This is a genomic window from Streptomyces sp. NPDC002730, assembly GCF_042888805.1.
GTDB lineage: Bacteria > Actinomycetota > Actinomycetes > Streptomycetales > Streptomycetaceae > Streptomyces.
Genome location: NZ_JBIAQG010000009.1, coordinates 229511 through 284935 on the forward strand (window position 1 = coordinate 229511; position 55425 = coordinate 284935).

A 55425-nucleotide genomic window follows, 5' to 3' on the forward strand; every position below is an offset into this window, starting at 1 on the left:
CACCTCGTCGCAGGAATGGGTGAGGTCGATGCCGGCCACAACGTCGGAGCTGTGGGGAGCGCCGGTCGGCCGGAGTGCGTCGGGAGATGAGTGTGCCCCGGAATGCCTCTCGGATCGTACGAGTACGACCGGCCGCGGAGCATGGGCGACCACTCTGAGTGCTACGGAGCCGGTCACGAATCCGGCCATTCCGCTCAGGCCGCGGGAGCCGAGGACGAGTACCTCGGCGTTCTTGCCCGCTGCCAGGAGCGCGGCGACGGGCGAGTCCGATATCTGCTCGTGGGTCGGCCGAAGCCCAGGGTGGCTGCTACGGAGCTGTTCCACGGCCGTACGCAGGATGCGACCGGCCCAATGACGCTGAGTCTCACTGGTCGGGACGGAAGCCGAGGGGGCTGGAGACCATTCCCAGGCGTGCACGAGATGGAGCGGAACGCTGCGGAGCACGGACTCTGTGGCTGCCCAGCGCGCGGCAGCCAGGCTCTCGGGAGAGCCGTCGATCCCGACAATCACGGCACGAGCCATGAGTAGTACCTCCTGCTTGGTCTGTTGTGTTCCTGGCAGCAGCTTCGCCCGCGCCGAGCAGATGGGGCAGGGGCCGCCAGGGCCCCCTCTGCGGTCCGAAAGGCCCCTCCCGAGGGGCACGCTCGCGACGGAAGGTGGAATCGGGTGGAGGCCCTGCTCTCCGGCCGACGGAAGGTGGACCGTCATGGCGCGCAGTGTGGTTGTTGGAGTTGACGGATCGTCATGCAGCGCTGGGGCCGCGGACTGGACGGCTCGGGAAGCAGCTCTTCGCCGGCTGCCGTTGCGGCGTCCCACTTTCCCCGTGGTCCAGGGCCGACCGGCGGCGGGCGCTGGGGCCAGCCACGGCCGGTTTGGGCGGACTTGCGCGATCACTTGCATGCGACCGCGACTCGGGAGAAGCGGCCGACCGGGCGAGACGGGGATTTCCGTGACCGTGAGCGGATCCGCTCCTGGGCGCAGGCCAGCGCCCGCGTTGGCTGGTGGCGCTCCCCCCAAGTGCGGCCGACGTTCGCCCGACGAGAGGAGAAGCCGGTCGTAGCCCCGACTGCGTAGGGACCCGAGCGCGGTGCAGGGATCGTTCCCGGCTCGGCGGTGGTGCGGTACAGCGTGGAACAGGGCCGAGAGGACCCGGGCCAGGGACGATCGGCCCAGGCACCGCCGGTCCCTCCTCTGTAATCGTCTACCTCACGAAGTCAGCAAGTCCGTTGCGAATACTGACCGCGGCGGCACCACCGGGAGGCGACCATGCCTGGCACCATCACCGTTGGACTGGACGGAACAGACCACGCCCTCGCCGCCGCGGACTGGGCGGCGCACGAGGCGGCGCGCCGGGGGATGGACCTGCGCCTGGTGCACGCCTGGGTGTGGCGCGGCACCGACACGGTGTACATCGGGGACCGTGCTATGGAGGAGCGGTGGGTGCGCAACGTGCTGAACGAGGCGGAAGCCCGCGTGGCCAAGGTGTACCCGGACCTGAACGTCACTACCGAGCTGCTGGTCGATGACCCCGTACCGACGCTCGTCGCCGAAGCCGCGCGGGCCGAGATGCTGGTGCTGGGCTCTCGCGGCTACGGCACGCTGACCGGCTATCTGGTCGGTTCTGTGTCTCTGCAGGTGCTGCGCCAGGCGACCGGGCCGGTCGTCATGGTGCGCGGGCCGAAGCAGACCACAGTGCAACAGCGCTTCGACGAGGTCGTCGTCGGCGTCCAGGAAGCAGAGGAAGCCGGAGGACCAGTCCTCGAGTTCGCCTTCGCGGCCGCCGCCGAACGCGGAGCGACGCTTCGAGCTGTACGCGCCTGGAGCATCCCGTCGGTCCTGTCCTGGAGTCCGGGATCGATGTGGCTTGCCGATCAGGCGGGTGGCTTGGAGCCGCTGCACAAGGAGATCCTGGCCGACGCCCTGGGGCCCTGGCGCCAGAAGTACCCCGATGTGGATGTCATCGAGCATGTCGAGATCGGCGCAGCCTCGGAGGTTCTGCTGTCCAACAGCGGCCGCGCGAGCCTCGTGGTCGTCGGACGCCGCACCCACGACACGGGCTTGCGCCGTCTTGGCTCAGTTGCCCATGCTGTTCTCCACCACGCGCCCGGTGCGGTCGCGGTCGTACCGCACCCCTGACACCACGCGCATGGGACCACGCGCCCTGCTGCACCGCAACCGCCCTGGACGGACCCGTCCAGGGCGGTTCGGTTTGGGCCGCGGCCGGCCAGTCGTGGGCCACCACGGCGACGGGCGACGCGCGTGTTCGATGACGGCATGGGCGACATGGCCGATGTGCGGGCCCCGGCGGACCGCGCGACCGGGCCGCGACATCCGGGGTGCGCCTCAAGCCGGGACCTGTGGTCCCCCGGTGGGCACCTGATGGCCCTCGCGTGTGGCGGGCGGTGTGGCGAGGCTGATGGGGCCGGTATGCCGGCGCTGTCACAGTGAAGGAGAGAGCCAAGATGCCTACGGCCCCCGCCCCCCATGCCCACGGGCGTATGCCCGTAGTCGCCGGAGTCAGCCAATCCGACGCAAGCAGAACCGGCCTTGCCTGGGCCTCCGACGAAGCCGCGCTGCGGCAACTGCCGCTGCGGCTGGTACACGCGCTGGAATGGCCGCCGGGAGCAGACCCCGACCCCCACGTCCCCCACCCGGAGCGCACCTGGAGCGCCCATTTCCGGTCCGGCGGAGAGGCGGTGCTGCGTGAGGCTGTGGAGTTCGTCCACGCACGCCATCCGGGCTTGGAGGTCGAGGCGCGTTCCGCTGACGGTCCGCGAGCCCGGGTGCTGGTGGAACAGGGTGCAGAGGCCGCTCTGTTGGTGGTGGGTGCGAAGCGGCTGAACGTGGCGGAGCAGCTGTTCACCGTATCCCCCCTTGGGGTCACCCTCACCGCCCATGCCGGGTGCCCGGTAGTGGTGGCCCGCGAACCCGAGCACGCCGTCGACGAGCCGCCCCTGGTCGTCGTGGGGGTCGACGGGTCCGCCAATTCCCGCGATGCCATGGCGTTCGCCTTCGAAGAGGCCGCGGTGTCCGGGGCTCGACTGCGGGCGGTCATGGTGCGCTACCTGCATCGCGAGCGGGCGGTAGGCGGCGAGCGGGCCGATGTCGAGAATCGCTCCAGGACCGAGCTGTCGGAAGCGACAGCGGGCTGGCGGGAGAAGTACCCGGAGGTGGAGGTCGACTATCGGGTGAGGTATGGCCACCCGGCGCGGGCTTTGGCCCACACGGCCGCAAATGCGCGGTGCCTGGTGGTCGGGTCCCGCGGGCTCGGCGGCTTTCGCGGCATGCTGCTCGGCTCGGTGAGCCACGTGCTCCTCCATCAGGCGACCTGCCCTCTGATCGTGGTGCCGCCGCGGGAAGGCATAGCCGCATACTGAACGTCCTACAGCGACTGCGGGCACCTCCCGGAGGCCGGGTGAGGCGTGCTCAACCTGACGGGGCGGGGTCGTAACCTCCGGCAAGGAGTGGACCGACGACGGTGAGGTCTATGAAGTGCACTCCCCAAAACGACGCACTGCCAAGGCCGCGCGGCCCGTGCCGGCTGAGTGCCGGATCTGGTCCGCAACTGCTGGTCAGGAGTGGGAGATCGGTGGGAGGAGTTGGGATGGTCGACGCAATCCGGGCTGCATTGCAATCGGACAGCGCAGAGGGCGCCTGACGGGCGGCAGCCCAGTTCAGGCGCCCTCTTCTTGGCCCTAGAAGAAGCCGAGCTTCTTCGGCGAGTAGCTCACCAAAAGGTTCTTCGTCTGCTGGTAGTGGTCCAGCATCATCCTGTGGTTCTCGCGGCCGATCCCCGACTGCTTGTAGCCGCCGAACGCCGCGTGCGCCGGATAGGCGTGGTAGCAGTTCGTCCAGACCCGGCCCGCCTGGATGGCGCGCCCTGCCCGGTAGGCGGTGTTGATGTCCCGGGTCCACACGCCCGCGCCGAGCCCGTACAGCGTGTCGTTCGCCGTTTTGATCGCGTCGTCGAAGTCCGAGAAGGACGTGACAGCGACGACCGGGCCGAAGATCTCCTCCTGGAAGACCCGCATACGGTTGTCACCCTCGAAGATCGTCGGCTGCACGTAGTAACCACCTGCCAACTCGCCGTCGTACTCGATGCGTTGACCCCCCGTCAGGATCTTCGCGCCTTCCTGCTGGCCGATGTCCAGATACGAAAGGATCTTCTGGAGCTGGTCGTTGGAGGCCTGAGCGCCGATCATCGTGTCGGTGTCCAGCGGGTGGCCGGGCACGATCTTCTCGGTGCGGGCGATGCCCGCCTCCAGGAATTCGCTGTAGTGCCCGCGCTGGATCAGCGCACGCGACGGACACGTGCACACCTCGCCCTGGTTGAGGGCGAACATGGTGAAGCCCTCGAGCGCCTTGTCGCGGAAGTCGTCGTCCGCCGCCCATACGTCGTCGAAGAAGATGTTCGGCGACTTGCCGCCGAGTTCCAGCGTGACCGGTTTGATGTTCTCGGAGGCGTACTGCATGATCAGCCGCCCCGTCGTGGTCTCGCCGGTGAACGCGATCTTCGCGACGCGCGGGCTGGAGGCGAGCGGTTTGCCGGCTTCCACGCCGAAGCCGTTGACGATATTGACGACGCCCGGCGGCAGCAGATCGGCGACCAGGCTCAGCCAGAAGTGGATGGACGCCGGGGTCTGCTCGGCCGGCTTCAGTACCACCGCGTTGCCCGCCGCCAGCGCGGGCGCCAGCTTCCAGGTCGCCATCAGGATAGGGAAGTTCCACGGAATGATCTGTCCCACGACGCCGAGCGGCTCATGGAAGTGGTACGCGATGGTGTCGTCGTCGACCTCGCTCAGCGAGCCCTCCTGGGCGCGCAGAGCCCCCGCGAAGTAGCGGAAGTGGTCGATGGCCAGCGGGATGTCCGCGGCCAGCGTCTCCCGTACCGGCTTGCCGTTCTCCCAGCTCTCGGCGACCGCGAGCTGCTCGAGGTTCGCCTCCATCCGGTCGGCGATCTTGTTGAGGATCCCCGCGCGTGCCTCGGCGGAGGTGCGGCCCCAGGCGGGCGCGGCGGAGTGCGCCGCGTCGAGGGCGCGTTCGACGTCCTCGGCGGTGCCGCGGGCGACCTCGGTGAAGGGACGGCCGTTGACCGGGCTCGGGTTCTCGAAGTACTGGCCGCCGGCCGGGGGGACGTACTCGCCGCCGATCCAGTGGTCGTAGCGGGACTGGTACGAGACGATCGCGCCGTCGCTGCCCGGCGCTGCGTATCGGGTCATCTCCATGGCCTCCCGGTGAGGGTGCCGCCCGCCTTTGGACGGCGCTCGCCGTGAGGCTAGGAGCCCGGACGTTGCAAGCAGGTTGCGGATCAGACCGAAGGATCGGACCGAAGGATCGGACCGAAGGATCGGACCCAGGGTTCGGACGGAGGCTCGGAGCGACGGATCAGCCGGGTGTCAGGTCGCCTTGATCATGTCGGCGCACTTCTCGCCGATCATCATCGTGGTGATGCACGGATTGACCGTAGACAGGACCGGCATCACGGACGCGTCGGCCACCCGCAGCCCGCTGACGCCCTTGACCCGCAGTTGCGGATCGAGCGGCGAGTCGGCGTCGTCCGCCGCGCCCATCCGCACAGTGCCCGCCGGGTGGTAGACGGTGTTGTGCGTCTCGCGGATATAGCTGAACAGTTCTTCGTCGGACTGCAGCGCAGGGCCCGGAGCGAGCTCGGTGCCCGCCCACTCCGCCATCGGCGCCTTCGAGACGATCTGACGGGCGAGCCGCAGACCGTACGTCATCACCCGGATGTCGTGCTCGTGCGTGAAGTACCGCGGGTCGACCTTCGGCTTGTCCCGGAAGTCGCGGGTGCGCAGCCGCACCGTACCCATGGACCGGGCCCGGGTGACGTTCGGGGTGAGACAGAAGGCGTTGTCGGACGTCGGGTATCCGCGCCGGTAGGTGTTCAGGTCGAACGGCACCGAGCCGTAGTGGAACATCAGGTCCGGCCGGTCCAGGCCTGGTTCGGTGTCCGCGAGGATGCCGATCTCCCACCACTGCGTGGAGGAGGTGACCATGGGCTGCTTCGCCTCCCACATGATCACGCCCTCCGGATGGTCCTGCAGACGCGAGCCGACGCCGGGCGAGTCCACCCGCACGTCAACTCCGCAGTCCCGCAGATGGTCCGCCGGTCCGATTCCCGAGAGCATCAGCAGCTTCGGCGAGTCGATGGCCCCGCAGGAGACGATCACTTCGCGGCGCGCCGTGACCGCGCCGCTGTGAATCGTGTCGGGCTCCAGGTACTCCACGCCGGTGCAGCGCCGATCTCCGGTGAACACCAGCCGCTTGGCCTGCACATCGGTACGCACCTCCAGGTTCGGCCGCTTGCCGAGGACGGGGTGCAGATACGACACCGAAGCGGACGAACGGATGCCGTCGGGACGGCAGTTGATCTGGAACCAGTGTGCGCCGCGCATCACCGTGACGCCGGTGTTGAACGGGGTCGTGGGGATGTCCGCAGCCGCGCAGGCGGCCAGCAGTGCCGTTCCGCACGGGTCGTTCGGCGGGACGGTACGGATGATGACCGGGCCCGAGCGGCCGTGGTGCTCCCCGGGCGCGTCATTGGTCTCCAGGCGCTGGTAGAGCGGGAAGCAGTCCTTGGCGCTCCAGCCCGTACAGCCCATCGAACCCCACTCGTCGAGGTCCTCGGCCGGCGCCCAGAAGGCGATGCAGGAGTTGTGCGAGGAGCAGCCGCCGAGCACCTTGGCGCGGGCGTGCCGCAGAAAGCTGTTGCCGTTCTCCTGCGGCTCCACCGGGTAGTCCCAGTCGTAACAGGAGTCCAGCAGAGCCATCCACCGGTCGAGCCGGAGGATGCTGTCGTCGCCGACGTCCGACGGACCGGCCTCCAGTACACAGACGCTGACGTCAGGGTCCTCGGTCAGTCGCGCGGCGATGACGGCGCCGGCCGTGCCGCCGCCGACCACCACATAGTCGAACTCGTGGAGGGGGCTGTCTGCAGGCATCGCATCTCCAGGATCGGTGGGACAGGAGGACCGAGGGGATCTCCAGGATCGGGGGAGTCAGGAGGTGGCGGCGGTCGGCGGTTCGTCCGCGAGCACGGCGCGGTGCTCGGCGAGCACGCCCGTACGGTGCCGCTGGACGAACCAGTAGTAGGCGAAGCCGCCGAGGGCGACCACGCCGACGAAGAGGAACGCGCCCCAGCGCAGATACCAGTGCTGCGGTCCGGTCGCGTTGTAGACCTCGGCGCGCGGCCAGGCGAGGTTGAGCGACATGGCCGCGCCCCACAGCACCGCGAGGATGTTGACGGGCAGCCCGAGCTTGCCGAGTGAGAACTTGCCTTCGACGGGCTGCCACTTGCCGCGCAGACGCCGGACCAGCATCGGGGCGGTGACCAGCAGATAGGCCACGTAGATCATGATGATGGCGATGCTGGTGATCACCGAGAAGATCTGTGGCTGGTTGATGTTGATGACCAGGATGAAAACACCCACCACACCGATCACCACGGCGGGCACCACCGGTGTCTTGAAGCGTGGGCTGACCCGCGCGAGCAGCGAACCCGCCGGCAGGTTGTTGTCCCGGGCCATCGCGAACATCAGCCGGATGCCCGCGGCCTGCACGGCAAGTGTGCAGACCGTGATCGCGACGACCACGCACCACAGCACGATCTCGCCGATCGTGGAGCCGAGCGTCACCAGCACGACGTACTGCAGACCTTCCGTGGAGAGCTGCTTCGCGAACAGGTTCGGCACGGCCATCAGGGCGAAGAGCAGGATCAGCCCGCCAATGATGAAGGACGCGATGAGGGCCCGCAGGATGGCGCGGGGCGCGTTGCGGCTCGGATCGTGCGACTCCTCGCCGAGCGACGACGCCGTGTCGAAGCCGTACATCACATACGCGGAGGCCAGCGAGGCGGTCAGGAACGCGCCGAAGTAGCCGAGGGGCTGGCCGCTGCCGAGTCCGTAGGTCTCGGTCAGGACGGTGCTGGGGCCACGGGTGATGTGTGCCGCGAGAAGGATGATCAGGGCGACGGCGGCGATCAGCTCGATGAACACGCCCGCCGAGTTGATGGTCGCCATGAGTTTGACGCCGAAGGCGTTCACCAGGGTGGAGAAGAGGATGAGCACCGTGCCGAGGAGAACGGCGTTGGCGGCCGCGTCCGTCTTGCCGCTGCCGTCACCCACGAACTGGAACCAGTCGTCGATGCGCGGCAGTGTGATCTGGTAGGCGAGGACCACCGCGGAGAGCGTCACCATGGTGGCCGTCATCATCATCCAGCCACCGAGCCAGCCGATGTGCGGACCGCCCATGCTCTTGGCCCAGTTGTAGACGGACCCGGCCACCGGGTAGCGGGCGGCGAGCTCGCAGAAGCACAGGGCCACCATCAGCTGGCCGACGAAGACCATCGGCCAGGACCACCAGTACGCGGGGCCGCCGAAGGCGACACCGAAGTAGAACAGCTGGAAGGTGCCGGTCAGGATGGAGATGTAGCTGATCCCGGCGGCGAAGGTGTGGAAGTTGCCGAGGGTGCGCTTCAGCTCCGGGCGGTAGCCGAGCTCGCCGAGCGCGTCGTCATCGTGCTGGCTCTGCGTCCTGGCGGCGCCGGCGGGGTCCGGCCCGCCGCCGGTCTCCGTACTCATTCGAACCACCTCTGCGGACGCGGCGCGAGGTTGCGCCAGACGTGCTTGGCCTCCCGGTATTCGGCCAGTCCCGTCGGACCCAGTTCGCGGCCGATACCGGACTGCTTCATACCGCCCCACTCCGCCTGGGGTACGTACGGATGGAAGTCGTTGATCCATACGGTTCCGGCTCGCAACCGCGAGGCCACCCGGTGTGACCGGTCGACGTCCTGCGACCAGACCGCTCCGGCCAGCCCGTAGACCGTGTCGTTGGCGAGCGCGACCGCCTCCTCCTCGTCGCGGAACCGTTCGACGGTGAGTACCGGGCCGAACGACTCCTCGCGCACCACGGACATGCCCGGTGCGCACTCGTCCAGCACGGTCGGCAGATAGTAGAAGCCGTCCCGCAGCGCGGGATCCTTGGGCCGCGCTCCGCCGCAGCGCAGCACCGCGCCCTCGGCCAGTCCTGCCGCGACATACGCCTCGACCTTCTTGCGGTGCTCGCCGGAGATCAGCGGCCCGGTGCGGGCGTTCTCGTCGAACGGGCCACCGAGCCGGATCTCCTGGGCCTTGGCCACCACCGTGTCGACGAACCTGTCGTGCAGCTCGTCCTCGACCAGCAGTCGCGCCCCGGCCGAGCAGACCTGGCCGGAGTGCAGGAAAACCGCCATCAGGGCGTAGTCGACCGCCGCGTCGAAGTCGGCGTCGGCGAACACGATGTTCGGGTTCTTGCCGCCCAGTTCCAGCGCGATCTTCTTCACGGTGGGGGCGGCGGCCGCCATGATGCGGCGGCCGGTGACAAGACCGCCGGTGAACGACACCAGGTCGACCCGCGGATCCTCACTGAGTGGCGCGCCCACGGCGGGCCCCGCGCCCAGCACCAGGTTGGCGACCCCGTCCGGCAGCCCGGCCTCGGCCAGCAACCGCATCAGGATGATGGCGGTGTGCGGGGTCAGCTCGCTGGGCTTGAGCACGAAGGTGTTGCCCGCGCCGAGCGCCGGGGCGACCTTCCAGGAGGTCTGCAGCAGCGGGTAGTTCCATGGAGTGATCAGTGCGCACACGCCGACCGGTTCGTGCACCACTCTGCTGTCCGCTTCGGGGTTGCCGGTCTCGACAATCCGGTCGGTGCCGCCCGCGGCCGTCAGATTGCCGAAGTAGCGGAAGCAGTTCGTGATGTCGTCCATGTCGTACTCGCTCTCCACGAGCCGCTTCCCGGTGTCCAGGGATTCGGCGCGGGCGAGTGCGTCCTTGTCGCGTTGCAGGAGATCGGCGACGCGCAGCAGCAGCCGGCCGCGCTCCGCGGCCGGAGTGCCGGGCCACGGTCCCCGGTCGAAGGCGTCACGGGCCGCGGCGATCGCCGCGGCGGCGTCTTTCGGCCCCGCCTCGTCGACGGTCGCGACGAGGGTGCCGTCCGCGGGGCAGCGGATGTCACGAACCTGCCCGTCGACCGCGGCGGTCCACTTACCGCCGATGAACAGCTCCGGCATGGGGGGGCTCCCTCCGGTTCGGATGGGCGGGCGCCGGACAGGGGCCCGGCCGGGTCATGCCCTGTGGCGCTCCACCACATGACACTGCTCCACCACATGACACTAAGGAGATCGGCCCGTGATCGCAGTGCGGGAGCCGTCATCCGGTGGTGAAATGTCGAAGCCTTCATCCGGTGGTGAAAGGGGGTACGGAATGATCACTGTCCGTGTGTTCGAATGTCGGCCGGGTCGTGCCGTGCGGCAGCGGTCAGGAGCCCTGCCAGCCGTCGAGTTCTTGTACGCGCGCGAGCGCTGACGGACGCTGCCGTACGGGCAGTACGGAGGCAAGCGCCCGCCATACCGCGAGGTCGTCCTCACCCCACGGGCTGTACGCCCAGTCCGCCAGCAGCCCCGGATCGCCGCGGGCGATCAGTGCCGCCCGCAGCTGGTCCTCCAGACGGCGCCGCAGCCGGGTCACCGCGGGAGCCTGCGAGGCGGGCAGGAGGGGACCCGCGTAGGCGCTCAGCGCCCCGGTCACCGCCCCCGAGGCCAGCCGGCGCGCCACAGTGCCGAAGTCCGCGTCGACCGGCACGGCCAGCCGGTACGGGCGCGAGCGCAGCAGCTCAGGACCCAGCAGGCCGCGCAGCCGGGAGAGCTCGGCCCGCAGCGTGACCGGGGTGACCGACTCGTCCTCGTACAGCTCCACCAGCAGTTCGTCGCCGCCGATACCTTCCGGGCGCCGGGCGAGCACCACCAGGATCTCGCTGTGCCGACGGCTCAGCCGCACCTTGCGCCCGCCCGCCACCAGCAGCGCCTCGTCCCGTCCCAGTGCCGAAAGCCGCATACGGTCGGCCGCGGGCGGCGGGGCAAGCAGCGCAAGCTGCGACTCGGCGGCCCGCGCCACGGCCCCGACGAACGCCAGACTGTGCGGGTGCGCCAGCCGGTCGCCGCCGGTGATGTCCACCGCACCCAGCACCCGCCCGGTGGCCGGGTCGTGGATGGGGGCCGCGGCACACGTCCAGGCCTGCACCGGCCGTCGGAAGTGCTCGGCGGCGAAGACCTGGACGGGCCGGTCCACCGTGATCGCCGTGCCCGGGGCGTTCGTCCCGGCGACCGCCTCGGCCCAGCGGGCGCCCGGCACGAAGTTCATCCGGCCCGCCATCCGGCGGGTGGCCGAAGGCCCTTCGACCCACAGCAGCCGGCCCTGCGCGTCGCAGACCGCGACCAGATGCTCGCCGTCCCTCGCGTACGCCCCCATCAGCTCCCGGACCAGCGGCATCACCCGCGCCAGCGGATGGCTCTCGCGGTACGCCCCCAGATCGTCGCCGTCCAGCTCGACTCCGGCGGTACCCTCCGGGCTGACATGCGCGCGGGCCGAACGCCGCCAGGACTCGGCCACCACGGAACGCACCGGCCGCTCGACCCGGCCCGCCGTCAGATACGCGTCGTACGCCCGGCTGAGCGCGGCGAGCCGCTCCGTCGGATCCGCGCCGGACTCCAGGGCCACCCATGCGTCGCTCAACTCGGCCTCCCGCGCCCATCGTGACCCCATCCGGGAGGACCGACAAGCGTCCCCGCATCAGACGCAGTTGACCAGCTGGATGTAGCGCACCCAGTCCCACAGCGGACCGGGGTCGGTGTGCGTGGCGTCCGGCACCTCGCAGTGGCCGATGATGTGCGCCCGGTCCTTGGGGATCCCGTGGCGATCGCAGACCGAGGCGGTGAGCGCCGCCGACTGCTCGTACATCGCCCGCGTGAAGTACTTCGGCTGGTCCACCCAGCCCTCGTGCTCGATGCCGACGCTGCGGGTGTTGTAGTCCCAGTTGCCGGCGTGCCAGGCGACGTCGCTCTCCCCTACACACTGCGCGACACAGCCGTCCGCGGAGCGGACCACATAGTGCGCGGAGACCCGCTTCGCAGGGTTCTGGAAGACCCTGAGGGTGTCGGTGAAGCCCAACTGGGCGACATGGATGACCACATACTCGACGGGATACTCCGAAGGGCGGTCGGACGCTGTGCAGTTGGCGGTCGAGGCCGGTGCCCAGCGGGCCGGCGGATAGTCGGTGTCGGCCCTGGCCGCGGCATGTGCGCGGGCGGCGGGCAGCAGTACACCGGTGGCGGCCGCGGCGGCGGCGCCCCGGAGCAGTCCTCTGCGGTTCACGGGACTCTCCTGGTGGGGGGTTTCAGTGGCGGGGCAGGCAGTAAGGCGGCGACCTCCCGCAGATGACGGTGGAGGCCGCCATGAGGATCTCCCGCCGGCAGCCACTCTTTGCGGATCTCGGCGACACAGGGGTAGTTGGTGTCGCGGACATGGGCGAGCGGAGCCCCGCCCGCCTGTGTGATCAGCTGGTACGCGTCGAGCCGGGACAGCCCGTGGTCGCGGGCCGGCCACTGCACCAGGTCCAAGCGCTCACCGGAAGAGAAGCGGCGACGGAGGCCGCAGGCGCCATCGCCGTGCTGCTGTGGAAGACAACCTCGCGAGGTACGGGCCGTGGCCCAAGTTGACGGAGAATGGCCGCATCAACTGCCATTGATATGAACGGCAGTTGATGGTCGATGTCAACCGGTGGTCAGTCGCGCAGCGGCCGCGGCAGCCGGACGTACGTCACCGTCGTCTCGATGCCGCTGTCCACCAGGCGTCCCCGCGCGTCGAAGGCCTCGGGCCCGTCGGTCATCCCGAAATCGTTGTCGTTGATGAGCGCGAGCGTGTTGCGGCCCACCAGCGCGATGCCCTCTACCTTGCCGGGCACGCCCGCGACCTTGCCGAAGTCGACGACCAGGCTCTTGCGGAGCACGGGCACGCCCGCCGCCGAGGGGTCCTCGAGCTGCTCGTACGACGGGGAGGTCGCCGTGTCGTCCCACGTACCGCCCAGGATGCCGCCGCCGCGTGGCAGGGTGACCCGGTGCAGCCGGGACGTCTTGTCGGTGCGCTCCTGCACAAGGAGGCTGTCGCGGCCGATCGCCACCACCGACGAGATCTTGAGCTCCGAGGTGTCGTCCTCGCTCGGGTCGACCACGTCCACCGCGTCGAAGCGGTAGGCGTACTCCGCCGTCACCGCGCGCTTCCTCGGCGAGAATCGCAGCAGCCGCGCGTTGCGCGACGCTTCGCCCGCATTCGCGTCCGGCACGGACAGCGGGCTCTGCACCGCCAGCACCAGGTCGCCGCCCGGGAGTTGGGTCAGTCCCTCGAAGCCGCGGTTGGTCTTGCGCTGGAGCAGAATGCCGGGCAGAGCCTCCACGACCGGATAGCCGGCGCCCGTCAGCTTCAGCCCCTCGGGCACGTACCGCGCCAGAACCCTGCCGCGGGCGGAGACATGCACGAGGGACGGGCCGTACTCGTCGGCGAGCCAGAAGCTGCCGTCCGCGGCACGCACGATGCCCTCGGTGTCGAGGCCATTGGCGTCGTACGAGAGCGGGGTCTTCGCGTCGTACGTGTACGGGGCCTCGTCGCGCGAGGCCTGGTTCGGCAGCCCGGTGACCGGCTTGCCGGACGGCGTGGTGACCGGGATCGCCGTGATCACCTGCACCTGGTTTCCGGACACCCGCACCTTCACGATCGCCGGATCGAACCCGGGGACGGGGAAGGTGCGGCGCTTCTTGCCGTCCAGCTTGATCTGGCCGTTGGGCCCGCGGTCGGTCACCGTCCAGAACTCGCCCTTGCGGCCCGCCGGGTAGAGGTCGCTGCCGATCCCGCCGAGGTCGACGCCGCGGTCGTCGGCGACCGTGCCGGGCAGCAGTGCGTTGCTGAACCGCCCCAGCGGGATGTCCCCGAGAGTCGCTGTCGCCACCACGCGCGGAGCCCGCTGCTCGCTGCCGTCATGACCCGGCACGCCCGTGGCGGTGCCCGCCACGGCGATCGCCGCGAGCAGAGCGATCGGCAGCCCCATGGCGAAGGAACGGCGAACGGTGCGCTGCTGGTGCGCGTGCGGGGACATCGGGCCTCCTGGCCAACAGATCATGTGACAGTGGCCAGGCTGAGCGCTCCTCCCGAACGTGATGAGACGGCCGGATGAACACCGCCTGGCGCACTGTCAACACGCGTGCGACACGGTTCGTTCAGCCCGTCTCGCCCAGCACCTCCGCCAGCGCCGCCGCCGGATCGTGGTCCGCGGGACCGGCCGGGGCCCAGCGGCCGCGCTCCTTGCGGTACGGCCACCAGCGGCCGTCGCGGCCCACGCGCAACTGCGCCTCCGCCCCCACCACCGTCCAGCGGCCCGAGCCGCCCGCCCGCAACTGCGGCCGTTCCGCCTCTTCCCAGGCGTCGGAGAGCTGTGTCCGCGCCCGTGCCAGCACCTCCGCCTCCGGTGTCCACTCCTCCTCGAGTACCGAGAGGCCGGCCGCACCGCCGTACCGCCAGGCGCGCACGGCCAGGTCCAGCTCGGCACGCTGCCGGTCCGTGCCCGCGGCGAGACGTCCCGCGACCGCCGGTCCCGGCGCAGCGGCGGACAGCCGTACCGCGTCCTGATCCAGTGTCAACTCCGCTTTCAACGGCTGCTGTTCATGACCGGGTGAGAGAGCCTCCGACAGCAGCCGGTGCGCCCGCGCCGCCGCATCCGCGGCCAGGAACTCCAGCGCCGCGGCGTCGATACCGGGCGCCGGAGCGGTATCCGTGTCCAGCGTGGGCGGCCGCCCGGGCTCGTCGGGCAGCGGCGGAGGAGCCGGCAGCGGCGGCAGGATGTCCCGCGCCGCGAATGCCTCGTCGGCCCGCACACCCTCGGACGTCCGTGCCTGGCCGACCTCCTGCTCCGGCTCCGCCCCGGCCGCCCGCGCCACACTCCGTATCTGCAGCTCGTCAAGGAGACGACGCTCCCCGCGCCCCCGCATCAGCAGCAGCACGAACGGATCCTGGTCAAGGAGACGCGCCACCTGGTAGCAGAGAGCCGACGTGTGCGGGCAGTGGTCCCATGCCTCACAGCTGCACTCGGGCTCCAGGTCGCCGATGCCGGGAAGCAGGTCGACGCCGGCGGCCGCCGCGTCCTCCACCAGATGCGGCGGCATCTCCCGGTCGAGCAGCGCGGCGATATGCCCCGCCCGGTCGACCGCCATGTTCAGGAAGCGGTCCCACTCCTCCTCGCTCAGCTCCTGCAGCAGCACATCGCTGCGCTGCGCGGTGCCGTCCCGGTCCCGTACGACGGCAGTGATCCGCCCGGGACGTACCGACACCGCACCGACCGCACCCTCACGCGCGTGCCTGCGGCCCTTCTTCAGCTGCCCGCCGTCGAGCGCCGTGTCCTCCAGCGCCTTGAGCCACGCCCGGCCCCACCAGGTCTGTGCGAAACCCCGGCCGTGCTCCGGCGGCAGCGCGTCGAACGTGCGCTCCATCTCGTCCCTGCCGCTCATCGGCCGCTCCCTCGCAGCTCCACCAGATCCGCCAGCTCGGCGTCGGTCAGTTCCGTCAGGGCGGCCTCGCCGGAGCCGAGGACCGCGTCCGCCAACTCCCGTTTGCGCGCGAGCATGTCGGCGATCCGGTCCTCGATGGTGCCCTCCGCGATCAGCCGGTGGACCTGCACGGGACGGTGCTGACCGATGCGGTGGGCACGGTCGGTGGCCTGCGCTTCGACGGCGGGGTTCCACCAGCGGTCGTAGTGCACGACATGTTCGGCCCGGGTGAGGTTCAGTCCGGTACCCGCGGCCTTCAACGACAGTAGGAAGACGGGCACTTCACCGTCCTGGAAGCGGTTCACCATCGCCTCGCGCGCGGCGATCGGCGTGCCCCCGTGCAGGAACTGCGTGCGTACGCCGCGTGCCGCCAGATGCTGCTCGAGCAGCCGCGCCATCTGCACGTACTGGGTGAAGACCAGCACGCTCGCGTCCTCGGCCAGGATGGTGTCGAGGAGTTCGTCCAACAGCTCCACCTTGCCGGAGCGGCCGGCGATCCGCGGCGGCGTCTCCTTGAGGCTCTGCTCCTTCAAATACTGCGCCGGGTGGTTGCAGATCTGCTTGAGCGCGGTGAGCAGCTTCACCACCAGACCGCGCCGTTCCATGCCACCGGCCTCCGAGATCGCGGCGAGGGTCTCCCGTACGACCGCCTCGTACAGACCGGTCTGTTCCTTGGTCAGTGACACGGCCCGGTCGGTCTCGGTCTTGGGTGGCAGCTCGGGCGCGATACCCGGGTCGGACTTGCGCCGGCGCAGCAGGAACGGCCGTACCAGCGCGGCCAGTCGCCGGGCGGCGGCCGGATCGTTGCCGCCCTCCACCGCCTGCGCATAGCGCGTCCGGAAGGTGCCGAGTTTCCCGAGCAGCCCAGGTGTCGTCCAGTCGAGGATCGCCCACAGCTCGGACAGGTTGTTCTCCACCGGCGTGCCGCTGAGCGCGACGCGCGCCTTCGCACCGATGGTGCGCAGCTGCCTGGCGGTGGCGGAGTACGGATTCTTGACGTGCTGCGCCTCGTCGGCGACGACCATGCCCCAGGACACCTGGCCGAGCTTCTCGGCGTCCAGCCGCATCGTGCCGTATGTGGTGAGCACGAATTCCCCGTCCGCCAGGGCGTCGAGACCGCGCGAGGCGCCGTGGAAGCGGCGTACGGGTGTGCCGGGCGCGAATCTCTCGATCTCGCGCTGCCAGTTGCCCATCAGGGACGTCGGGCAGACGACGAGCGTGGGGCCGGCTGCCGATGTGTCGGTCTGCCGGTGCAGATGCAGCGAGATGAGCGTGATCGTCTTGCCGAGTCCCATGTCGTCGGCGAGACAGCCGCCGAGGCCGAGCGACGTCATACGGTTCAGCCAGTTGAGGCCGCGCAGCTGGTAGTCGCGCAGGGTCGCGGCGAGCGCCGCGGGCTGTCCGATCTCCTGCTGTCCGCCCTCGGGATCGGCGAGCCGGTCGCGCAGCCGCGCCAGCCATCCGGACGCCTGTACGTCGATGCGGCGGCCGTCGACCTCGGTCGTGCCGGTCAGTACGGCGCCGAGCGCGTCGACCGGAGTCAGCTTGCGGTCCTGGCTCTCGCGGGCGCGCCGAGCTTCCTCCGGATCGATGAGCACCCACTGGTCGCGCAGGCGGACGACGGGGCGGTTCGCTTCGGCGAGCCGGTCCAGTTCCGCCCGGGTGAGCTGCTGATCGCCCAGCGCGAACCACCAGTTGAAGGCAAGTAGCGCGTCCGCGGACAGAAAGGACGGCAGCCCGGAATCGTCCCTCTGTGGAGCCTTGCCGTCCTCCTGTCCGGGTCCGGGCTCCTCGGGCGGGCCGATCACGGCGCGCGCGGTGAGCTTGCGCGCCATCTCCTTCGGCCAGTGCACCTGGACGCCGGTCGCCGCGAGCGCCCTGGCCGCCTCGCCGAGCAGTTCGGTGACCTCCTCGTCGGCGAGCTCGATCGCGTCCGGCACGGCGGCATGGAGCAGGGGAGTGAGCGGCGTCCAGGCGCGCGCGGCGCGACGCAGCGCGAGCAGGGCGTCCATCCGGGCGCGCGGCCCGAACGCCGCATCAGGGCGGTCTGCCCCGGCCCATACCTCGGCGGCGTCGGCGACGAGCGTCGGATCGCTGACGCGGTGCATCTGCAGGACGGCACGGAAGACGGGCCCCGCGCCCTCCGTGTCCGCCTGCGCAAGACCCGGCAGCTCGATGCGCAGGGAGAGCCGTACACCCGCGTCATGGCCCGCGGCGACGTCCGCCGCCCAGGCACGCTGGTCGGGAAGGCGCTGCGGCTCGTGTGCCGCGAAGGCCGGACCGCCTGCCGCGATCGCGGCCGCCGGCGTGCGCGGCAGACCGTCAGCGACCGCGTCGAGGAACGCGCGCAGCAGTCGCTCCGGCTCCGGCAGCAGCAGAGGATCGGCTGTCTCCTCCAGCGGCACGCAGTGCGCGGCGGGGGGCATCAAGGCCGCGAGCGTACGGACCCGCTCCAGGTCCTGGGGCGTCAGCGGCCCGAGCCGCCAGGCGTCGTGATCGGTGGCGGTGAGCCCCGGCAACAGCAGCCCGCGTGCGACGAGTTGGAGGGCGAGGATGGTCGCCGCGCCCCAGAAGGCCGTCGCCGGCGAGGCGTTCGCCGAGGCGCGGGCCCTGGTCAGGACCGGCAGCGCGACCCGTACGGGCAGCAGCAGTGCCGATACGGCATGCGGGCGGGCGTCGTCCGCGACCACGGTGAGCGGCTCGACGGGACCGGGCGCGGCCGGGAGTGCGCCGCCGTCGGGACGCCAGAAGGCGATGCGGCCGGCGCGGGCCGGGTTCCCGGGCACGAAGACCGCACAGCAGCGGATGAGTTGGTCGAGGGCGAGGTCGCGTTCGGGTTCGGGTTCGGGTTCGGTGGTCGGAGAGAGCGTTGCCGCGGGGAGCCTGTGCACAGCGATGACGCATTCCTCAAATTTGACTACTGCGGACCGGAGCCGCCGAGGGTACTCCACTCAGCGCCGGGGACGGATGCGACAAGACGGTGACCTGTCTCACACATGTGGGCCGTGGTGCAGCCAGCACCACCTCTCGCCACGGGCTGGCCCCAACTGTGTCCGGGTGGTGGCGCCATGGTCGTCAAGGGCCACTGATCCGTACGTTTTCTCAGGTCAGCGCAGTGAGTGCAGCCAGCGCACGGCTCAACAGACCGGAGACCGTCATGCCCCAGGCCACCGCCACCCGTGCGGCCCCCGCATCCGCGCCGCCCACCTCCGGCGTCGGTGCGGGTCGCAGCGCCGGGAGCGAATTCGCGCCGCTCCTGCGGACCGTCAAGGAGCAGGCTCTCCTGGAGCGCCGCACCGGCTGGTACGCCCGCGGCATCACCGTGAATCTCCTCGGCCTCACCGCCGTGATCACCGGCATGGCCCTGCTCGGCGGCTCCTGGTGGGTACTGCTGCTCGCACCGCTGCTGGCCGTCCTGTCCGCCCGTACCGCCTTCTTCGGCCATGACGCCGGACACGCCCAGATCACCGGCGACCGCCGCAAGAGCCGGATCATCCAGCTCCTCCACGCCAATCTGCTCCTCGGCATGAGTCAGGAATGGTGGAACGACAAGCACAACCGGCACCACGCCAACCCCAACCACATCGAGAAGGACCCGGACGTCGCGGCCGACATCCTTGTCTTCACGCAGAAGCAGGCCAAGGGCCGCGCCGGATTCCGTGGCCGGCTCACCCGCCACCAGGCCTGGCTGTTCTTCCCGCTCACCACCCTCGAAGGCATCGCCCTGAAGGTCTACGGATTCCGGGCCGTCCTCTCCAGGGAGGCGGGCGCCCGCCAGACCACCCGCGAGCGCGCCGTCGAGGGCCTGCTGCTCCTCGCCCATGCCGCCGCCTATGTCACCTTGCTGCTGACCACCATGTCCCTGGGCCACGCCGTCGTCTTCGCGCTCATCCACCAGATGCTTCTCGGCCTCCACCTCGGCATGGCTTTCGCGCCGAACCACAAGGGGATGGAGATGCCCGACGAGGAGAGCGGTCAGCGCTGGGGCCATCTGCGCCGCCAGGTCCTCACCTCCCGCAACATCCGTGGCGGGCCGGTGACGGACTGGTTCCTCGGAGGCCTCAACTACCAGATCGAGCACCACCTCTTCCCGAGCATGCCCCGCCCCCACCTGCGGCTCGCTCAGCCACTGGTGCGCGCCCACTGCCGCTCGCTCGGCGTCGCGTACACCGAGACCGGTCTCATCGACTCGTACCGGCAGGCACTGACTCATATGCATGAGGTCGGCGAACCGCTGCGCGCCGACGCATAGTGGAACCGTGGGGCGTGCGCGCGCGTTCTCACGGCAGGAGCGGCCACGGCCGCGAAGGAGGCGTCGAGATGTCGACACGTACAAAGATCGTGATAGGGGGAGTGGCCGTAGGCCTGCTCCTGTGGCCGTTGATCGGATTCTGGCTGTCGCTGCTGGTGGTGCTGGGTGTGCCCGCGGTGGCGTATCTGACGCTCGACCCCAGCCAGCGCCGCAGGCTCCGCCGTATCTCCCGCAAGGAGATCGGACGCTGACCCGAGGCTCCCTGACCGTGCCGGTATAGGGTCGGAAACGATCACCGGCACGGGAGAGGGGGGCTTCGCTCATGAGCGCAGCAGTCACGAAGGTCAGCAGCAACGGCGAGTACTCATTCACCAAGCCGAACCGCGACAGCATCACGCTGCTGGCCGGGCTGGGGGTGGAGGGGGACGTCCACGCGGGGGTGACGGTCAAGCATCGCTCCCGGATCGCGCAGGACCCCACTCAGCCGAATCTGCGCCAGGTCCACCTCATCCACCAGGAGCTCTTCGAGGAGGTGCGGGCGGCCGGTTTCGAGGTCGGCCCCGGCGACCTCGGCGAGAACATCACCACCAGCGGCATCGATCTTCTCGCGCTGCCCACCGGCACGGTGCTGCGGCTCGGCGAGGAAGCGGTTGTGGAGATCACCGGCCTGCGCAATCCGTGTCTGCAGATCGACACCTTCCAGGACGGCCTGCTCAAGCAGGTCGTCGGCCGCGACGAAGCGGGTGACATCGTGCACAAGGCCGGGATCATGAGCATCGTCAGGGCGGGCGGAGTGGTCAAGCCCGGAGACACGATAGCCGTCGAGCTGCCGGACGGACCGCACCGGCCGCTCGAACGGGTCTAGAGCGCGATCGACTGGTACATCCGCGGGCGGACGCCCGTCCGCCCACGGATGTACCAGTTACGGTCTGCGGGCGGCGCGCTGTCTCCATCACCTCGTACGGCCTGTCAGTAGTAGTCGCGCATCAGCTCCACCGACCACTGCGGCTGCACCGTCTCGCCGATCGGGCCGAACTCCGCCATATACGGCTTGATATCGAGGACCGGCGTGCCGTCCACCGCGTCCAGCCCCGTCACAGAGACCTCCAGACCGTCGACCTTCACCAGCCGGCAGCGCGAAACCCCCAGCCGGTTGGGCCGGTTCTTCCCGCGCTGCGCGAAGATCCCCACCAGCGGCCAGTCCGTATTGCCCCGCGGATGACGGGCGCCCGTCTGGATCTTCCCCGGAGCGACCCGGTCGAAGTGGTACACGACCTCCAGATGTGAGAACTCCTCGAGACCGAACAGCGCTTCGGGCCCGAACTGCGCGCTGTCGAGCCGGATCACCGCGCTCTCCAGCCCCCAGTCGTCGTCCTCCACCGCGCTGCGGCCGCCGACCACCCTGCCGATCGCTCGGCATTCGACCAGCCCGTCCTGTCGCTCCACTGCACTGTCCGGCATGCCGCGTCCTCCCCGTAGACCAGTAAATCGACTGCCCGCTCGATCGGGCCGCTGTGAGTATGACGCTCACATCGACGGGGAAGGGGGCTCGCGATCCTTCGCTGATCGCTGATCGCTGATCGCTGATCGCTGATCCTGATCTCCGGGGCTCAGGCCGGGCGGACGGCGATCTTGTCGAGCGACTCCAGCAGTCCCGGCAGCTGGGGTCCGCGGCCCACCGGCAGCACCTCGCGCGGCTCCTCGTCCAGCAGAACGAACGCGATGTCGTCGGTCCTGGCGACCATGGACCAGCCAGGGCCGTCGGCGCGCAGCGTCCGCGCCCCGCCCGGGGCGAAGCTGGAGCGGACCCGCCCGGCCGGCGGGGCCGATTCCACATAGGCGTGGGCTTCCTTCAGCGCCCGCCGCACACCCTCATGGGTCTCTTTCGGCTCGCTCGCGGGAGCGTCAGACGCCTTCGACGTGTCCGAGGTGTGCTGCCTGCCGAACGCTTCGTCGTCGCCGATCTGTTGCCGCCACTCCGCCCACTGGAGCGCGATTTCGTCCGCCCCGAGCCGCCGCTGCGCCGGCCCCCAGGAGCCGCTGTCGGGCGGCGCCAGTGGCGGCCGGTCGCCTTCCTCGGGCGCCGGATCGTGCGGCGCGGGCACGCCCGGCGCGGCGACCGCGACGGCCAGCGGCCAGCCGGGCAGCGCGGCGACCACCGTGCGCTCGCCGGGGGACAGGTCGTACTCCATGCCGCAGTCCCAGGATGCGATCGCGACCGCGACGAGCGACACATCGTCGACCACGACCGTCCACCGGGCGCCCTCGGAGTCCTGGCCGAGCACGAGCCCGTACCCCTCGGCGTACGGCTCGAGGCCCAGCACCGCGCACGCCGCCGGGAAGTCGTCGCCGAGCACGCTCGGGAACTGCGCCGGCGTCAGCAGCACCGCGGTCAGCACATAGAGCGCGTCCTCATCGACGGCATCGTCCGTCCCGGCCACAGCACCCTCCCCATCCGATCGTTCGTCGGCGCACCTTAACCAGTGGGTAACCCGGACGTCGAGAGTCCACGGCACGAAAATGGTTCGGCCTGTTCCGCACCGGGGTCCTAGCATCGCCCCATGGCCGGATCCACGTCCCACTTCATCTGCCTGCCCTGCCGGGCTTCCTTCAAGAAGGCACCCGACTACCTCAGGGCCCGCACCGATCTCTGCCCGCGGTGCGGCGGCCCATTGCTGAACGCGGGCTCCGCTCTCGCCGTGCCGCGCCGCCGGGACGTAGCGGGCTGGCGTGCGCTGTCGGCCGTGCTCGGCGCGGGCCTGCGCTTCCGGCAGGGCTGCTGCGGCGGCCCCGGCTACCGGCCGCGGACCCTGCGCGAGGTCAAGGAACGGCTCGCCCATGCCGAGCGCACGGGGCTGAGCCCGGCCGAGGCCCTCGCCCGCTACGACCTGTCCGGTTCCGATGTCAGGCGGCGGGCAGGCCGAGGAGACTACGCGCCACGGTCTGCGGAGACTCGTCCCGCTCGCGGGCGAGGGCGATGACCGCGCGGCAGGCCAGTTCGCTGACCCCGAAGGAAAGCGCCTCCGGGGACACCCAGGTCACCGCCTCGTCGATCTGGTCCTGATCGTCGTCCGCGCACCCGGACACGTAGACTGCCGCGGCCTCGAATATGTTGTGCTGCCGCACTGGAGGTCGTGCGACCGGTGCTTCGTCCGGGCGGTACGTGAGGAACTTGCGGAGCCTGCGGAGTCTGCTGAACACCCGGACCACCTTCCTCCAGGGCGGCGGCTGCCACCGATCTTTCAAGTCTTGCATCCCTGCGCGAAGTTGGACCGGCGGCGGCCGAAAGGGAACGGCGCGTGCTGTGCGCCCGGCGTTAGCGCCCCTGGGCAAGGGAGCGGATCGTGGTCCGCAACCACTTCAGCTCCGCCTCACTGGTGGCGCGGGCGATCGTGAGTATGCCGCGGCGGAACGGATCGTCCAACTCCTCGGCACGCAGGGGACGTTCCCCCTCGTAGAAGAAGCTGGCCGGCTCCTCCAGAAACTTCAGTCGCCGTCGCAGTACCGTCGCCTGCGCCTCGGTGTCCTCGAGATGCCGCAGGAATGCGAGCAGGGTGAACCACCGGTTCTCGTCGGTGATTTCGCTCTGCGCGGGCTCTGCGAGCCGACGCCGCAGCTCACGCCGCCCGTCGGCGGTGAGGCTCAGGACATGGCGGGGCGCGGCGACCGATCCGGGCTGGGTCTCGCGCGCCAGCAGACCTGACTTCTCGAGCCGTTTGATCGCGGGATACAGCGTGCTCTCGGCGACCGGCCGCACATGCCCGGTCAGTGCGGTGATGCGTTTGCGCAGTTCATAGCCGTGGAGCGGGGCGTCACAGAGAAAACCGAGGATGGCGAGCTCGAGCATGCTCGCATTATGCCGCAAGAACGGTGTACATCGATATCGCAATACCTCGAGGCCGAGGTATGCTGCACGCGGAACAGAGGGAAGAGCACGGCATCGACGAGCAGGGGAGAGCGACAGTGCGACAGGCCCGATTCGACGCGCAGGGCAGCCTCATTCGCTGGACGGAGGCGGCGGGCGAGGGGCCGCCGAGGGTATTTGTGCATGGGCTCGGCGCGGCTTCGTCGGCGTACTACACGCATATCGCCGCCCACCCGGCACTGACCGGCCGCCGCTCGCTCTTCGTCGATCTGCCCGGACACGGCCTCAGTGACCGGCCCGCGGACTTCGGCTACACGCTGGAGGACCATGCGGCCGCGCTCGCCGCCGCACTCGACGCGGCCGGTGTGCGCGGCGCAGAGCTCGTCGGGCACAGCATGGGCGGTGCTGTCGCCATCTTGCTCGCGTACCGTCGCCCGGATCTGGTGGCGCGGCTGGTGGTCACGGAGGGCAACCTCGACCCGAACCCGCCGGTGACGGCGGGCAGCAGCGGAATCGCCACATACGGCGAGGAGGAGTTCGTCCACGGCGGCGGCTTCGCGCGCGTACTCGAGCGGGTCGGTCCTGTCTGGTCGGCGACCATGCGCCTGGCGGACCCGCTCGGCCTGCACCGCAGTGCGACAGGACTGATGAGCGGTACGCGCCCCACGATGCGCCGGATGCTCATGGAGCTGCCGGTGGACCGCACATACCTGCAGGGTGCGCGCAGCGGTGAACTCCCTGGTCACGAAGAGCTGGTGGCCTGTGGAGTACGAGTGCTGACCGTCCCGGACGCCGGTCACAACGTCATGTTCGACAATCCGGCGGCGTTCGTACGAGCGGTCGCCGACGGTTCAGTCCTGACGGCTCAGCTCTGACGGTTCAGTCCTGACGGACCGCCAGGGCCAGGAAGCGGGCGTCCTCGTCCACGTACGAGGTCATGCGCCAGCCCGAACCGGCCAGCAGCGGGCGGAGACTGGACTCGGCGCGCAGATCATCCTCGGAGATCTGCCGGCCCTGGCGGGCAGCGAGGGCCGCCCTGCCGATGGGGTGGAACAGTGCGAGCCTGCCGCCCTGTCGCACGACCCGCGCCAACTCCCGCAGATTCACGTCCGGTTGTGGAAGATGGGCGATGAGGCCCGCAGCGAACACGGCGTCGAGCGACTCGTCGCGAAGCGGCAGCCGGGCCACATCGGCGAGCAGCAGCAGTCCGCTGCTCCGGCGCCCCGCGCGTACCGCTGCCTCCAGCATCGCGGGTGTCAGATCGGCCCCGAGTACTGTGCCCTGCGCTCCCACGGCGGACCGCAGGGGAGCCAGGGCGCGGCCGGTGCCGCAGCCTGCGTCGAGCACGGCGTCGCCGGGACGCAGCCCCAGCTCGGCGACGGCGGCGGTGTACGCCGGACCGTCGTCGGGGAAGCGCGCGTCCCAGGCGGCGGCGCGGGCGCTGAAGAACTCCTGCACATGTGTGTGGTCGTCGGCCATGAGGACATGATCCCTCAGCGACTGGGCGACCGGCGGTGCACATGTTCGAGCGCGGCACGATCGTTCAGAAGCATCTCTCTGTCATATTCCATCAGCTTTCGAAATGCGCCCCCAGCGCGCGCCCCCTCCGGGTCTAGCGTCCATGAGCCATGGGACACCTGGACCACGCCGCATTCGGTTTGCTGACCCCCGTGCTGTCGTACGCGATGGCCGTCATCGGCGCCGCCCTCGGGCTGCGCTGCACCGTACGCGCGCTCGGCATGAGCGGCCGCTCCCGCCGCAACTGGCTCATCACCGCCGCGTCCGCGATCGGCACCGGCATCTGGACGATGCACTTCGTCGCGATGCTCGGTTTCGCCGTCACCGGCACCGACATCCACTACAACGTGCCGCTGACCATCCTCAGCCTGCTCGTCGCCATGCTCGTCGTCGGCGCCGGCGTCTTCTGCGTCGGTTTCGGGCGTGACCGCGTCACCGCACTGCTGATCGGCGGCCTCACCACGGGGCTCGGCGTGGCCAGCATGCACTACCTGGGCATGGCCGCCCTGCGGCTGCACGGTTCGGTCCACTACGACCCGCTGCTCGTCGCGCTCTCCGTCGTCATCGCCGTGGTCGCCGCGACCGCGGCCCTGTGGGCGGCGCTCAACATCAAGTCACCGGTCGCGGTCGCCGTTGCCTCGCTCGTCATGGGAGCGGCGGTCAGCAGCATGCACTACACCGGAATGCTCGCGGTCAGCGTGCGGGTCGCCCCTTCCGGTGGCGAACTGCCCGGGGCCGCGGCGATGCAGTTCATCTTCCCCCTCGCCGTCGGCCTCGGGTCGTACCTCTTCGTCACCGCCGCCTTCGTCGCGCTCTCCCCGACAGCACGCGAGCACGCCGCCTATACCTCGGCCGAGCGGCCGACCACATCCGACCCCGCCACCGACCCCGCATCCGCATCCGCCGCTGCGACCGAACCCTCAAGCACCAACGGTCCCCCGAGCACCACCACGACCGCCACCGCCTAGTCGGCCCGGCTGCCGTCGCACCCCCAGCCCCGTACCCGGAACGAGGAGGCCATGCGCACACCCCGCAGGACTTCGGGCGCCGACACCAACACGCCCCCGCCCCCACTGCCGCCCGCATCCGCGGCGGCAGCCCGCGGACGACGCGCACATGCCGGGCCGCCCGCCGTCGAACACACCGGACAGGTGCTACGGACCGACGCACCCCAGCCCCCGGCCGACACCGGCGGTCGATGGCTGCTGCGCCCCGGAACGGTACGCGCGAAGATCATCTCTCTGCTGATGGTGCCCGTCGTCTCGCTGCTCGCGCTCTGGGGATTCGCCACCGTCACCACCGCCCAGGACGTGTCGCGACTGCGCCAGCTGCAGCGCGTCGACACCCAGGTCCGCGCGCCCGTCGCCGCCGCTGTCGCGGCTCTGCAAGCCGAGCGGCGCGCAGCGGTACGCCAGGTGGCGGCACCATCCGACGAGCGTGCGGCCGCACTCCAGCAGGAGGCCCGGCGCACCGACGACGTCTTGAAGGGGCTGTACCTCGACGGCGAGCACACGGTCGCCGCCGGCGGCGACATGCCGGCCGCCGTCGCGGGACGCCTCGACCAATTCGTCACCCGCGCCGAGAAACTGCGCACCCTGCGCACCGCCGTCCTCGACCGCAAGGCCACCTGGAACGCGACCTACGAGCAGTACACCGCCGCCGTCACCGCCGCGTTCAGCGTCTCCGGCGCACTCACCGGCATCCAGGACACCGGGCCCGGCTCCGACGCCCGCGTCCTCCTGGAGTTCGCCCGGGCCGGCGAGACGCTCGCCCGGGAGGACGCTCTGCTCACGTCCGCGCAGCTCACCAAGTCCCTCGGCGTGGAGCGGCAGCGGCTGTTCACCGGAGCCGTCTGGACCCGCCGGAGCCTCGCGGAATCGACCGTCACCGATCTACGCGGCCCCGAGCGCGCCGCCTGGCGAGAACTCACTCAGCAGAGCCCCTACCGGCAGCTTCTGGCGGCCGAGGACAAGGTGCTCGCCGCGCCCGCAGGCCACAAGGCGGCACAGATCATCCCGGCCGAAGCCTGGGACAAGGCCCACGCGGCCGTCGGTGACGGGCTGCGCGCCATCGAGACGAACGCCCGCCGCGCGGCAGCAGACCGGTCCGACCCGGTGGCGAACGGCATCCTCACCCCGGCCGGAGCAGCCGTGCTCCTCGGACTCGCCGCCGTCGTCGCCTCCTTGGTCATCTCCGTACGCATCGGCCGTGCCCTCGTCGTAGAACTGATCAGCCTGCGCAACACCGCACTCGAGATCGCCCGGCACAAACTGCCCCACGCCATGCGTCGGCTGCGTACCGGCGAAGAGATCGACATCCAGGCCGAAGCCCCGCCGGGACGCCCCGCCGAGGACGAGATCGGCCAGGTCGGCGAGGCACTCGGAACCGTCCACCGGGCCGCGCTGAGCGCCGCCGTCGAACGCGCCGAACTCGCCGGCAGCATCTCGGGAGTCTTCGTCAACCTCGCGCGCCGCAGCCAGATCCTGGTCCACCGCCAGCTCACCCTGCTCGACACCATGGAGCGCCGCGCCGACGATCCGAACGAACTCGGCGACCTCTTCCGCCTCGACCATCTCACCACCCGTATGCGGCGGCACGCCGAAAGCCTGATCATCCTGTCCGGCGCGGCGCCGGGGCGAGCCTGGCGCACGCCCGTCCCGCTGACCAGCGTCGTACGGGCCGCCGTCTCAGAAATCGAGGACTACGCGCGCGTGGAGGTGCGGCAACTGCCCGAGACCGCCATTGCCGGAACCGCCGTCGCCGACGTCACCCATCTGCTGGCCGAACTCGTCGAGAACGCCGCGCAGTTCTCCCCGCCGCACACCAAGGTGCGCATCAGCGGTGAGCCCGTCGGCAACGGTTACGCCCTCGAGATCGAGGACCGCGGCCTCGGCATGGGCAAGGACGTTCTCGCCGAAGCCAACCGCAGACTGGCGGAGTCCGAAGCACTCGACCTCTTCGACAGTGACCGGCTCGGCCTCTTCGTCGTCAGCCGGCTCGCCTTCCGCCGCGAGATCAAGGTCCAGCTGCGCACCTCGCCGTACGGCGGCACCACCGCGGTGGTGCTGCTGCCGACCTCGCTGCTGCAGAGCGCCCTCTCGGCCCCGCCGGGCACCCGCGGCGACCCGGGCCCCGGCGACGGCAAACCCCCCGCGGCCGCGCCGACCGAGCCCGCCCCGCGCACCAACGGCACACCCGTCCCGGCCCCGGTGCCACGACCGGTGCTCGAAGCGCAGACCGTGACCCCCGTCCCGCCCGGCGTCACCGCGCTGCGCCTGCGCGGCGCCCCGCCGCAGACCGCGGACGGCGAACTGCCGCGCCGGGTCAGGCAGGCGCACCTCGTCCCGCAACTGCGCGAGGAGCCCAAGGCCGAGGAGCCGGTTGATCTCGCGGGCGCCGACGACAGCCCGGAACGCACCCCCGAACAGGTACGGGACCGCATGACGGCGTACCGCAACGGCTGGACCCGGGGCGGCGGCGCCGCCCCCGGCACGGTCGCCCCCGGCAGCGAAGGAGACGAAGCATGACCGAGCACGAGTCAGCCGCAGCCCGCCACACTTTCGGCGACCTCGACTGGCTGCTGGACGACCTCGTACTGCGGGTCGGCGAAGTCCGCCACGCGGTCGTGCTGTCCAACGACGGCCTGCCGGTCGGCGCATCGACGGCGCTGACCCGCGAGGACGCCGAGCACCTGGCCGCCGTCGCCTCCGGATTCCACAGCCTGGCCAAGGGCGCGGGGCGACATTTCCACGCCGGCGGCGTACGCCAGACGATGGTCGAGATGGACGACGGCTTCCTCTTCGTGGCGGCCGCGGGAGACGGCTCCTGCCTCGCCGTGCTCACCTCTGTCGTCGCCGACATCGGCCTGATCGCCTATGAGATGGCCCGCCTCGTCAAACGCGTCGGCGAGCATCTGCGCACCCCGCCGCGCATCACTGCGATGTGACGACGTGAACGACGTGACCGACATGGCTGATATGTGCGGCAGTCAGTGGTACGACGCCGACGCAGGCCCGCTCGTCCGCCCGTACGCGATGACCGGCGGGCGGACCAAGCCGGGTCCCAGCAACGTACGGTTCGACCTGATCGCCCTCGTCGACATCGCCGCCGATGCACCCGGCCCGGCGGAGGAGTCCCTCCTCGGGCCCGAACACCGCGCGCTGCTCACCCTCTGCCGCTGCGAGACGCAGTCCGTCGCGGAACTCGCTGCCGACGCGGACCTCCCGGTCGGTGTCGTACGCGTTCTCCTCGGCGATCTGCTCGAAGCGGGCTATATCAGGGTCAGCCGTCCCGTGCCGCCGACGCAGCTGCCCGACGAGAGGATCCTCAGGGAGGTGATCGCAGGCCTGCGGGCTCTGTAGGGCGTGTTTGAGAAGTCCCGCCTGCCCCGTGACCCCTGGCACGCACACTCGCGATGTTGTCGGAGTCGCCCAAGTACGTCCAGTACGAGGGCGATCCTCCGCCTTGCGATTGCACGCACCAGACGCCGCAGGGCCCGCCCTGCGGGCGGACGGCGCTACTTCTCAAACACGCCCTGGCCGCCGAACCCGCTGACCCCATGAAGCCGATCCGGCCTCGAGCCGTTCAAGACCTCGTGCTCAGCTGCCAGTCGGCCCAGGTCAGCTCGTACTCGACATCGCCGAGCTCGGAGCCTTCGATGATGTCGGGCCACTCCTCGAAGAAGGTCCGGACGTAGGTGAGACCCGCCTTCTCCATCACGCGGCGCGAACGGGCGTTGGCCGTCATCGTGTTCGCGACCACCCGCTCCACGCCGAGTTCGGAGAAGCCCTTATGGATCAGCGCGCGCGAGCCTTCCGTCGCATAGCCGCGGCCCCATGCGGCCCTGCCGAGCCGGTAGCCCAGTTCGACCACCGCACTGCTGTGGACGTCCAGCGGCCGGAAGACGAACCAGCCCAGAAACTCCTTCGTGGTCCGCTCCTCGGCCGCCCAGAACGCGCGGTTGTCGATACACGGATAGTGACGGAGAAAGCGGGGCAGGGACTCGGCACGGACCGCTTCCCGCGTCGTCGGCCGGCCTCCGTTGATGAAACGCATGACCTCGGGATCGTTGTCGAGGTCGAGCAGATGGTCCACATCGGCCTCGCTGAACGGGCGAAGCGCCAGACGATCGGTCACCAGGAACGTGGGCATGACTCGATCCTCAACAACGGCGCCCGCGCCCGCCAGCGAATATCCACCCGTGCCCCGCCGGGACAGGATCGAATTGCGCGCTGGTTCGGGCATCGAGTGGACCCGTATCAGTCACAACGCTCCAATAGCGATCCCTTCCCTCGGGGCAGGGCCGCGCTTGCCATGCTGTCTGCGTACTGGCATGGACCAACTCCGAGAATCAGCTGACCGAGACCTCAAAGACCGTTCTGACCTGCGAGTTTCATAGGCGGGCCGGAAATCTTGGGCTCACTCTTGAGGGAAATGACATGGCTTCCGAGAGCTCTGAAAATACTGGCGGGGAGACGACCGACCTTGCGCTGAAAATACTCGTCGCCGGTGGCTTCGGCGTCGGCAAAACCACTCTGGTCGGCGCGGTCAGTGAGATACGGCCGCTGCGTACGGAGGAAGCGCTGAGCCAGGCGGGCAGCACGGTCGACGACACCGGGGGAGTCGACAAGAAGACCACCACGACCGTCGCCATGGATTTTGGACGTATCACCATTCGCTCGGGTCTGTCCCTCTATCTGTTCGGGACTCCGGGGCAGGACCGTTTCTGGTTCCTGTGGGACGAGCTTTCCCAGGGAGCGCTGGGAGCAGTCGTCCTCGCCGACACCCGGCGCCTCGTGGACTGCTTCCCCGCTGTCGATTACTTCGAACACCGCCGGATCCCCTTCGTCGTCGCGGTCAACTGCTTCGCCGGCGCACGCACGTACGGCGCGCACGAAGTCTCACGCGCTCTCGACCTGGAACGAGGGACTCCTGTCGTGCTGTGCGATGCGCGCGACCGGGATTCGGGAAAGGAGGTGCTCGTACGACTCGTCGAGTACGCGGGGCGGATGCATACGGCCCGGCTGCTGGATTCGGTCGGCTAGCCGCACCTTGCCGTGCCGCCCCTCGTACGAAAGGCTTACGGACAACAACGGGGACACGGGGAACGTATGAGCGGGGAGGACCAACATGGCGTTGGACAAGGGACTTGACTGGCTTCTGGACGACCTGACCAACAGGATCGAACACATACGGCACGCACTCGTGCTGTCCAACGACGGACTGGTGACGGGGGCCAGCACGGGACTGGCGCGGGAAGACGCGGAACACCTCGCCGCGGTCTCCTCCGGTCTGCACTCCCTCGCCCGGGGTTCCGGACGCCACTTCCGGGCCGGCAAGGCACGCCAGACCATGGTCGAGTTCGACGAAGCGCTGCTCTTCGTCACCGCGGCGGGCGACGGAAGTTGCCTGTGTGTACTCAGCTCCGCCGACGCCGACGTCGGCCTGGTCGCGTACGAGATGACGCTGATGGTCAACCGGGTCGGCGAGCATCTGGGCGTTGCCGCCAGGCAGCCAGGTGGCGACCCCCGCTGACCTGCAGGAACCCTGCTCGACAGCGCCCGGTTCGCAGTTATCCACAGGCCGGGCGAAGTGTGCTTGGTTCGGGCTACGGTCGTCACCGAGAGTATTCACACCTCACGGGGGAGACCGTCATGACGGTGAAGCAAGCAGCAACGCGCAGCCTGGCGCTGGGCCGGGCCTCTCAGGAACTGGATTTGAAGCGGGGCGAGTTCGATCTCGCGATCCAGCTCGGGCACATTCGCACCACAGCCGGCGAGAGCGGCGGCCCGCCGAGGGTCGAGCAGCAGGAGATCGACCGGCTGCGCGGGAAGGAAGGATTCCCGGGCACACTGCGGGAGCGGGTGCGGACCGTCGGCACGGTGGAAGGCGCACGGCTCATCTCGATCAGCCCGGCGCGCTTCGCCCGGCTCGCCCGCACAGGCCACTTCACCCCGGTCCGGTTCTATCTGAACCGCTATCGCGCGGTCGTCTGGCTCTATCTGGCCGAAGAGCTCTGCCAGTTCGCCCTCGCCCATCCCGGCCTCCTCAGCGGCAGAACCCCGCCGGCGCTGCGAGCCGTACTGGACGCGGGTGAGGACCGGCGCGCACGCAACTGGCGGGGGCGGAGTCTTGGGCTGCTGCTGCGCAGGACCGCGGATCCGTGGGAGCGCGCGGCGGCGATCGCCTCCGTGCTCGACCCGGTCACGGTCTCCGAGGTGGCGACCGATCCGTATGAACGCTCACATCTGCGCGTGCTCCGGCCCGAACTCGTCCCTGGGCGCCCGGAGTCGCCGGCCGGGCGCGAAGTGGTGGAGCGGCTGCTCCTGGCGGACCATCCGGACGAGATTCTCTGGCATCGGGTGAGCCTGGCCGAGGCGCTGCGGGAGGCGCGAGAGCTCCGCCCCGCGCCACGCCCTGTCCCCAAGGCCGAGCCCCGGACGGTCTCCGGGACCGTCCCGAGGGGCGCGCGACTGCTGCCGGTGCACCGGAATCCGTACCGTGGCGGTCTGTTGACGCGCCTGCGGTTCAGGAAGGCGAGAACCGTGGCCTGACGGCGACAGAGAGCCCGGTTCGGGAATGCCGGACAACAAGGGCCCGTCCACGCCGGGTGCTTCGCACTGCCCGAGGCTTCATACTGCCTCTACCCCCGAAGCCCCGCGGGAGCCGAAGGACACGGACGGGGCCGCCCTCGCCGCAGCGTGCGGCGTACGCTGATGTGGCCGCCTGACGAGGGAGGTCTAGGGATGCGGGCTGTGTCTTGAAGATCCTTGTGGTGGACGACCGCGAGGACAACCTCTTCGCGATAGAGAGCCTGTTGCGCCCTGTGGGGCGTCCGGTGGTACGGGCACACAGCGGGGACGAAGCGCTGAAGAACGTCCTGCGCGGCGGCATCGCAGTGGTCATCCTCGACGTCGTCATGCCGCGGATGGACGGCCTGGAAGTGCTCTCGTATCTCAAACGACTGGATCACACCAGGAATCTGCCCGTCGTGCTGATGACCGGACTGGGCAGGGACGACGAACTGGCCGCCCGTGCCTACAACCTCGGCGTCTCCGACTTCCTGGTCAAGCCCGTCGATCCATGGGTGGTACGTACGAAGGTCAGGGCACTCGCCGATCTGTACACCGAGAACCAGAAGCTGCGTGAGCAGCTCAAAACCCTGGCCGAGCACAGGAGCGGAACGCCCAGGGCTCACCTTCCCGACCTCCTCGACGCGCGCGTTGCACGTCAGCCGGGCGGCACGGCAGACCATGCCCGGAGCGCCCGCGGAATCGACTGACGCACGTCGCACACCGAGGCACTGCACCGGCGCGGTCTGCCCGAGGACACCATCCGCAAGATCCTCGGCGGCAATGTGCTCGACCCGTTCCGCAAGGAGCTCGGTCGCCCCGGCCGAACGCACCTGGCGGGGCCTCTCGCGGGATGCCCGATGGCAGCACCCGGATGTGCGAGAGGCCCCGCCGGATCAGCGGCGATCCGCCGTGCCGCGGCCCCCGATCAGCACTCCGCGGAAACCGGCAGAACGCCACGCTCGTCGCCCGGCAGCCCCAGGGCCGCCCGGACGGCCGCCCCGGTCTTCAGCAGCCCGGCAGCGACTGCGCCAACGGCGACCGAAGCCACCGCCGTGGTCCTCTTCACCAAGTTGTTCCTGTCCTTCCGTTGGTGAACGAGCTTGAGCATTGCGAGCCGCAGGTCCGTTCGCAATCATTTCGATACGCGTGGAAGGGTGCCGCCGAATTCCCGGGGCCAGGCCAAGGCCAGGGGCCAGAGGCCAGGACCAGGCGGGGAGCAGATCCCCGCGCGAGTAACCGCGGCCGGTACGGCTGAGCAGCACGTGCCGGCCCCCCCGATGAGGTGCGACCGAGACCCGGAGCTGATCCAATGGGCGGAGCCGGAGTTCCGGGAAGCCTTGCACTGTGCGGTCCCCGTTCGCCGTACACCGTGTTGCTCTCACCCGGCCGACCTGCATGAAGCTCTGCTGTTGGCCCGCTTAAGAAATCCTCGATGGACTCTGCAGTCACAGCTGGGCACATTGGTGCAGGTCCACTGACCGGTGCCGTCGGCACTGTCTCCGGTCAGCCCCACCACGATGCCTGGAGCCGCCCCGATGAAGGCACTTGTCAAGCAGCATGCCGAGCCCGGGCTGTGGCTCATGGACGTGCCGGAGCCGGAGACCGGCGCAGGCGATGTGCTGATCAAGGTGCTGCGCACCGGGATCTGCGGCACCGATCTGCACATCAGGTCGTGGGACGGCTGGGCCCAGCAGGCCGTCACCACGCCTCGCGTCCTCGGCCACGAATTCGTCGGCGAAGTCGCCCGCGTCGGCGCGGACGTCGAGGACATCGCGGTCGGCGACGTGGTGAGCGGCGAGGGGCATCTGGTGTGCGGCAAGTGCCGCAACTGTCTCGCCGGCCGCCGCCATCTGTGCCGTAGCACCATCGGCCTCGGCGTCGGCCGCGACGGCGCCTTCGCCGAGTACGTCGCGCTGCCCGCCTCCAATGTGTGGGTGCACCGGACGAAGGTCGACCTGGACATCGCCGCGATCTTCGACCCGTTCGGGAACGCCGTGCACACCGCGCTCTCCTTCCCGCTGGTCGGCGAGGACGTACTGATCACCGGCGCGGGACCGATCGGGATCATGGCCGCTGCCGTCGCCCGGCACGCCGGCGCGCGCAATGTCGTGATCACCGATGTGAGCGAGTCCCGGCTCCAGCTGGCCCGCAAGGCCGGTGCCACCCTCGCGCTGAACGTCGCCCAGAGCGATATCGCCGAGGCACAGCGGCAGCTCGGACTCAAGGAGGGCTTCGACATCGGCCTGGAGATGTCCGGCCGCCCGGAAGCCATGCGGGACATGGTCGACAACATGACCCACGGCGGACGTATCGCCATGCTGGGCCTGCCCGCGCAGGAGTTCGCCGTCGACTGGTCGAAGATCGTCACCTCGATGATCACGATCAAGGGGATCTACGGCCGTGAGATGTTCGAGACCTGGTACGCGATGACCGTGCTGCTCGAGAGCGGACTCGACCTCAGCCCGGTGATCACCGGCAGTTACGGCTACCAGGACTTCGACGCAGCCTTCGACGAGGCTGCCACCGCCCGCAGCGGCAAGATCATCCTCGACTGGACCGTCTGAGCCTCTCGTCCGAGCTTTTTCGTAAGGAGCCCCACCATGTACGCGTCCGTCCGCGACGATCTCCGTACCACCCTCGACGAGATCCGCGCCGCCGGTCTCTACAAGCCCGAGCGCGTCATCGGCACGCCGCAGAGCGCCTCCGTGTCCGTCGCTTCCGGTGACGTACTCAACTTCTGTGCCAACAACTACCTCGGCCTCGCCGACCACCCCGAGGTCGTCGCCGCCGCCAAGGAAGCGCTGGACCGCTGGGGCTACGGCATGGCCTCCGTCCGCTTCATCTGCGGTACGCAGGACGTCCACAAGGAGCTCGAGGCGCGCCTGTCGGCGTTCCTCGGCCAGGAGGACACGATCCTCTACTCCTCCTGCTTCGACGCCAACGGCGGAGTCTTCGAGACCGTCCTCGGCCCCGAGGACGCGGTGATCTCCGACGCCCTCAACCACGCCAGCATCATCGACGGCATCCGGCTGTCCAAGGCCCGCCGCCACCGCTATGCCAACCGCGACCTCGCCGACCTGGAGCAGCAGCTCAAGCAGACTCAGGACGCCCGCCGCCGCCTCATCGTCACCGACGGCGTCTTCTCCATGGACGGCTATGTGGCTCCGCTCGCCGAGATCTGCGACCTCGCCGACCGCTACGACGCCATGGTCATGGTCGACGACTCGCACGCCGTCGGCTTCGTCGGCCCCGGCGGCCGCGGCACCCCCGAGCTGCACGGCGTCATGGACCGCGTCGACATCATCACCGGCACCCTCGGCAAGGCGCTCGGCGGCGCCTCCGGCGGCTATGTCGCCGCCCGCGCCGAGATCGTCGCCCTGCTGCGCCAGCGCTCCCGCCCGTACCTCTTCTCCAACTCCCTCGCCCCGGTGATCGCCGCCGCCTCCCTCAAGGTCCTCGACCTGCTGGAGTCCGCCGGCGACCTGCGCGAGCGGCTGAACGCGAACACGGCCCTCTTCCGGACGAAGATGACCGAGGCGGGCTTCGACATCCTGCCCGGCGACCACGCCATCGCCCCCGTCATGATCGGCGACGCCGCAGAGGCCGGCCGGATGGCCGAACTCCTGCTGGAGCGCGGCGTGTACGTCATCGGCTTCTCCTACCCCGTCGTCCCGATGGGCCAGGCCCGGATCCGGGTCCAGCTCTCCGCCGCGCACTCCACCGAGGACGTGGAGCGGGCCGTCGCCGCATTCATCGACGCACGCCAGGCGCTGAAGGGCTGACTGAGGCTGGCAAAATGGCTGGGTGATCGACCCCCGGCGGCTGCGTATCCTGCGGGCCGTGGCGGACCACCGAACGGTGACCGCCGCGGCTTCCGCGCTGTATCTCACCCCCTCGGCCGTCTCCCAGCAGCTCAACGCGCTCGAGCAGGAGACCGGCCATGCACTGCTGATCCGCAGCGGCAAGGGCGTACGGCTGACGGCCGCGGGCGAGATCCTGCTGGCCCACACCCATGCCGTGCTCGCGCAGCTGGAGCGGGCCGAGGCGGAGCTCGCGGCCTACGCGGGCGGCGCGGCCGGTGAGGTCACCGTCGCCGCGTTCGCCACGGGCATCGCCGAGGTCGTCGCCCCGGCCATAGGGCGCCTCGCCGCGGACCATCCGGACATCCGGGTACGGGTACGGGACGCCGAGGGCGACGAGAGCCTGCCGCTGGTGCTCGACGGTGAGGCGGATCTGGCCGTCGCGGTCGAGTATCGGGGCGCACCCGGCGAGGGCGATCGGCGGCTGGCCCGCGTACCGCTGTACGCGGAGCCTTTCGACGCCGTCCTGCGCGCCGACCACCCTCTCGGCGCGGGCGAGCGGGTGGAGCTCGCCGAGCTCGCGGACAGCGACTGGATCGGTCCGTACCCCGGCAATCCCTGCCACGACATGGTGCTGCTCGCCTGCGAACTCGCCGGATTCCAGCCCCGTCTGGTGCACTCCTCGGACGACTTCCGCGCCGTCGTCGCGCTGGCCGGAGCCGGCGCAGGGGTGGCGCTGGTGCCGCGCTCGGCGCTGCGCGGGATGGAGCTCAAGGACACCGTCGTACGACCGGTGACGGGCCCGGCCGCGACCCGCCGGGTGTTCGCCGCCGTACGCCGCGGAGCGGAGCTGCACCCGCTGATCCGGCCGGTGCTGGACGCGCTGGCGAGCTCCGCGGCCGGGCTCTCCACCGGCTGAGGTCGAGCCCTCGCCCTTGCCGGACGAGGGCGCAGACATCGGTCAGGCGGCCGTCGGCTCCATCGCCGTCTTGAGATTGCGCAACGTGGTCCGGATGTTACGGCGCTGGAAGTCGGCGAACGTATGCCCGCGGGTCGCGGCCTTGTCGAACGCGTGGGCCAGGAAGTCGGGCCAGGACCGCCGGTCGTCGGTCCAGGTCTCGGTCACCCGGGTCCCGCCGTCGACCGCCTCGAAGCGGTACTCCCAGGTGGCGATACGGCCGGGCATCACCGGCCGGCGCTTGCCTATGGCGTGCACCCGGAACGCGAACCGCTCACCCGGATCCGCCGCGGTCACCGTGCACCGCGTCGTCCAGCGAAGGGCTCCTCGCTTGTTGTAACCGTCGAAGACCATACCCACGTACGCCTGCTCACGGCCGTCGCGCACCGCCGCGCCGCGGTTCTCGGGACTCCAGCGGCCCATCAGCGCAGGGTTGCTGACCTGGGCGTAGATCGTCGACGGGTCGGCGGCGATGACGATGCTGTCCGAAACGGTGAAAGTGCGTGCCATGGGTACGACTCCGATTCTTGGGCGCGCGACGCTGTCGCGCGGTCACCAGTGATCATCCACGGGGCGGTGCGGCGTCGGCCAGGATGGAAGCCTCGACCGCGTCGTAGTCGTACTCCGGCAGGCCGCCGACCCTCGTTCTGTTGCGGGTGAGCACAGTGCCGAGCCAGCCGGCGAGGAATCCGACCGGGATGGAGACGAGGCCCGTGGTGGTGTACGGGAACCAGGTGAAGTCGTCGTCCGGGAAGATGGCTTGGGGGGACCCGGAGACGAGCGTGGTGCCGGTGATGAGAATCAGGACGCTCAGCGCGCCGCCTATGAGGGTGCTCAGCAGCCCGGTGCGGTTGTACTGCCGCCAGAAGAGGCTGTAGACGAGGGCGGGTGCGACCGCCGAGGCGCCGATGCAGAAGGAAAGGGTGACCATCGCCTGCAGATTCACGTGCCGGGAACCGGCCGCGAGGAAGATCGCGGCAAGACCGACTGCCGCGGCTGTCGTGCGGGCGATCGTCATCTCGGTGCTGTCGCGCAGTACCTGCTTGCCTCGCAGACCGTGTGTGATGAGGTCGTGGGCCAGCGTGTTGGCACAGGCGAGCGTGATGCCGGCGACCGAGGCCAGCAGCGTCAGGAAGATCGCGGTGGCCATCGCGGTGAACAGCAGCGTCTCGAAGGTTGACACCTCGGTGCCCATGATTGCCTGACTGACCAGCAGGATCGAGGTCTTGCCCTGCGGATCGGCGGCCGTGATCTGCTGGCGGCCGACGATCGCGGCGGCTCCGAAGCCGATCACGGCGCTGAGCACACACATGATGACCACGGTGGAGACGGCCCAGGACATGGAGCGCCGCACGGCGGGTGCGCTGCGGGAGCTGAACATACGCATCGTGATGTGCGGCAGGCACGCCGCGCCGAGGACGACGGTCAGCTGGGCACTGATCATGTCGAGTCCGTCGCCGCCGAACTGGAGCGCCGGTGTGAGATAGGCATCGCCCGCACCGCTTCCGCGTGCCGCGGCGTCCAGCAGTGAGGGGATGCTGAAGTCGAAGCGGTGCAGGATGAGCGAGGCGATCGCGATGGCCGCGGCGAACAGCACCACGGTCTTGACGATCTGAATGAAGGCGGTGCCCTTCATACCGCCGATGGCCGCGTAGATGATCATCAGCAGGCCGAGAATCACGATGGAGACGGTCTTGAATCCGGCAGAGTCCATGCCGAGGACGAAGGCCAGCAGATCGCCGGCGCCCGCCAGCTGGAAGATCAGCAACGGGAAGAGTGCGGTGAGCGTGACGAGGCATGCGGTGATGCGGACGGCGGGACTCGGGGCGCGGCGGGTGAGTACGTCGCCCATGGTGAACCGGCCCGCGTTACGCAGGGGCTCGGCCAGCAGGAACATCAGCAGCACCAGGGAGAGCGCGGTGCTGAGGGCGAGGACAAGTCCGTCCTGGCCGACCAGCGAGATGACGCCGATGGTGCCCAGCACGCTCGCGGCGGATATGTAGTCGCCGGCGATGGCGAGTCCGCTCTGCATGGGGGTCAGGGAGCGGAAGCCGGTGTAGAACTCGTCCAGGTCTTCGCGGTCGGGCCCGGTCATCACACACAGCAGCAGGGTCACTGTGGTCACCGCGATGAACGCGACGAAGGACATGGTCTGGGCCTCGGAGCCGAATCCGCTCATCGGCGTGCTCCCTCGGTGGTCGGGTCGGCCTGGAGACGTACGGCTTCGGCGAGCGGGTCGACCCGGCGGCGCGCGGACTTCTCGTACGCGGCGACGGCTATGAGGGTCACCGGCAGCTGGATCAGGCCGAGCATGAGGGCGATGGTGAGACCACCGGTGATCTTGGTGGTCATCAGCCCCGGAAGATATGCGGAGAGCAGGAGGAACAGCACGAAGTACCCGAGGGCGGTCAGGCTCGCCACACGGCGCAGGCGCTGGTACGCGGCGCTCAGCGTGCGTATCTCGCGGCGGGGATCGGCCGGCGGCACGGGGGGCGGGGGCGGCGCCTGCCAGGAGTGGTGGGGTTGTCCTGGCTGCTCGGGATATGAGGGCGGCGGAGGGTAGTACGACATCGCGGTGTGCCTTCGCGGACGGCTGGGCAGGGCAGGGCATGGCGGGGGCGGGCGGCTACGTTACCGACGGGTAGCGGCTGCCGGAGCATTGTTGCATGGACTGTCCGGTCGGTCAGTTGCTACAACCGCTACGGCCCTTACGCCGCACCACTACGCCGCGGCTTGCCGGCTGAGCGACGACTCCTTCGTCACCTCTGCCGATGGCACCGGCGTCCGCTTCCGCCACCGGGTCAGGCCGACGCCCACAAGCACCACGACCATTCCCGCGACGACCCGGTCCGTGAGCTCCTCACTCAGCACGATCGCGCCCAGCGCCATCGAGACCACCGGCAGCAGATAGCCGACCGTGGCGGCGCCGGTCGCTCCTTCGTCGGCGATGAGCCGGTAGTTGAGGGCAAAGGTGAATCCGGTGCCGAAGATCCCCAGAACGACGACAGCGGTCACGCCGACCAGGTTGATGTGCACCGACTGGAGGCCGCCGGCGGGCAGAGCGAGCGTGCTCAGGCCTGTCGCGGTGAGCAGCTGCGCCGCGGAGAGCGCGATGGGGGCTGTGCCCTTGCCGGTGAGCTTGCGTCCCATGTAGGCGAACGCGACGGCGTAGCTCACCGCCGCCGCGAGGATGGCCAGGGAGCCCCAGCTCGCGAGTCCGCTCTGCTGCCACGGCGCGAAGATCAGCAGCGTGCCCGCGAATCCGAGGAGGAGCCCGCCCAGGCGGACCGGGTGGGGTCCGCGTTCCGCGCCGATGGCGATGCCGATCAGCAGGGACCACAAGGGAGTTGTCGCGTTCAGAGCCCCCGCCACTCCGGAGTCGACGGTCTGCTGGCCGATGCTGAACAGGGCGAAGGGCAACGCGTTGCAGAAGAAGGCGGCCACGATGAGATGGCCCCAGGTGGCACGGTCGCGGGGGAGGCGCTGACGCGCGGAGAAGCACAGCGCGGCCAGGACCAGTGCGCCCAGTGCGCAGCGGGTGAAGGTGATCTGGACGGGCGACAGGCCGTTGTTCAGGGCCAGTTTGATCCAGAGGAAGCCCGATCCCCACAGAAGGGCGAGCACGCCCATCCGCACCAACGTTCCACGTCCGCCGCTGAACACGTTTCGTCTCCCTCTTCGCTCGTCCGGTGTCCACCGTGCCTCAGCCAACGCTGTACGACTAGTGAAAAGTGCTGCATGGTCCGTTAACCTCTCCTACATGCTTGATGTGCGACGCATGCAGGTCCTGAGGGCCGTGGTGACCAGCGGTTCGGTGACCGCGGCAGCGGCGAATCTCGGCTATACGCCGTCCGCCGTCAGCCAGCAGGTGGCAGCGCTGGAGAAGCAGGCCGGAACGGCGCTGCTGGAACGGGTCGGCCGGGGCGTGCAGCCGACGGCCGCAGGCCGCCTGCTCACCGAGCACGCGGCCATCATCAGCAAGAACCTTGCCGAGGCGGAGACAGCGCTCGCGGACCTGCGGGAGGGGCGCACGGGTCGGCTGTCGATCCGCTACTTCGCCACAGCCGGCGCCACGCTGGTGGCTCCGGCGCTGGCCGGGCTCCGCCGTGAGTTTCCGGGCGTACAGGTCGACCTCAAGCTGATCGACCCCGACGACCCGCTGCCCGAGGTGAAGCAGGGCCGCGCCGACCTTGCCGTCGTGGTCCACCCCCGTGACCGGCCGCGCGACGACATCCGCCTTGTGCACCTGCTGGACGACCCCTACCGGGCCGTGCTGCCCAAGGGTCACCACCTCGCCGCGAAACGCGTACTCGATCTGGCGGACCTCGCCGACGAGCCGTGGGTCGGCAACGAATGGCCGGTCGGCCCCTGCCTCGAGATCGTGCTCGACGCCTGCGCCGCGGCTGGCTTCACTCCCAACTTCGTGGTGGAGAGCGAGGACTACGCCACAGCACAGGGCTTCGTCGCCGCGGGCCTCGGAATCAGCCTGATGCCGCTCATCGGACTGGGAAACCGGCACCCCGGTGTCGTCGTACGCAAGGTCCGCGGCCCCGAGCCGGTCCGCGGCATCTACGCGGCAGTACGGGAGACCTCGCTTCCCCAGCCCGCGCTGCGCGGGCTGATCGACGCCCTGCGGGACGCGGCGGGGGAGTAGAGCGTCCGGCCGGCCCGGGACCGCCGCGCGCGTTCATAACCGCCGCACGGCGGCTCGCTCGCTCCTGGGCCGTCAGGGCTGTGCGGTGAGCCGGAAGCCGATGCGCATGAACCCGCTGTCCGTGGAGCGGAATTGATACTGCTGAGCCGCGGTCCGGTTGCACATGTACTGCTGGATCGCGGTCCCATTGGTGGTGGCTGCTCCGCGCGCGTCCACACAGGCGCCGTTCGCGCTGCCGGCGAGTGAATACCACGCGGTCTCGGATATCGGATCGGTCGGCGCCGGATCACCCGCACCGCCGCCCAGCCACTTCAGGCCGTCCACCAGGAACCGGTTCTGTGTCTCGCTGGCGAACGAGGAGGACAGCGTCGTCCCCGTGCCGTAGTCCATGGCGTTGTGGCCGAAGTTGGCGTAGAGCATCTTGTATGTGGTGTTGGTCCACAGGATCGGGTAATAGCCGCTGTACCAGGACTGGTTGGGGTCGGTGCCCAGCGGGAAGCTCATCGGGTCGACGGACGCGAGGATCTTGATGTCCGGGTTGTTGCGCAGGTCGTTCTGCCAGCTGTACCACTCGCTCACCGACGAGGTGAAGGTGGCGGGCAGTCCCACGGTCGAGGGATGCGTCCTGTCCTCGGTTCGCAGTACCGCGGTCGTCGGCCCCCAGGTGTTCGACTTGAAGTTGCCGCTGCCGAGGAACTGGTTGTGGTACCAGGGCCATTCCTGCGCGTTGGTGGTGAATGCGGAAACGTGGAACCCCATCCAGGCCCCGCCGGCCCGCATGTACCGCTCGAACCCCGAGCGCTGGGCTGCCGTCTGCGGCCGATCGTCCAGGAACAGCACCACCTGATACTGGTCCCGCGTGATGCTGCTGAGCAGATCCCAGTTGTTGGTCGAGGTGTACGAGAAGTTGTTGCGTGCGGCGGTCCGGGGAAACCACTGATTGGCTTCCTTGACGAAGCTGATGTGGGCCGCGTCCCAGGTCCCGTTGTAGAAGGCGATCACCTTGAACGCCGGTGCCTGCGGTGCCTGCGGTGCCTGTGCGGCCTGCGGGACCATCGTGTCGGAGTACGCGGGAGCGGCGCTCAGGCCGAGGAGCATTGCCAGCAGCAGGAGCACCCGTAAGCCGATCCGTGCCGAGCCGCTTCTGATTCTGTGCATCCGGAAACCACCTTTCCGTGCGGAGGGGGCCGGTCCGGACCCGATGGCTGTCGGGTTCCGGACCGGCCGGTGTGCTGCGGGAAGTACGGGTCAGGGATGACTGACGAGGTTGGCCACATTGGTCGAGGAGTTGGAAGGACCACCCCGGCCGTTGATCACATGGCGGATCGTTCCGGTGCCACCGAGCGAGACGGTCACCATGCTCTGGAAGCGCACATTCGGGTTGTCGGGTACTTCGAAGGCGTGCTCGGCGGTCACGCTCGGATTCGCGTTGAAGAAGCAGTAGCTTCCAAGCCCGAACGCCTGGTGGCTGGTGACCGAGTCGGCGACCTTGTACGCGGCATAGCCCTGGGTGGAGCCGTGCATCCAGGCGGCCTGGTTGGGCGGGTCGTACGGCATCTCGTTCTGGTAGAAGTACGTGCGCCCGCCGTTGCCGTTCCAGATCGTCTGGTGCTTCTGGTAGTGCTCCACGAACAGCCCGTACATGGTCACGTTGTCGCCGTTGACGACAAGTCCGGTGTCCGCCGTATTGGTGTTCCAGCCGATGCCGGTGCCGTGGTCACCGCGCCAGATCCACATATGGTCGCCAATGACGTTGTCGCTGTTGACCACCAGGCTGGTTGTCGCCTTGCCCACCGCGGCGCCGCCGACCCGGAAGAAGACGTCGTGCAGGGACGTCGGGTTGGCCGAGTGGCCGGCGGAGGAGCCGGCCGGGCCGACCTCCATCATGGTCTGCGAGTTGGTCGTACCGGCGTCGAAGAGGATGCCCGCGACCTTGACGCCGTCGACGTCCGCGACCGTCATGGCCGTGACGCCGTTGTCCGGGACGAAGGTGGCGAGGCCGAGGCCCAGGATCACGGTGTCGGGGCGGGTCACCCGCAGAGTCTGGTTCAGATGGTAGACGCCCGGGGTGACCAGCAGGTTCTTCCCCTCGGCCAGTGCGGCGTTGATCTGTGCGGCGGTCGCGCCGGCCTTCACGACGAAGAACTGGTCGATGCCGAGTGAGGCGCCGGCGGCGTTGCCGCCGGCCCATGTGGTGGCCGAGGAGTTGGCCCGCAGGGACGGTACGAACACCTTGTAGGCGCCGGCGTTGTCCACGTACAGGAAGGGCTTCTCGCGGACCGTCGGGCTCTGGTTCACGCTCGTGTAGGGCGGGCTGGGGAAGCTCGTCGCCGGGACGCCCTGGCTGCCGACGAAGACCATGTTCCAGTTGGCGCCGGTCCAGCTGCCGAGCTGGGAGTTGCGAGTCAGCCACTGCTGCTGCGTACCGGACCGCACCTGCCCGTCGATTTTGGTGTCGGCCATGAAGCCGCCGCTGGCCCAGCCGCCGTCGTCCAGCGCGAGATTGCCGCGGACGTGCATGCGCCGGTACGGAGCCGCCTGGGACACCGCCCACCGGTCGGTGCCGCCCGTCGGGTTCACCGAGAGGTTCTCGGCACCGCGCCAGAAGTTCTGGGTGGCGTTCTGCGGCGGGAACCAGTCGGCCTCGACATGCACCGCGCCGTTGATCGTCACCGAGTCGGGCGACTGGCCGAGGCCCAGAACCTGGGTGTAGAAGCCCACGTTGACGTCATTGCTGTAGGTGCCCGGCTTGAACATGACCGCATAGCGCTGGGAGCCGAACTGGTTGGTCTCCTGCTGCTGGAAGATCGAGTTGAGCCGGTTCTGGATGGTCGAGGACGGCATCGACGGGTCGAAGACGACCACGTTCGGACCGAGGTCGACGTCGTTGGGCGCGGTGGTGACGGGCGTGACCTGGAACCGCTGGGCCGCCGTGCCGTTGCAGGTGTACTGCACGAGCTGGACGCTGTCGGCCGTCGAGGCGGAGGGGACATCCAGGCACTTGCCGCTGTTGCGGTTGACGAAGTGGTACGCGCCGCCGCCCTCGTCCACGGCCTGCCACTGCTGGTTGTCGCCGCCGCCGTACGTCCACAGATGCACCGCGGCGTTGTCGGCGGTGGACACGTCGCTCACGTCTGCCACCTGGTTGGCGTCATTGCGGTTGTTGATCCGCACAAAGCCGTCGCTGGTTGCGGTGAAACTCCACTGCTGGGCTGTGGAGTTGTTGCAGGCGTACTGCTGGACGGCGGTGCCGTTCACGGTCGCGGCCGAGCGCGCGTCCAGGCACTTGCCGCTGCCGCTGTTCACCACGGTGGCCCAGCCGGAGGGCAGCGCGGCGGCAGTGGCGGCCGCCCGCAGCGGGGTGGCCGCCTGGGTGGTCGGGACGGCAGCCAGCACCGAACCGGCCGTGGCCACGACGATGAAAGCGGCTACGAGGGGACGTGTGGGGCGGGCGCGGGTGAAGCTGTGGCGACCCGCTCCGGGCGTTCGCTGCGATCTGAGCACGGTTTCTCCTGTGCCGATGAGCCGGTGGGACGGCTCGGTGAGGGGTTGGGATGGAGAGGTCAGGTCTGCCGGTGTACGGGGCTGTCGCTGGTGCTGATCCGCACATGGTCGACGACGAGTTGCTGGGGGAAGGCGGTGCTGCCGTCGGGGTCGCCGGGCCAGTAGCCACCGACCGCGAGGTTGAGGATCAGGAAGAACGGCTTGTTGAACACCCAGGTACGGCCGCCGAGATCGGCGGGCGTACGCCGCTGGTAGACCGTGCCGTCGACGGACCAGGTCACGGAGTCGGGAGACCAGTCGACGGCGAAGGTGTGGAAGGCGTCGGCGAAGATCTGGCCGCCCGGCAGCGTGTAGGCGGCGCCGATGCCGCCGGAGCCGGAGTAACCGGGGCCGTGGAGGGTGCCGTGGACGGTGGAGGGTTCGAAGCCGACGTTCTCCATGACGTCGATCTCGCCGGAGCCGGGCCAGCCGACCTGGCCGATGTCATGGCCCAGCATCCAGAAGGCCGGCCACATGCCCTGGCCGCGTGGCACCTTCAGCCTGGTCTCGACATGTCCGTACGCCCGGGTGAACCTGCCGGCGGTGTTCAGCCGGGCGGAGGTGTACTCACATCTGCCGTACCAGCACTGGTAGTTGCCCGGGTTCTCCCGGCGGGCGGTGATGACCAGATGGCCCTGCCCGTCGAGAGCGGCGTTGCGGTTGCCGGCCGTGTAGTACTGCCGTTCGTGGTTGTTGACGTTGTCGCCGGTCTCGATCTGCCATTTGGCGGCGTCGACGGCGGAGCCCGCGGGACCGTCGAAGTCGTCGGAGAACGGCACGGCTGCGGGCGCCGCGGCGGGCGTGGCTGCGGGCACTGCGGCGGGCCTGGCGGCGACCGCCGGCGCGGGTTCACCGTTCGCCAGGCCGGTGGTGAGCGACGCGAGGGCAAGAGCCGAAGAAACAGACAGCAACAAGCGCCGCGACAAGCGTGGGGAGTCCATGACTCTCCCTTCCGGTGCATGAAGAGGAAGGGGTCTGTCATGCATATGACAGACAAGGGCGCAAAGGGGATGTGCGGATGGGATGCGCCGACCGAGGTGGGGGGTACTTAGTTCACTACGTGATTTAAGAAGTGAACTAAGGGACTGTCAAGACCTTGGTATGGACCACGGACTTATTGCCTGCCCGACCGTCCTGACCAGGTCCGTGTCGTGGACAGCTCCGTCACCCCACGGCCCAGGTGCTTTACGATCTCGACGGGTGGCTCCCCGTTCTGTCCGCCACCCACCCGCTCCGTTGGAGGTCTGCTGTGTTGTGGTCGGTCGGTGCTCGTCGCACTCGCTCTACCCGCCGGGCCCGCGTCACCGTTGGTGCTGTCGCGGCCGGGATGTTCCTTGCCGTCGGCTGTTCCTCCGGCGGTGACGGCCCCGGTGAGGCGGCAGGCGGCGTCCCCGTGGTCGCGAAGGGCAAGCTGACCACCTGCACCCACCTGCCCTATCCGCCGTTCCAGTTCGAGCAGAACGGCAAGGTCGTCGGCTTTGACGTGGCCCTGATCGATCTGGTCGCCAAGAATTTGAAGGTCGAGCAGAAGATCCTCGACACACCGTTCGAGAACTTCAAGACCGGTGCCTTCCTCAACTCCGGCGAGTGCGATCTGGCCGCCGCCGGCATGACGATTACCCCTGAGCGCAAGAAGAACGTGGACTTCTCCGTCCCGTACTTCGACGCCACTCAGGCGCTGCTGGCGACGAAGAAGAGCGGAGTGACGTCGCTCGCCGACATCAAGGCCAAGCACAAGAAGCTCGGCGCCCAGGCGGAGACGACCGGCGAGAGCTACGCCAAGGACCAGGGTTTCGACCCGGTCGCGTTCGAGAGTTCGGACGCGGTGCTCAACGGACTGCGCACCGGCCAGGTCGACGCCGTCGTCATTGACTACCCGGTCGTCCAGGGCTGGCTGAAGGACAAGGCGAACGCGGCCGAGTTCGTCCTCGGTCAGAACATCGAGACCGGTGAGCAGTACGGCTTCTCGGTGAAGAAGGGCAACGCCAAGCTGCTGGCGGCGATCAACAAGGCGGTCACGGACGCCCGGGCCGACGGCACGTACGACAAGCTGTATCAGCAGTGGATCGGTCCGCTGCCCAAGGCCAAGTCGTGACCTCTCGGCTGACCCGGCGGCAGCGGCGCCGCGTCTGGCAGGGCGTCCAGTACGCGGTGTTCGTGGCGGTACTGGTCCTGATCGGCGTTCTGGCCGACTGGGACCGGCTGCAGAACCAGTTCGCGCAGAAGGACCTCGCCAAAGAGCTGTTCCCGGCCATCATCACCACGGCGCTGCGCAACACCGTGGTGTACACGCTCTCCGGATTCATCTTCGGCCTGGTGCTGGGCCTGATCATCGCGCTGATGCGGTTGTCGTCGGTGGCCCCGTACCGCTGGGTCGCGAGCATCTACATCGAGCTGTTCCGCGGCCTGCCCGCCCTGCTGATCTTCATCTTCGTCGGTGTGGCGGTGCCGCTGGCGTTCCCCGGAACGCAGATCCCCGGCGGTGTGTACGGGAAGGTCGCGCTCGGTCTTGGACTGGTGGCCGCGGCCTATATGGCAGAAACGATTCGGGCGGGTATCCAGGCCGTGCCCAAGGGGCAGATGGAGGCGGCCCGTTCGCTGGGCTTCTCCAGAGCCCGGGCGATGGTGTCGGTGATCATCCCGCAGGCGTTCCGGATCGTGATTCCACCGCTGACGAATGAGCTGGTACTGCTCTTCAAGGACTCGTCGCTGGTGCTGTTCCTCGGCGTGACGCTGGAGGAGCGCGAACTGACCAAATTCGGCCGCGATCTGGCGAGTCAGACCGCGAACTCGACGCCGATCCTGGTGGCGGGGTTGTGCTACCTGCTGGTGACGATTCCGCTGAGCTTCGTGGTACGCCGCCTCGAGGCTCGTGCCGAAAAGGCCAGGTGAGGACGAGATGTCACAGAAGGCGGAGACAGTGGAGAGCACGGGGGCCGGCGGGCCGGAGATCGAGATCCGGGGTCTGCACAAATCGTTCGGCGACAACGAAGTGCTGCGGGGCATCGACCTCGATATCGCGCGGGGCGAGGTGGTCTGTGTCATCGGGCCGTCCGGGTCGGGCAAGTCCACCCTGCTGCGCTGTGTGAATCTGCTCGAGGAACCCAGCGCGGGCCAGGTCTTCGTCGGCGGCACGGAAGTCACCGACCTCGACGTCGACATCGACGCGGTACGCCGCCGTATCGGCATGGTCTTCCAGCAGTTCAACCTCTTCCCGCATGTGAACGTGACCGAGAACCTCACGCTGCCGCAGCGTCGCGTACTGCGCCGGGACAAGGCGCGCGCGGCGAAGGTGGCGCGGGAGAACCTGGAACGTGTCGGGCTGTCCGACAAGGCCGACGCCTACCCCGCGCAGCTGTCCGGAGGACAGCAGCAGCGGGTGGCGATCGCGCGGGCGCTGGTCATGGACCCTGAGGTGATGCTTTTCGACGAGCCGACCTCGGCGCTCGATCCCGAGCTGGTGGGGGAGGTGCTGGCGGTGATGCGGCTGCTGGCCGGGGAGGGCATGACGATGATGGTCGTCACCCATGAGATGAGCTTCGCCCGGGAGGTTGCCGACCGGGTGGTGTTCATGGACGGCGGCGTGATCGTCGAACAGGGCCCGGCCGCGCAGGTGGTGGGCGCTCCGCAGCATGAGCGGACCAGGAACTTCCTGAACCGCATCCTGGACCCGGCCGCCACGGACCGGCCGGGCCCGGATACGACGCCGTCCGTCACGGACAAGGACAGGGACACGGAGTCCGGGGAGCCCGGCGCGGACCGGGACAGCTGACTGCATCGGGCTGAACCCGGGGTCTGCCCGGGTTCAGCGTGCACCCGGCCCGGGCGGCTCAGCCCGCCAGGAGCCGGGTGCGCAGTTGTTCGATCAGTTGGTCGTCGACGCCGAGGTGCCGGACGGCGTAGTCGTACACGGATCCGTACGTGGCGGACAGATCGGCCAGGAACAGCCGCATGATCTCTTCCGGCGCTCGTCCGTAGCCGGGCCACGTCAGGGTCCGCTCGGGGTGGGCGGCCCGCCAGTCGGCGATCAGCCGGTCCGTGGCCAGTTCCGTGAGCGCGAAGTCCGCGGCGATATCGTCCTCGGCCACCCCGACGAGGGCGAGGACCAGGGCGGCCAGCAGTCCCGTGCGGTCCTTGCCGGATGCGCAGTGGAACACCAGCGGGCCGCTGGTGTTCGACGCGATGACCTCGAGCGCCTGACGTAGCTCCTTGGCCCCGTCGAGTGCGACTTCCGCGTACCGGTCGGCGAGGAAGCGCCAGGGGTCGACGCCGGGGTCGATGGTCGCCTGGTCGTAGGGGCGGTGTTCCACGCTGAGGTTGACGTAGCTGAGCCCCTCGCGGTCGGGAACCCGGCCTCGTGCCTCGATCTCCCACGGGTAGCGCAGGTCGATCACGGTGCGCACCTCGAGAGCGAGGAATCGGTCGAGATCGGCGCCGTCGAGCTTGGCCAGGGAGTCGGACCGGTAGAGCCGGCCCCACCGCACGGTGTGGCCGTCCGCGGTGCCGTAGCCCCCCAGATCCCGGAAGTTGTGCAGCCGCTCGAACGCTATGTGTCTGATCATTCGCGCCACGGTACGGGCTGCCGACCTCTGGCGTAGCGTCGTTACGCCAATGGTAGCGTTGATAACGGATTGGTGTTAGCGTTGCTCTCGTCGGGGTGGAGAACGCCACCTCAGTCGGGACAGGGAGCAAAGGCCATGAGCGAGCAGTCCATCACTTCACGCCGGGTAGCGATCGTCACCGGCGGGTCCCGCGGCATCGGCCGGGAGAGCGCCGAGCGGCTGGTGTTCGACGGGTTCGCGGTCGTCATCAACTACGCGGGCAACCACACCGAGGCCGAGGCGACGGTAGCCGCCATCACCGCCGCCGGCGGGCAGGCGATCGCGTTCCGCGCCGACGTGGCCGACGAGGCCGCGGTGTCGGCACTCTTCGACGCCGCCGAGGACACCTACGGCGGAGTCGACGTGGTCGTGCACGCGGCCGGTGTCATGACACTCGCGCCGCTGGTCGACACCGACCTGGACGCCCTGGACCGTATGCACCGCACCAACATCCGCGGGACGTTCGTCGTCGACCAGCAGGCCGCACGCCGACTGCGCGGCGGCGGCGCGATCATCAACTTCTCCAGCTCCGTACTGGCCTTGGCCCTGCCCGGCTACAGCGCCTACGCCGCCACCAAGGGCGCGGTCGAGGCAATGACGCTGATCCTGGCCCGCGAGATGCGCGGACGGGACATCACCGTCAACGCCGTGGCCCCCGGGCCGACCGCGACCGCCCTGTTCCTGGACGGCAAGGACGAGCAGACCATCGCGAAGATGGCCGCCCAGGCACCGCTGGAACGCCTGGGCACCCCGCAGGACATCGCCGACGTCGTCGCCTTCCTCGCCGGCCCCGGCCGCTGGGTCAACGGCCAGGTCGTGCGGGCCAACGGCGGCATCGCCTGACCCCCGCCCCCACCGCCATCTCGCCAGCCTTTTCTGCTCAACAGACCGAGGAGTCACCTCATGGGCAAGACGATCGTCATTACGGGTGCCGGTTCCGGTTTCGGGGCCCTGGCCGCACGGGCGCTGGCCCGGGCCGGCCACACCGTCTACGCGGGGATGCGCAACACCGAGGGGCGCAACGCCGACCGTGTCACCGATGCCAGGACCTACGCCGCCGAGCACGACGTGGATCTCCGCACGGTCGAACTCGACGTGCTCTCCCAGGAGTCGGCCGACGCCGCTGTCAGCACCGTGGTGGACAAGGCCGGTTCACTGGACGTGATCATCCACAACGCCGGCCACATGGTCACCGGCCCCAGCGAGGCCTTCACGCCGACCGAACTCGCCGCCGTCTACGACACGAACGTGCTCGGCACCCAGCGCGTCAACCGGGCTGCCCTGCCCCACCTGCGCGCCCAGGAAAACGGGCTCGTGGTGTGGATCGGATCCACCTCCACCCGGGGCGGCACCCCGCCCTACCTCGCACCCTACTTCGCCGCCAAAGCCGCGATGGACTCCCTCGCAGTCTCCTACGCCGCAGAGCTGGCACGGTTCAACATCGAGACGACCATCATCGTTCCGGGCTCCTTCACCTCAGGCACCAACCACTTCGCCACCGGCGGCCACCCCGCCGAGCAGACCGTCATCCCCGACTACGAGGCCCGCTACGCCGGCCTGATGGACCAGGTCTCCAGCAGCCTGGCCGCCCTCGCGCCCGCCGACGCAGACGTCGCCCAGGTCGCCGACGCCATCGTCGAAGTCGTCGACACCCCGCACGGCACCCGTCCCTTCCGCGTCCACATCGACCCCGTGAACGACGGCTCCGAAGAGGTCAGCGACGTCGCCGACCGCATCCGCGCCCAGTTCCTCACCCGCATCGGGCTCCAGGACCTCCTCGCACCGACACACACCATGAGTCCTCGGTCCGCGTAGCAGCGCTACGCCGGCCTTGATAGCGTCCTGCCGATGAGCACCCGAGAACGCATCCTGGAAGTGGCGGCCGAGCTGGTCGCGCGGTCCGAGAACGGGGACGTCTCCACCCGGGCCGTGTGTGAGGCTGCGCGAGTGGGAGCCCCGGCGCTCTACCGGCACTTCGGGGACAAGGAAGGCCTGCTGTCGGCCGTCGTCGACTACGGCTTCGACAAGTACCTGGCGACGAAGCGGCAGCGCAGCCCCGGCACGGACCCCGTCGAGGACCTGCGCAACGGCTGGGACACCCATGTGGACTTCGCCCTGCAGAACCCGAACCTGTACCGGCTGATGAATTCCCCCGCCATGCGCACACCACCGGCCGCGGCGCTGGAGTCCCACCAGATCCTCACGAGGGACCTGGAACGCGTCGCAGCCCAGGGCAAGCTCCGCCTCGCCCCCGAACTGGCCGCCCAGATCGTCATGTCGGCCAACGTCGGCGTCGCCCTCATGCTCGTATCCCGCCCTTCGACGTTCACCGACAAGAGCACCTCGCGGCGCGTACGGGACGCTGTGCACGCCGCCGTCTTCACCCCGGACGTGTCCGGCCCCGACGCCACCCCGAGCGCGTCGGACGCGGGCGTCGGCGGAGACGAAGCACAGCTCCCGGCCGCGGCGGCCCGGCTGGGCGCCCTCCTCCGCCGGTCGCCCGTCCCGGCGCTCAGTACCGCCGAGACGGCACTGATGGCCGAATGGCTGGACCGCCTGTCGAACACCCCCCACAACCCCTGACGGCAGCGCGCCCCTGCGGCTTGAGCAGCGGTGGCAGGTCCGCGTCCGGACCCGCCACCGCTGGTCTCCGGGGGGCTACTGACCGCTGTCCGCCGCCTCGTCACCGCTCCCGCTCCCGTACTCCGGCTCGGGTACGGCCGAGGACTCACTGCCCAGCGCCTGTTCGGTGTAGAGGTTCCAGATTCTGGCGGGGTGGCCGTCCCCGATGTGCCGCAGCTTGACCTGCTTCGTCGTCTTGGCGTCCTCGCCGAAGAGGGCGACCGTGGTGACGAGGTCGGGGGTGGCACCGATGTACCACTCGGCCTTCCTGTCGTCGGTGGGACCCGAGGCCGCTGTCACGATCTGCTTGGTCCTGCCCGCCACCTCCGGCCCGACGCCGCCGCGCCGACCGATGCCACGGATGGGCGAGAAGGCGAGGTCGGAGATGACCAGCTCTGCGGTCCCGGGGTCGATTGCCTGGCCGCCCACCGCGCCCGGCAGCGAGGTGCGCTCCTCGCCGCGCTGCGCCGACTTCACGATCGACGGCGTGACCTTCTTGCCCTGGTGGTGGAGGGAGGCGTAGACACCGGCCATTTCCAGTGGGCTGACGCCCATCAGTCCCAGCTCCGTGGCGCGCGGTGCCGTGAAGCCGCCGGCGTCCGGTGCGATGCCGAGGTCTGCGGCGGTCTGCCTGATCTGTTTGAGGCCGCTCTCACCCTGATTCTGCCTCTTGGCCTCCATCACCGCGGCGTAGGCAATCGGTTCGAAGGTGGCGCCGGCCTGGTAGTCGGAGCGGGTCGCGTTGCTCAGGTAGTGCTTCATGTAGTCGCGGCCGCCGTAGAGCGCCACGATGCGGCCGGTCCGCGGATCCACCGAAACCGCTCCGGCCTGCCGGTCCGGGTCCTGCGCCGGTGCGCCGGACGGCGCCTGCTGGCCGCTGTCGCTGTTGCTGTCTCCCGACCGGACCGCCTGTTCCAGTGCCCGCTGTTTGTCCGGTTCGATGTTGAGAGTGATCCGCCAGCCGCCGCCCGCCAGTTCCTGTTCGCTGATGCCCGAGGCCGTCAGTTCCCGCCGGGCGGCGTCCACCAGATAGCCGGCCTGCCCGGACAGTCCCGCGCCGGGCTGGGGGGCCAGCGGCACGGGAAAGCGCATCCGCTGCCGCTCGTTCTTGTCCAGCCAGCCCTCGCCGACCATGTTGTCGAGCACATAGCCCCAGCGCTGCTGGACCAGCCGTTTGGCCTCGGGGGCGGCGATGGCCCAGTCGTACTGGCTGGGTGCCTGCAGCAGCGCGGCGAGGTAGGCGCCCTGCTCGACAGTGAGGTCCTCGACCTCCTTGCCGTAGTAGGCGCGGGCCGCGGCCTGGATGCCGTAGGCGAGCCGGCCGTAGTAGCTGCTGTTCAGATATCCGGCGAGGATGTCGTCCTTGGTGTTGCTCCGGTCGACCTTCAGGGAGATGACCAGTTCCTTCAACTTGCGGGTGACGGTCTGTTCCTGGCTGAGGTAGTAGTTCTTGACGTACTGTTGCGTGATGGTCGATCCGCCCTGTGTGCCCTGTCCCGTCAGCGTGTTGACGATGCCGCGGGCGGTGCCGGTCAGCGAGATGCCGGAGTCGCTGTAGAAGTCCTTGTTCTCGGCCGCGACGAACGCGTATCGCACATCCTTCGGCACTCGGTCGAGCGGAACCGTCTCCCGGTTGATCTCCCCGGTCCGGGCGAGACGGGAGCCGTCGCTGTACAGAAAGACGTTGCTCTGCGCCTTCGCCAGATCGTTGGCCCGGGGGATGTCGATGGCGACGTAGAGAACGGTGAACGCGCCGGTCACCAGGGCGCACAGGACGATCACACCGGCGAGTGCCTTGCGCCAGCTGACGAACCGGCGAAAGCCCGTCCGCTTCCCGGGCCTTCGCGACCGCACGGACTTCCTGCGCCCGCGCCGCCCGCCGTTCCGGTCGCCGGTCTTCGCCGGTTCTCTCAGCGCGTCGTCCGTATCGGCCTCGCGGGCCGCACCGGCCCAGCTCGCTGTCAGCTGATCCGCGGTCCGGTCGGGACTGTGCCTGATACGCATGGGCGCCATCCTCGACGCCGAAGATCTTTGTCAACCGAAAGGAAGACATCGGCTGGGACACGGAGTTGTATCAGCTGTGTATCGGCCCCGGACCGCCGGCCGGTTGGGTATCCGTCTCCGTCTCCGGCCCGCACGCGGTGTCGGGGCCGGGGCCGGGGAGGTGGAGTACAGCGACGGCACCGCCGGCAGGTGCGTTGGTGAACTTCAAGGTGGCGCCGATGACTTCGGCCTGGCCGAGCGCGATGGTCAGCCCCAGCCCGTGACCGGTGCCGCGGGCGCGCGCTCCGGTGCGGAAGCGCTGCGGCCCGTCTCTGAGCATGGTGTCCGGATAGCCGGGGCCACGGTCCTCGACGGTCACGGTGCGGCCGTCCGCGGTGACCGTGACGGTGACCGGAGGACGCCCGTGCCGGTGCGCGTTGACGATCAGATTGGTGAGAATGCGCTCCAGCCGGCGCGCGTCGGTCCAGACTTTCGCCTCCCCACCCGCCGCGGACGGCCCCTCCGTAAGAAGGTGTACGGACAGGCCGGCGCGGGCGACGATCTCCTCGACGAGGGCTCCGACCGGGCAGCGGGACAGATCCGCCTGTTCCGCTCCGGCGTCCAGCCGGGAGAT

Annotated in this window: 52 protein-coding genes and 2 pseudogenes (2 of these 54 only partly in view); 25 read left to right on the forward strand and 29 right to left on the reverse strand. The window is 69.5% G+C overall.

Going from position 1 to position 55425, the window contains the following annotated elements; translation table 11 throughout:
• Both ACFYXH_RS23715 and ACFYXH_RS23720 read right to left on the reverse strand, forming a co-directional pair.
• Window positions 1-39: the beginning of a universal stress protein gene (locus tag ACFYXH_RS23715; RefSeq protein WP_389566793.1), read on the reverse strand. The gene continues 378 nt to the left of window position 1, outside the view; only the first 39 of its 417 coding nucleotides appear in the window; it begins with the start codon at window positions 37-39; its stop codon lies off the left edge, out of view.
• Window positions 40-126: 87 nt separating this feature from the next.
• Window positions 127-900: pseudogene (locus tag ACFYXH_RS23720) on the reverse strand (universal stress protein); the annotation flags it as partial.
• Between the two features lie 366 nt (window positions 901-1266).
• Between ACFYXH_RS23720 and ACFYXH_RS23725 the strand changes: the two are divergent.
• Both ACFYXH_RS23725 and ACFYXH_RS23730 read left to right on the forward strand, forming a co-directional pair.
• Window positions 1267-2136: a universal stress protein gene (locus ACFYXH_RS23725; RefSeq protein ID WP_389566277.1), complete on the forward strand. Its 870-nt coding sequence runs from the start codon at window positions 1267-1269 to the stop codon at window positions 2134-2136.
• 326 nt (window positions 2137-2462) lie between these two features.
• Window positions 2463-3377 carry a universal stress protein gene (locus ACFYXH_RS23730; protein ID WP_389566279.1) on the forward strand — a complete coding sequence of 305 codons (915 nt, stop codon included), beginning with the start codon at window positions 2463-2465 and terminating at the stop codon, window positions 3375-3377.
• Between the two features lie 318 nt (window positions 3378-3695).
• Here ACFYXH_RS23730 and ACFYXH_RS23735 read toward each other — a convergent pair whose 3' ends face one another.
• The 10 genes from ACFYXH_RS23735 to ACFYXH_RS23780 all read right to left on the reverse strand — a co-directional run bounded on the left by ACFYXH_RS23735 (window position 3696) and on the right by ACFYXH_RS23780 (window position 18312).
• The gene (locus ACFYXH_RS23735) at window positions 3696-5219 is read right to left on the reverse strand and encodes an aldehyde dehydrogenase family protein (protein WP_389566282.1); all 1524 of its coding nucleotides are present in this window, start codon (window positions 5217-5219) and stop codon (window positions 3696-3698) included.
• Window positions 5220-5396: 177 nt separating this feature from the next.
• Complete coding sequence (locus tag ACFYXH_RS23740) at window positions 5397-6959, reverse strand: GMC family oxidoreductase (RefSeq protein ID WP_389566284.1); 1563 nt, start codon at window positions 6957-6959, stop codon at window positions 5397-5399.
• A gap of 57 nt (window positions 6960-7016) precedes the next feature.
• Window positions 7017-8597, reverse strand: a complete 1581-nt coding sequence (locus ACFYXH_RS23745; protein ID WP_389566287.1) for an APC family permease — start codon at window positions 8595-8597, stop codon at window positions 7017-7019.
• Window positions 8594-10063, reverse strand: coding sequence for an aldehyde dehydrogenase family protein (locus ACFYXH_RS23750; RefSeq protein ID WP_389566289.1), 1470 nt, complete (start codon window positions 10061-10063; stop codon window positions 8594-8596). Before ACFYXH_RS23750 ends, ACFYXH_RS23745 begins: the two co-directional genes overlap by 4 nt.
• A 247-nt stretch (window positions 10064-10310) precedes the next feature.
• Window positions 10311-11564: a GAF domain-containing protein gene (locus tag ACFYXH_RS23755; protein WP_389566291.1), complete on the reverse strand. Its 1254-nt coding sequence runs from the start codon at window positions 11562-11564 to the stop codon at window positions 10311-10313.
• Window positions 11565-11621: 57 nt separating this feature from the next.
• Window positions 11622-12203 (reverse strand): N-acetylmuramoyl-L-alanine amidase, encoded by a 582-nt coding sequence (locus tag ACFYXH_RS23760; protein ID WP_389566294.1) that lies wholly within the window; start codon window positions 12201-12203, stop codon window positions 11622-11624.
• A complete protein-coding gene (locus ACFYXH_RS23765; protein ID WP_389566297.1) occupies window positions 12200-12448 on the reverse strand; it encodes a hypothetical protein in 249 nt (82 codons plus the stop codon). Before ACFYXH_RS23765 ends, ACFYXH_RS23760 begins: the two co-directional genes overlap by 4 nt.
• A gap of 164 nt (window positions 12449-12612) precedes the next feature.
• A complete protein-coding gene (locus tag ACFYXH_RS23770) occupies window positions 12613-13977 on the reverse strand; it encodes an esterase-like activity of phytase family protein (protein ID WP_389566300.1) in 1365 nt (454 codons plus the stop codon).
• 121 nt (window positions 13978-14098) lie between these two features.
• Window positions 14099-15382, reverse strand: coding sequence for an SWF or SNF family helicase (locus ACFYXH_RS23775; protein ID WP_389566303.1), 1284 nt, complete (start codon window positions 15380-15382; stop codon window positions 14099-14101).
• Window positions 15379-18312: a DEAD/DEAH box helicase gene (locus tag ACFYXH_RS23780; protein WP_389566306.1), complete on the reverse strand. Its 2934-nt coding sequence runs from the start codon at window positions 18310-18312 to the stop codon at window positions 15379-15381. The genes ACFYXH_RS23775 and ACFYXH_RS23780 overlap by 4 nt, the downstream gene beginning before the upstream one ends.
• 266 nt (window positions 18313-18578) lie before the next feature.
• On the opposite strand from ACFYXH_RS23780, the gene ACFYXH_RS23785 reads away from it, so the two are divergent.
• The 3 genes from ACFYXH_RS23785 to ACFYXH_RS23795 all read left to right on the forward strand — a co-directional run bounded on the left by ACFYXH_RS23785 (window position 18579) and on the right by ACFYXH_RS23795 (window position 20538).
• The gene (locus tag ACFYXH_RS23785; protein ID WP_389566309.1) at window positions 18579-19673 is read left to right on the forward strand and encodes an acyl-CoA desaturase; all 1095 of its coding nucleotides are present in this window, start codon (window positions 18579-18581) and stop codon (window positions 19671-19673) included.
• Window positions 19674-19741: 68 nt separating this feature from the next.
• Window positions 19742-19924: a hypothetical protein gene (locus ACFYXH_RS23790; RefSeq protein WP_108154099.1), complete on the forward strand. Its 183-nt coding sequence runs from the start codon at window positions 19742-19744 to the stop codon at window positions 19922-19924.
• A 71-nt stretch (window positions 19925-19995) separates the two neighbouring features.
• A complete protein-coding gene (locus ACFYXH_RS23795; protein WP_389566313.1) occupies window positions 19996-20538 on the forward strand; it encodes an MOSC domain-containing protein in 543 nt (180 codons plus the stop codon).
• A 104-nt stretch (window positions 20539-20642) separates the two neighbouring features.
• Here the strand turns inward: ACFYXH_RS23795 and ACFYXH_RS23800 are convergent, their stop codons facing one another.
• Window positions 20643-21134, reverse strand: coding sequence for an SAM-dependent methyltransferase (locus tag ACFYXH_RS23800; RefSeq protein ID WP_389566316.1), 492 nt, complete (start codon window positions 21132-21134; stop codon window positions 20643-20645).
• Between the two features lie 149 nt (window positions 21135-21283).
• The gene (locus ACFYXH_RS23805) at window positions 21284-22114 is read right to left on the reverse strand and encodes a hypothetical protein (RefSeq protein WP_389566319.1); all 831 of its coding nucleotides are present in this window, start codon (window positions 22112-22114) and stop codon (window positions 21284-21286) included.
• A gap of 120 nt (window positions 22115-22234) precedes the next feature.
• Here ACFYXH_RS23805 and ACFYXH_RS23810 point away from each other — a divergent pair, with 120 nt between their 5' ends.
• Window positions 22235-22654, forward strand: coding sequence for a deoxyxylulose-5-phosphate synthase (locus ACFYXH_RS23810; RefSeq protein WP_389566322.1), 420 nt, complete (start codon window positions 22235-22237; stop codon window positions 22652-22654).
• Here the strand turns inward: ACFYXH_RS23810 and ACFYXH_RS23815 are convergent.
• Both ACFYXH_RS23815 and ACFYXH_RS23820 read right to left on the reverse strand, forming a co-directional pair.
• Window positions 22578-22874 carry a hypothetical protein gene (locus ACFYXH_RS23815; protein WP_389566325.1) on the reverse strand — a complete coding sequence of 99 codons (297 nt, stop codon included), beginning with the start codon at window positions 22872-22874 and terminating at the stop codon, window positions 22578-22580. The two genes, ACFYXH_RS23810 and ACFYXH_RS23815, sit on opposite strands and share 77 nt — an antisense overlap.
• A 115-nt stretch (window positions 22875-22989) precedes the next feature.
• On the reverse strand, window positions 22990-23520 hold the full coding sequence (locus ACFYXH_RS23820; protein WP_389566328.1) for a PadR family transcriptional regulator: 531 nt from the start codon (window positions 23518-23520) through the stop codon (window positions 22990-22992).
• Window positions 23521-23636: 116 nt separating this feature from the next.
• On the opposite strand from ACFYXH_RS23820, the gene ACFYXH_RS23825 reads away from it, so the two are divergent.
• Window positions 23637-24413: an alpha/beta fold hydrolase gene (locus ACFYXH_RS23825; protein WP_389566331.1), complete on the forward strand. Its 777-nt coding sequence runs from the start codon at window positions 23637-23639 to the stop codon at window positions 24411-24413.
• Window positions 24414-24417: 4 nt separating this feature from the next.
• Here ACFYXH_RS23825 and ACFYXH_RS23830 read toward each other — a convergent pair whose 3' ends face one another.
• Window positions 24418-25017 (reverse strand): class I SAM-dependent methyltransferase, encoded by a 600-nt coding sequence (locus ACFYXH_RS23830; protein WP_389566335.1) that lies wholly within the window; start codon window positions 25015-25017, stop codon window positions 24418-24420.
• A gap of 149 nt (window positions 25018-25166) precedes the next feature.
• Here ACFYXH_RS23830 and ACFYXH_RS23835 point away from each other — a divergent pair, with 149 nt between their 5' ends.
• The 4 genes from ACFYXH_RS23835 to ACFYXH_RS23850 are packed head-to-tail and all read left to right on the forward strand — an operon-like array spanning window position 25167 to window position 29417.
• Window positions 25167-26024, forward strand: coding sequence for an MHYT domain-containing protein (locus tag ACFYXH_RS23835; RefSeq protein WP_389566338.1), 858 nt, complete (start codon window positions 25167-25169; stop codon window positions 26022-26024).
• A 51-nt stretch (window positions 26025-26075) separates the two neighbouring features.
• Window positions 26076-28583 (forward strand): nitrate- and nitrite sensing domain-containing protein, encoded by a 2508-nt coding sequence (locus ACFYXH_RS23840; RefSeq protein WP_389566341.1) that lies wholly within the window; start codon window positions 26076-26078, stop codon window positions 28581-28583.
• Window positions 28580-29002, forward strand: a complete 423-nt coding sequence (locus tag ACFYXH_RS23845; RefSeq protein ID WP_327327624.1) for a roadblock/LC7 domain-containing protein — start codon at window positions 28580-28582, stop codon at window positions 29000-29002. Before ACFYXH_RS23840 ends, ACFYXH_RS23845 begins: the two co-directional genes overlap by 4 nt.
• A 22-nt stretch (window positions 29003-29024) precedes the next feature.
• Window positions 29025-29417: a DUF742 domain-containing protein gene (locus ACFYXH_RS23850; protein WP_389566796.1), complete on the forward strand. Its 393-nt coding sequence runs from the start codon at window positions 29025-29027 to the stop codon at window positions 29415-29417.
• 223 nt (window positions 29418-29640) lie between these two features.
• On the opposite strand, the gene ACFYXH_RS23855 is transcribed toward ACFYXH_RS23850, so the two are convergent.
• Complete coding sequence (locus ACFYXH_RS23855; protein WP_389566345.1) at window positions 29641-30207, reverse strand: GNAT family N-acetyltransferase; 567 nt, start codon at window positions 30205-30207, stop codon at window positions 29641-29643.
• A gap of 287 nt (window positions 30208-30494) precedes the next feature.
• Between ACFYXH_RS23855 and ACFYXH_RS23860 the strand changes: the two genes are divergently transcribed.
• From ACFYXH_RS23860 to ACFYXH_RS23875, 4 genes are all read left to right on the forward strand, one after another.
• Window positions 30495-31100, forward strand: coding sequence for an ATP/GTP-binding protein (locus tag ACFYXH_RS23860; protein WP_389566347.1), 606 nt, complete (start codon window positions 30495-30497; stop codon window positions 31098-31100).
• 85 nt (window positions 31101-31185) lie between these two features.
• Window positions 31186-31590, forward strand: a complete 405-nt coding sequence (locus ACFYXH_RS23865) for a roadblock/LC7 domain-containing protein (RefSeq protein WP_362683852.1) — start codon at window positions 31186-31188, stop codon at window positions 31588-31590.
• 119 nt (window positions 31591-31709) lie between these two features.
• Window positions 31710-32609, forward strand: coding sequence for a DUF6397 family protein (locus ACFYXH_RS23870; RefSeq protein WP_389566350.1), 900 nt, complete (start codon window positions 31710-31712; stop codon window positions 32607-32609).
• 206 nt (window positions 32610-32815) lie between these two features.
• Window positions 32816-33337 carry a two-component system response regulator gene (locus ACFYXH_RS23875; RefSeq protein WP_389566353.1) on the forward strand — a complete coding sequence of 174 codons (522 nt, stop codon included), beginning with the start codon at window positions 32816-32818 and terminating at the stop codon, window positions 33335-33337.
• A gap of 218 nt (window positions 33338-33555) precedes the next feature.
• Here the strand turns inward: ACFYXH_RS23875 and ACFYXH_RS23880 are convergent, their stop codons facing one another.
• Window positions 33556-33696, reverse strand: coding sequence for a hypothetical protein (locus tag ACFYXH_RS23880; RefSeq protein WP_389566356.1), 141 nt, complete (start codon window positions 33694-33696; stop codon window positions 33556-33558).
• A gap of 469 nt (window positions 33697-34165) precedes the next feature.
• Between ACFYXH_RS23880 and tdh the strand changes: the two genes are divergently transcribed.
• Genes tdh through ACFYXH_RS23895 form a run of 3 tightly spaced genes read left to right on the forward strand, consistent with a single transcriptional unit; the run spans window position 34166 to window position 37349 of the window.
• Window positions 34166-35194: an L-threonine 3-dehydrogenase gene (gene tdh / locus ACFYXH_RS23885; protein ID WP_327327631.1), complete on the forward strand. Its 1029-nt coding sequence runs from the start codon at window positions 34166-34168 to the stop codon at window positions 35192-35194.
• A 36-nt stretch (window positions 35195-35230) separates the two neighbouring features.
• Window positions 35231-36412, forward strand: coding sequence for a glycine C-acetyltransferase (locus tag ACFYXH_RS23890; RefSeq protein ID WP_385303154.1), 1182 nt, complete (start codon window positions 35231-35233; stop codon window positions 36410-36412).
• A 22-nt stretch (window positions 36413-36434) separates the two neighbouring features.
• Window positions 36435-37349 (forward strand): LysR substrate-binding domain-containing protein, encoded by a 915-nt coding sequence (locus tag ACFYXH_RS23895; protein ID WP_389566359.1) that lies wholly within the window; start codon window positions 36435-36437, stop codon window positions 37347-37349.
• A 42-nt stretch (window positions 37350-37391) separates the two neighbouring features.
• On the opposite strand, the gene ACFYXH_RS23900 is transcribed toward ACFYXH_RS23895, so the two are convergent.
• The 4 genes from ACFYXH_RS23900 to ACFYXH_RS23915 form a co-directional block, all read right to left on the reverse strand.
• A complete protein-coding gene (locus ACFYXH_RS23900) occupies window positions 37392-37898 on the reverse strand; it encodes an SRPBCC family protein (RefSeq protein WP_389566362.1) in 507 nt (168 codons plus the stop codon).
• A 52-nt stretch (window positions 37899-37950) separates the two neighbouring features.
• A complete protein-coding gene (locus ACFYXH_RS23905) occupies window positions 37951-39567 on the reverse strand; it encodes a cation acetate symporter (protein WP_389566365.1) in 1617 nt (538 codons plus the stop codon).
• A complete protein-coding gene (locus tag ACFYXH_RS23910; protein WP_389566367.1) occupies window positions 39564-39959 on the reverse strand; it encodes a DUF485 domain-containing protein in 396 nt (131 codons plus the stop codon). Before ACFYXH_RS23910 ends, ACFYXH_RS23905 begins: the two co-directional genes overlap by 4 nt.
• Window positions 39960-40109: 150 nt before the next feature.
• A complete protein-coding gene (locus ACFYXH_RS23915) occupies window positions 40110-41018 on the reverse strand; it encodes a DMT family transporter (RefSeq protein ID WP_389566799.1) in 909 nt (302 codons plus the stop codon).
• 130 nt (window positions 41019-41148) lie between these two features.
• Here ACFYXH_RS23915 and ACFYXH_RS23920 point away from each other — a divergent pair, with 130 nt between their 5' ends.
• Complete coding sequence (locus ACFYXH_RS23920; protein ID WP_389566369.1) at window positions 41149-42042, forward strand: LysR family transcriptional regulator; 894 nt, start codon at window positions 41149-41151, stop codon at window positions 42040-42042.
• Window positions 42043-42132: 90 nt separating this feature from the next.
• On the opposite strand, the pseudogene ACFYXH_RS23925 reads toward ACFYXH_RS23920, so the two are convergent.
• The 3 genes and pseudogenes from ACFYXH_RS23925 to ACFYXH_RS23935 form a co-directional block, all read right to left on the reverse strand.
• Window positions 42133-43200, reverse strand: a pseudogene (locus ACFYXH_RS23925) (ThuA domain-containing protein); the annotation flags it as partial.
• A 90-nt stretch (window positions 43201-43290) separates the two neighbouring features.
• A complete protein-coding gene (locus tag ACFYXH_RS23930; RefSeq protein ID WP_389566801.1) occupies window positions 43291-45438 on the reverse strand; it encodes an RICIN domain-containing protein in 2148 nt (715 codons plus the stop codon).
• A gap of 167 nt (window positions 45439-45605) precedes the next feature.
• Window positions 45606-46526: a family 16 glycosylhydrolase gene (locus tag ACFYXH_RS23935; RefSeq protein WP_389566372.1), complete on the reverse strand. Its 921-nt coding sequence runs from the start codon at window positions 46524-46526 to the stop codon at window positions 45606-45608.
• Window positions 46527-46912: 386 nt separating this feature from the next.
• On the opposite strand from ACFYXH_RS23935, the gene ACFYXH_RS23940 reads away from it, so the two are divergent.
• The 3 genes from ACFYXH_RS23940 to ACFYXH_RS23950 are packed head-to-tail and all read left to right on the forward strand — an operon-like array spanning window position 46913 to window position 49357.
• Complete coding sequence (locus ACFYXH_RS23940) at window positions 46913-47680, forward strand: ABC transporter substrate-binding protein (RefSeq protein ID WP_362683903.1); 768 nt, start codon at window positions 46913-46915, stop codon at window positions 47678-47680.
• Complete coding sequence (locus ACFYXH_RS23945; protein WP_389566374.1) at window positions 47647-48477, forward strand: amino acid ABC transporter permease; 831 nt, start codon at window positions 47647-47649, stop codon at window positions 48475-48477. Before ACFYXH_RS23940 ends, ACFYXH_RS23945 begins: the two co-directional genes overlap by 34 nt.
• A 7-nt stretch (window positions 48478-48484) precedes the next feature.
• Window positions 48485-49357 (forward strand): amino acid ABC transporter ATP-binding protein, encoded by an 873-nt coding sequence (locus ACFYXH_RS23950; RefSeq protein WP_389566376.1) that lies wholly within the window; start codon window positions 48485-48487, stop codon window positions 49355-49357.
• A gap of 58 nt (window positions 49358-49415) precedes the next feature.
• Here ACFYXH_RS23950 and ACFYXH_RS23955 read toward each other — a convergent pair whose 3' ends face one another.
• Window positions 49416-50147 (reverse strand): tyrosine-protein phosphatase, encoded by a 732-nt coding sequence (locus tag ACFYXH_RS23955; protein ID WP_389566378.1) that lies wholly within the window; start codon window positions 50145-50147, stop codon window positions 49416-49418.
• 135 nt (window positions 50148-50282) lie between these two features.
• Between ACFYXH_RS23955 and ACFYXH_RS23960 the strand changes: the two genes are divergently transcribed.
• From ACFYXH_RS23960 to ACFYXH_RS23970, 3 genes are read left to right on the forward strand one after another with little or no spacing between them, the layout of a single operon-like run.
• Complete coding sequence (locus ACFYXH_RS23960) at window positions 50283-51029, forward strand: SDR family oxidoreductase (RefSeq protein ID WP_389566381.1); 747 nt, start codon at window positions 50283-50285, stop codon at window positions 51027-51029.
• 60 nt (window positions 51030-51089) lie between these two features.
• Window positions 51090-52001 (forward strand): SDR family oxidoreductase, encoded by a 912-nt coding sequence (locus ACFYXH_RS23965; RefSeq protein ID WP_389566384.1) that lies wholly within the window; start codon window positions 51090-51092, stop codon window positions 51999-52001.
• 33 nt (window positions 52002-52034) lie between these two features.
• Window positions 52035-52769, forward strand: a complete 735-nt coding sequence (locus ACFYXH_RS23970) for a TetR/AcrR family transcriptional regulator (RefSeq protein WP_389566387.1) — start codon at window positions 52035-52037, stop codon at window positions 52767-52769.
• Window positions 52770-52844: 75 nt separating this feature from the next.
• On the opposite strand, the gene ACFYXH_RS23975 is transcribed toward ACFYXH_RS23970, so the two are convergent.
• Together ACFYXH_RS23975 and ACFYXH_RS23980 are read right to left on the reverse strand one after the other, a co-directional pair.
• Window positions 52845-54812: a transglycosylase domain-containing protein gene (locus ACFYXH_RS23975; RefSeq protein WP_389566390.1), complete on the reverse strand. Its 1968-nt coding sequence runs from the start codon at window positions 54810-54812 to the stop codon at window positions 52845-52847.
• Between the two features lie 70 nt (window positions 54813-54882).
• Window positions 54883-55425, reverse strand: partial view of a sensor histidine kinase gene (locus ACFYXH_RS23980; protein ID WP_389566393.1) — the final stretch only. It continues 762 nt past the right edge of the window; 543 of the gene's 1305 nt are visible here — the last part of the coding sequence; its start codon lies off the right edge, out of view; the stop codon is at window positions 54883-54885.

What these genes read in the sequence shown, in the direction of transcription:
- ACFYXH_RS23725 (WP_389566277.1), top strand. Translation starts at nt 1,267, where the DNA reads ATGCCTGGCACCATCACCGTTGGACTGGACGGAACAGACCACGCCCTC.
- ACFYXH_RS23730 (WP_389566279.1), top strand. Translation starts at nt 2,463, where the DNA reads ATGCCTACGGCCCCCGCCCCCCATGCCCACGGGCGTATGCCCGTAGTC.
- ACFYXH_RS23735 (WP_389566282.1), bottom strand. Translation starts at nt 5,219, where the DNA reads ATGACCCGATACGCAGCGCCGGGCAGCGACGGCGCGATCGTCTCGTAC.
- ACFYXH_RS23740 (WP_389566284.1), bottom strand. Translation starts at nt 6,959, where the DNA reads ATGCCTGCAGACAGCCCCCTCCACGAGTTCGACTATGTGGTGGTCGGC.
- ACFYXH_RS23745 (WP_389566287.1), bottom strand. Translation starts at nt 8,597, where the DNA reads ATGAGTACGGAGACCGGCGGCGGGCCGGACCCCGCCGGCGCCGCCAGG.
- ACFYXH_RS23750 (WP_389566289.1), bottom strand. Translation starts at nt 10,063, where the DNA reads ATGCCGGAGCTGTTCATCGGCGGTAAGTGGACCGCCGCGGTCGACGGG.
- ACFYXH_RS23770 (WP_389566300.1), bottom strand. Translation starts at nt 13,977, where the DNA reads ATGTCCCCGCACGCGCACCAGCAGCGCACCGTTCGCCGTTCCTTCGCC.
- ACFYXH_RS23775 (WP_389566303.1), bottom strand. Translation starts at nt 15,382, where the DNA reads ATGAGCGGCAGGGACGAGATGGAGCGCACGTTCGACGCGCTGCCGCCG.
- ACFYXH_RS23785 (WP_389566309.1), top strand. Translation starts at nt 18,579, where the DNA reads ATGCCCCAGGCCACCGCCACCCGTGCGGCCCCCGCATCCGCGCCGCCC.
- ACFYXH_RS23790 (WP_108154099.1), top strand. Translation starts at nt 19,742, where the DNA reads ATGTCGACACGTACAAAGATCGTGATAGGGGGAGTGGCCGTAGGCCTG.
- ACFYXH_RS23795 (WP_389566313.1), top strand. Translation starts at nt 19,996, where the DNA reads ATGAGCGCAGCAGTCACGAAGGTCAGCAGCAACGGCGAGTACTCATTC.
- ACFYXH_RS23800 (WP_389566316.1), bottom strand. Translation starts at nt 21,134, where the DNA reads ATGCCGGACAGTGCAGTGGAGCGACAGGACGGGCTGGTCGAATGCCGA.
- ACFYXH_RS23810 (WP_389566322.1), top strand. Translation starts at nt 22,235, where the DNA reads ATGGCCGGATCCACGTCCCACTTCATCTGCCTGCCCTGCCGGGCTTCC.
- ACFYXH_RS23820 (WP_389566328.1), bottom strand. Translation starts at nt 23,520, where the DNA reads ATGCTCGAGCTCGCCATCCTCGGTTTTCTCTGTGACGCCCCGCTCCAC.
- ACFYXH_RS23830 (WP_389566335.1), bottom strand. Translation starts at nt 25,017, where the DNA reads ATGGCCGACGACCACACACATGTGCAGGAGTTCTTCAGCGCCCGCGCC.
- ACFYXH_RS23835 (WP_389566338.1), top strand. Translation starts at nt 25,167, where the DNA reads ATGGGACACCTGGACCACGCCGCATTCGGTTTGCTGACCCCCGTGCTG.
- ACFYXH_RS23840 (WP_389566341.1), top strand. Translation starts at nt 26,076, where the DNA reads ATGCGCACACCCCGCAGGACTTCGGGCGCCGACACCAACACGCCCCCG.
- ACFYXH_RS23845 (WP_327327624.1), top strand. Translation starts at nt 28,580, where the DNA reads ATGACCGAGCACGAGTCAGCCGCAGCCCGCCACACTTTCGGCGACCTC.
- ACFYXH_RS23850 (WP_389566796.1), top strand. Translation starts at nt 29,025, where the DNA reads ATGGCTGATATGTGCGGCAGTCAGTGGTACGACGCCGACGCAGGCCCG.
- ACFYXH_RS23855 (WP_389566345.1), bottom strand. Translation starts at nt 30,207, where the DNA reads ATGCCCACGTTCCTGGTGACCGATCGTCTGGCGCTTCGCCCGTTCAGC.
- ACFYXH_RS23860 (WP_389566347.1), top strand. Translation starts at nt 30,495, where the DNA reads ATGGCTTCCGAGAGCTCTGAAAATACTGGCGGGGAGACGACCGACCTT.
- ACFYXH_RS23865 (WP_362683852.1), top strand. Translation starts at nt 31,186, where the DNA reads ATGGCGTTGGACAAGGGACTTGACTGGCTTCTGGACGACCTGACCAAC.
- ACFYXH_RS23870 (WP_389566350.1), top strand. Translation starts at nt 31,710, where the DNA reads ATGACGGTGAAGCAAGCAGCAACGCGCAGCCTGGCGCTGGGCCGGGCC.
- tdh (WP_327327631.1), top strand. Translation starts at nt 34,166, where the DNA reads ATGAAGGCACTTGTCAAGCAGCATGCCGAGCCCGGGCTGTGGCTCATG.
- ACFYXH_RS23890 (WP_385303154.1), top strand. Translation starts at nt 35,231, where the DNA reads ATGTACGCGTCCGTCCGCGACGATCTCCGTACCACCCTCGACGAGATC.
- ACFYXH_RS23900 (WP_389566362.1), bottom strand. Translation starts at nt 37,898, where the DNA reads ATGGCACGCACTTTCACCGTTTCGGACAGCATCGTCATCGCCGCCGAC.
- ACFYXH_RS23905 (WP_389566365.1), bottom strand. Translation starts at nt 39,567, where the DNA reads ATGAGCGGATTCGGCTCCGAGGCCCAGACCATGTCCTTCGTCGCGTTC.
- ACFYXH_RS23910 (WP_389566367.1), bottom strand. Translation starts at nt 39,959, where the DNA reads ATGTCGTACTACCCTCCGCCGCCCTCATATCCCGAGCAGCCAGGACAA.
- ACFYXH_RS23915 (WP_389566799.1), bottom strand. Translation starts at nt 41,018, where the DNA reads ATGGGCGTGCTCGCCCTTCTGTGGGGATCGGGCTTCCTCTGGATCAAA.
- ACFYXH_RS23920 (WP_389566369.1), top strand. Translation starts at nt 41,149, where the DNA reads ATGCTTGATGTGCGACGCATGCAGGTCCTGAGGGCCGTGGTGACCAGC.
- ACFYXH_RS23935 (WP_389566372.1), bottom strand. Translation starts at nt 46,526, where the DNA reads ATGGACTCCCCACGCTTGTCGCGGCGCTTGTTGCTGTCTGTTTCTTCG.
- ACFYXH_RS23940 (WP_362683903.1), top strand. Translation starts at nt 46,913, where the DNA reads ATGTTCCTTGCCGTCGGCTGTTCCTCCGGCGGTGACGGCCCCGGTGAG.
- ACFYXH_RS23950 (WP_389566376.1), top strand. Translation starts at nt 48,485, where the DNA reads ATGTCACAGAAGGCGGAGACAGTGGAGAGCACGGGGGCCGGCGGGCCG.
- ACFYXH_RS23955 (WP_389566378.1), bottom strand. Translation starts at nt 50,147, where the DNA reads ATGATCAGACACATAGCGTTCGAGCGGCTGCACAACTTCCGGGATCTG.
- ACFYXH_RS23960 (WP_389566381.1), top strand. Translation starts at nt 50,283, where the DNA reads ATGAGCGAGCAGTCCATCACTTCACGCCGGGTAGCGATCGTCACCGGC.
- ACFYXH_RS23965 (WP_389566384.1), top strand. Translation starts at nt 51,090, where the DNA reads ATGGGCAAGACGATCGTCATTACGGGTGCCGGTTCCGGTTTCGGGGCC.
- ACFYXH_RS23970 (WP_389566387.1), top strand. Translation starts at nt 52,035, where the DNA reads ATGAGCACCCGAGAACGCATCCTGGAAGTGGCGGCCGAGCTGGTCGCG.
- ACFYXH_RS23975 (WP_389566390.1), bottom strand. Translation starts at nt 54,812, where the DNA reads ATGCGTATCAGGCACAGTCCCGACCGGACCGCGGATCAGCTGACAGCG.